We start from the raw sequence: 55,433 nt of genomic DNA on the forward strand, positions 1-55,433 counted from the left end.
GAGATCGCGGACGCCAGGCCGACGAAGTCCTGGGTGCTCGCGGTCTTTCCGCGGTACTGCGTGACCCAGGCCCGGTCGATCTTCTGAAAGGTCTCGGCGCCGACCTTCTCGCGCAGCGCGTAGAGCACGAGGGCCGAGCCGTCGTAGCGCATCCGCTTGAACAGGTTGGGCTCGGTGGGCTCGGCCGGGGCGCCGAAGTCACGGCGCCACACGTTGTGGTTGGTGTACGCGGTCTTCATGGCGGCCTCGAAACTGGCGCCCCCGTGCTCCTCGGAGTAGAGCCGCTCGTAAAAACGGGCGTGGCCCTCGCTGAGCCACAGGTCCGACCAGGTGCGCAGGGCGACGCTGTCGCCGAACCACTGGTGGACCAGCTCATGGACGAGGGTGCGCTCGGCGTCGACCTCGGTGCCGAGCAGGTCGGCCTTGGGGACCAGCGAGAGCGTCTGGGTCTCCAGCGCGACAGCGAGGTCGGTGTCCCCGACCAGCACTCCGTAGTTCTTGAACGGGTAGGCGCCGAGGCGCTGTTCGAGCCACCTGAGGTGTTGTGGGGTGAGCTTGAGATACGCGTCGGTCCGGTCCACGAGATCGTTCGGGACGTAGTCGCGTATGGGGACGCCGTTGGTGGTCGGCCGGTCGACGGCGGTGAGCTTGCCGACGGCTATCTGCACCAGCTGCGTGGAGACCGGCTGTTCGGAGTCGTACGTCCAGCGCACCCGGTCCCCGGGGCGCGCCTCACGCGAGACGAGCTTGCCGTTCGCCACCGCGGTCAGCCCGTCGGGCGTAGTGATCCGGAAGGTGACGGGAGCGCGCCGGCTGGGGTGATCGTTCGACGGGAAGATCATCTTTGCACCGTTGGGCTGCGGGTAGACAACGGTGCCGTCCGGCGTGGGAATCCAGCCGTAGTCCTCGATCGCGTCGTCGCGATGACGCATCTGAGTGGGATCGGCGGTGTAGGTGACCGTGACGGTGAAGGGGCGGCTGCGCGGAAGCGGCAGCCAGGGGGTGACGACCAACTCGTCGCCCTCGCGCACGGCTTCGGCCGGGATGCCGTTCACGGTGACGCTGTGCAGGGTGTTGCCCGCGAAGTCCAGGTTGAACCGGGACAGTTCCTGGGTGGCGGTGGCCCGGACGGTGGCCTTTGCCTCGAACGGTGTCCTCGGTGCCTGCCAGTCGAAGTCGAGGGCGTAGCGGTCGACCGTATAGCCGCCGTTGCCGTCCAGCGGGAAGAGCGGGTCCCCGAGCCCGGGCGCACCCGGGACGGGGATCGTCTCGGCGCCGGCGCCGACGCGGCGCTGACCGCCGGAGCGGTGAGCGCCGCGGTCACGGTGATCGCCGCGGCGACGACGAGACGCAGGGCACGACGGGGCTTGACGGCTGTTCCCATCGAGGACCTTCCAGCTGGACAACAGAATGGGCGATGGAACTCAGCCGCCTATTCTTGTCCTGGGACAAATGAGGAACAATGCCGGTCTGCTAATGCATGCATAAGGCCCGCTAATCGTTGAGATCATGCGTGTGCATACTGACACCCGGCTGCCATCAGTTGGGCTCGTAATTTCCCATGGGGGTAAGTTCCGCGGGCAGGGACAGCCCGTCCGGCGCACTCTGGATGCATCCGCCGCCGCACAGCGGCGTGATGGCTACCGGCTCTGCGGCGGCGGAGGACACCTGGAATCCGTCCGGGAAGGACTGGACGCAGCCGCCGGAGCATTGCGGGGTGAGTTCGGTCGCCTGAGCGGCGGAGGCGGCGGTGGCCGTGCCGGCGAGGATCGCCGCGGCGAAGGTTCCCGCGGCAAGCAGGCGGGCGGCCCGGCGAGAGATCCTGTTCATGAATTTCCTCTTCGGTGTGCTGGGGCAATTCCTTGTTCACCCAAGACTCTGCGGGGTGGCCGAGGATCGATCAACCCCCATCTGCTAATGCGTGAATTAGCGGAAGTAATCGAGAGTTCCCGGAACGGCACCCCCGGTGGGGCGAGAAAGGTCAATTGGTGGTGTCCTGGCACAAGGACGCCATGACGGATCTGTCCGGCGTGCTGTGTGGGGGTGCCCATGACACGGCGGAAGTCGCGCTTCCGCTACCCGGGGCGCAAACGGATCGACGACCGCAAGACGCTGCAGGGTGTACCTGCCGCAGGAGTTGGGTTTCGGCTCGGGGCCTACCTGCTGGCGGCGGCTGGCCGAATGGCAGGAGGCCGGGGTGTGGGAGAAGCTTCAGCGGGTGCACGCCGGCTGACGGCTACGGCACCACCGTCACCGGCCACCGCCCCGCCTTCACCAGCCGAATCGCGACCGACCCGATGATCCGGTGGCCCGCCTGCTCCGACGCACCCACCACCACGGCGTCCGCCTTGAGCTCGTCGGCCGCCTTGACCAGGCCGTTGTAGGGGTCGCCACGGAACGTGTGGAACTCCCAGCGGATGTCGAATATCCCCTTCATGCGCTCCGTCGCGTCCCGGATCTGCGCGACGATGTCCTCGGCGATCTCGTCCGTCGTCTCCGCGACCGGCGCCCCGAGCGCCGCGCCGGCGCTCATCACGGGCTGCACGTACACGATCGCGAGGAGCGCGCGCTGTCGCCGGGCCAGCCCACCGGCGTAGGCCGCGGCCCGCAGTGAGGAGTCGGAGCCGTCCACGCCGACGACGATCACCTTCGGCCCGTCCGTGCCCCGTTCGAACCCTTGCGAGGGCGAGTGCTGCTGTTCCGTCACGCCTGTGAGGCTATCGGAGCCCGCAGGTCCCGCAGCCGTTGCCGGGCTTCTCATCGATTCGCCCACCAGGGAGACACGCGCCGTTTCCCTGACGAACCGTCATACGCCGCCCGGGTGGAACCATGCCGCCGCTGAGGTGTCGGCGTGGTGCGTCGGGGCCCCGAGGGGCGACTGATGAGTCATGAAGAAGGATCAGTTGCTCACCCGGCGCCGGGCGTTGGCCGTCGGCGCCGCCACTGTCGGGGCGGCCGGCACCGCCGGACTGCTCACGGTGCGCGCGGGCGACCAGCCGGTCCGCCCCGCCGCCGGGGCCGCGGGCCCGGAGGCGCGCCGCGCCCTCAAGCCCTCCGCCTACCGGCTGCAGCCCCTCACCGGCCACGATCCGCCGCGGGCCGCGGCACGGCGGCTCCTCGTGCGGCGCGAACCCTTTCTGCGTGTCTTCGGCCGCGGCCGGACCATGGTGCTGACCTTCGACGACGGCCCGGACCCCCGCTACACCCCGGACATCCTGGACACACTGCAGGCATACGACGTCCGCGCGATGTTCTTCGTCTGCGGCGAGATGGCCGCCGAGAACCCGGACCTGGTGGAGCGCATGGCCGACGAGGGGCATGTCGTCGGCAACCACACCTGGTCCCACCCGCTGCTCACCCGCCTCACCCGGAGGCAGATCCGCTCCGAGATGAAACGTACCTGCTCGGTCATCGAGGACACGTCCGGCGAGTGGCCCCGCTGGTTCCGCGCCCCCTACGGGGCATGGAACCGCGCGGCCTTCCAGCTCGGCGCCGAACTGGGCATGGAGCCGCTGGCGTGGACGGTCGACACCCTCGACTGGACCGAGCCCGGCGCCCGCACCATCGTCGACCGGGTCGAGAACGGCGCCGCCCCCGGCGTCGTGGTGCTCTCGCACGACGCCGGGGGCGACCGCTCGGAGAGCGTCCGGGCCCTGCGCGACTATCTGCCGCAACTGCTGGACGACGGCTACCACATCACCGTCCCGCGCCGGCGGCACGTCTGACGGGCCGCGCCCGCCCGGCCGGGACGCTCAGCGCACCTCGACCAGGCGGGCGAAGACGACGACGTTCCCGTCGTAGCCGTTCTGCTTGGAGAAACCGCCGCCGCAGGTGATGACCCGCAATTCGGGGCTGCCCTTGGAGGCGTAGACACGGTCGCCGGGGAAGTCGTTCTTCTCGAAGACCTCGATGCCGTAGATCTCGAATACGGCCGTCTTCGCGTCCTTGCGGGCGACCTCGACGCGATATCCCTTCTTGAGGGCCCCGAGTCCGTAGAACACGGCGGGGCCCTGAGTGTTGTCGACATGGCCGACGATCACGGCGGTGCCCTTTTCGCCGGGGGAGACGGCACCGGTGAACCAACCGGCCAGATTCGGGTCCTCCGGCGGCGGCGCGTCGACCCACCCGGCCGCGTCCAGGCCGACCGGCATCATGGGCGCGTCGACCTGGATCGCCGGGATCCTGACCCGGTCCGGCGCGGCGTACGGCAGCGCGCCCGGGGCCCGCAGGAAGGCGCCCTGCGGTGTCCGGGCCTCCGCGGCGGCTGCCGAGGCGGGCTGCGGGGGCCCCTCGTCGAACTCTCCCGAACCATTGCGAATGAGCGCGAGGCCGGTCAGCAGAACAAGCGCTATCACGCCCCAAGGAGCGCGCTTCTTCCGCTGCTCCTCCTCTTCGGCCACCTCGTACGCAGACATTCGACTTCCCCTCTCGACGCGGCCGTCGCCACGTCAATGGCGCATAGGAGAACGCTAAGTCCCGCGGACACCGCCAGCGACGGGGCAGAAGCGAACGGGTGGCCCGAACGCCGGCGTGGTGCGCCATCCGAGTCGCCGCGAACAGGAATTTTCTGACAGTGCGTGACCTGCGGCAATATCCGATTGTGTGGTTTTTCTTCGGCGTGTCTTCTCACCAGGACGGACCATTCCCGAAATGCGGGCGCGAGCAGGGCATCTGAGGGTCTTTCTTGGAGGCGCTTTCTCGCCGATCGACCGGGGACGGGTCCCGGGGCGTCTTCCGCGGAGGATCACATGCGTACTACTCGTTCCCTGGCGGTCTCGGCCGCCGCGGTCGCCGTCCTCGGGCTCGCCGCTCCCGCGGCCGTCGCCTGGGACGGCATGAACGACGCCGACGGCAGAGGCGGCTACGGCGGTGGGTTCGGTGGCAACGGCGGCGACCCCGGTGGCTTCGGCGGAAATGGCGGCTTCGGCGGCGACGGCTTCGGCGGCAACGGTGGTGGGTTCGGTGGCAACGGCGGCGACCCCGGTGGCTTCGGCGGAAATGGCGGCGGCCACGGCGGCCACGGCGGCCACGGCGGGCACTTCGGCGGCAACGGCCGGTTCTTCCCGAGCAATATCGTCGTGCTGCCCAGGGTCATCGCCCGAGGCGGCCAGCTGACCGTCATGGTCGACGGCTGCCCCAACGGCGGCACCATGACCTCCCGTGCCTTCCCACGGGCCAGGCTGTTCCCGATCAGAGGCGCCAACGCCACATCGAGAGGCACCGCGACCGTCCACACCAACGCCAGACCCGGCCCGTACGACGTCACCGTCCACTGCTCCGGCTCCACCCTGACCCGGCCGAACGCCTTCACTGTCATCGGCGGTGTCCGCGGCGGCATCGGCGGCAGCAGCTCCACCGGGGCGACCCCGACCGACATGGTCATCGGCGGCGGTCTCGTGGCCGCGGCCGTCGTCGGCGGCGGAGTGTTCTGGATGCGGCGCCGGTCCGAGAAGCGGATCTGACCGCCGCCGATCCCCGGAGCTGATGCGCCCCGGACCCTTCGAAGGGTCCGGGGCGAAGGTTTGTGCGGGTGATTTGTGCGGGTGGTCCGTGCGGTTGGGGGGGGAGGGGCCGGTCAGGCGCCGTCCTCGTCCGTGCGGCGCCGTGAGAAGTGGTACGCCGCCCCGACCGAGCCCGTGATGAGCGCGAGGCCCAGCCCGATCTCCTGGAGGTTGAAACCGCCGACGCTGCCACCCTCACCGGCGTGCACGCCCCGCGGCGGGACCCGGTGGCCCGGACGACCCTCGGCGATGGTGAGGTCCACCTCTTGCCAGAAGGTGCCGCAGCTGAACTTCACCGAGTACACCGCGCCCGCGCGCGCGTCCCGGTCCACCACCGCCGTGGCCGAATACTGGCCCCTGCGGATCGTCACCGTGTCGAAGATCCCCGAGGAGACGTACACATCCTGGTCGCAGCCTCTGACGCGCAGGGACACCTGCCCGCCGGCCTCGATGGTCGTCGGCAGCACACTGGCCCGGAAGCCGGTGTGCTCGTCACCGCGTGCGTGAGCGGCGGGAGAGGCCAGTGCCAGGGCGGTGACGCCCAGCAGCGCGGCCGAGGCGACGCGTATCGCGCGCATGGTGGATCCTCCGGTCCCCGAGGAGCAGCTGCGGACCTTCTCCGCTTGCGCCAGAAATGCACCTCGATGATCGAAACGCTAGAAAGGTGCATGCGCAGGCGCGATCGCAGTAGCGCGAACGGGTCAACCGTGTGGGCCGTCCAGGGGACGGTGGTGCCGCGATCGGGGGACAGCCGCGGTGTGGCGGCCGTCCCCCGAGGATCTCCCGGCGCGGGACCGTCAGCCGCCGATGTGGGGGAAGAGGTCCAGGAACGGATCGGCCGAGGCGGTGACACCCCGGCTGTAGGGCGCGTCGAAGTCCCAGATGAGGAAGAGCAGGAAGGCGATCAGCGCCGAGAACAGCCCGGCGAGGATCAGCTCCCGTGCCGTACGCCGGATCTGCAGCACGAAGATCATCCCGATCGTGACCACGCCCCCGGTGATCAGCCCGAACCACACCACCCCCGGCATCGTCTCCCCGGTCGCGCCGGCGCGGGCACTGCGTGCCTGGTCCGCCGCGGTGACCTGGTCGACGAGCGGCTGGTAGGCCTGCGCCTCGAAGTCGGTCCTCGGCTCGTAGTCGGTGACGTCCTCGCGGATGCGGTCGAGGAGCTCGGTGCCGCGCTCGGTGATCTTGCCGTCGTCGGACATCACCTTCCACTCGGTGTTCACGACGTGTCCGACATAGGTGTTGACATCGTCGCGAATACGGTCACGGACATCGGTGGGATAGACCCGGACCCGCTCCGAGATCTCGTGCAGGGCGACCGCCTCGGCCTGGACGTGGTCCTGCGCGGCGCTGCGGCCCTCCCAGACACCGGCGATGGCCAGGCCCAGGACGATGGCGTAGACCACTCCGATCCACATCGTCATGTACTCGATGACGTCGGGCGTCTCGTCGGGATCCTCGTCGTCCGCCGCCGTCCGATGGCGAACGACGGTGATGATGACCACCACGACGCAGACAGCCAGCATCGCGAGGATGAGAACAAGCCATTCCGGCAAGAGGTGCCTCCAGAAATCAGCGCGGACGCAGGGCGGCGATCGCGACCACCGCGGGCACGGTGATGAGCAGGACGAAGGTGAGCGGCGATGTGGCACCGTGCGTCGCCCGCTTGCGCGGTGCGGGGTGGTACGCCGGATAGCTCACCGGGGTCACGGACGGACGCGGGGTCGGCTCGGCCGACGGTGTCGGTGTGGGGCTGGGTGGGGCTTTGGGTGCCGGCCGTGGGGCCGCGGGCTGCGGAGCCGGTGGGGCCGGAGGGGCCGGCGCGGGCGGCGGCTCGGGGGGCGGCGTCGGCCGTGGCTTCGGCGTGGGCGTCGGGTCCGGGGCGGGAGTGGGCTTCGGCGGCTCAGGAGTCGGCGTCGGCGTGGGTGTCGGCGTCGGCGTGGGAGTCGGCGTCGGTGTGGGCGCCGGGCACGAGGGGTGGGTGGGCCAGGTCGCGGGAGTGGGCCAGGTGGCGCTTTTGACGACCGCCACCGCCTCCGTGCCGCCGGGGCCGGTCGACGCGTACGCGCAGACATCGGCGACCGCCGTGCCCGCCGGGGCGCCGACGACCATCCATGCCAGCGTGACGAGGGACAACACCCGTATGGCGATGGTGCCTTGGGTCGGTTCGGGTCCATGCACGACGAAGATCATGGGCCTTGGCGCACCGGCGTACGCCCGAGCGCCGGGGGATTGCCCCGAAGGAGGGACAGCAGGGCGTAGCCGGTTTGATCCGCGTGCGTTCGCGTGTCCGGGGATACGCACGCTCATGCGAGCGCCGTCGCGGCAGTGGCGCAGGTCGCGGGCGCTGTGTGGCACAGGTTTCGGAAAGAAATCCGCAGGGCGGTTGAACACAACGGCGGTCACTGCTCGTACATAGGACCGTGCGCGGCGCAGCAGGGCGCTGCAACATCCTTGCGATGATCGGGGAGTTGAAGATGAAGACCTCCTGGCGGAGCGCCTCACTCGTGGCGAGCGCTGCGGCTGTGCTGGCGCTGACGACGGCGTGCGGTCAGGAAAGCAGCCCGTCCGTGAGCCAGAACGTGGGCGCCACGGCCGCGGCCGGTGACTACGGAACGGCAGGCGCCGGGGCCGGAGCCGGCACCGGAGCCCAGAACGAACAGGGCAACGCCAACCAGGCCTCGCTCGCAGGCCAGTTGGCCGTCTCCACCAATGCGGAAGTCGGCAACATGGTGACCGACAGTGCGGGCATGACCCTGTACCGGTTCGACCAGGACACCGCCGAGCCGCCGAAGTCGAACTGTGACGGCGACTGCGCCACGACCTGGCCGCCGGTCCCGGCGGACGACGCCACGGCCGGCGCCGGCATCGACAAGGCGCTGCTCGGCGAGGTCACCCGCGCCGACGGCACCAAGCAGCTGACCGTCGGCGGCTGGCCGGCGTACCGCTATGCGAAGGACACCACCCCCGGCGACGTCAAGGGCCAGGGTGTGGGCGGCAAGTGGTACGCGCTGGCGCCCGACGGCAAGAAGGCCCAGCAAGGCGGACAGGGCGGTGAGGCCGAGCAGGTCGGCCTGCCCGGGCTGTCCACCCGCAACGACCCCGAGCTCGGCGAGATCGTCGTCGACAAGAACGGCCACACGGTCTACCGCTTCCTGAAGGACTCGCCCTGGCCGATGAAGACGGCGTGCACCGGCGAGTGTCTGGAGAAGTGGCCGGTCATCGAGCCGGTCGACGCCAAGAACACCAAGGGCATCGATCTGAAGGGGTCCGGTCCCAGGGGTCAGGGTTATGTGGTCTTCGACCGGCCCGACGGACTGAAGCAGCAGACCATCGACTGTGTCCCGATCTACACCTTCGCCGGTGACACGAAGCCCGGGGACACCAACGGCCAGGGTGTGGCCGGTGCTTGGTACGCCGTCGCACCCGACGGAAAGGCCGTGAAGGGCTGACCACAGCCTTCCGGCTTCCGCCACCGACCCCGGTCCACCCCCTCCGCACCGCACGGAGGGGGCGGACCGGTTTTGCCGTAATTCACCGTATCTCTTCATATTCTTCGTGACTCTTCACCGTGCTTGGGCACTCCTGGGAACTCTCCGGAACGCCTCGGACACTTTTAGTAGAGGCGATACAGGGCATCAATTCGGCACGTGCCGCAGGCAGTGACCGGGAACGGATGGTCAATTTCCGTTTCCGCTCGCTCCTTTGGCGGGCGATCAGTAGCCTCAGCTCGAACACCGGATCGCCTACGCCTTGGAGAGATTGATGGAGCGTCCCGCCTGGGCCCCACGGAGCATCGACATCTCGGTGCCGAGCGTGTCCCGGATCTACGACTTCTACCTGGGCGGTTCGCACAACTTCGAGGTCGACCGGGAGGCGGCCCGCAGGGCCATGGAGTTCATGCCGGGACTCCCCAAGATCATGCAGGCGAACCGGGCGTTCATGCGCCGCGCGGTGCGCTTCGCCGCCGACGAGGGCATCACCCAGTTCCTGGACATCGGCTCGGGCATCCCGACCTTCGGCAACGTCCACGAGGTGGCCCAGGCGGCAAGCCCCGGCGCGCATGTCGTCTACGTCGACCACGACCCGGTGGCCGTCGCGCACAGCCAGGCGGTCCTCGAGGGCAACACCGACACCGACGTGGTCGCGGCCGACCTGCGCAAGCCCCAGGAGATCCTCGCCGCCTCCCAGGTGCGGCGACTGATCGACCTGAACCGCCCAGTGGCGCTGCTTCTCGTTGCCATACTGCACTTCGTGGAAGACGCGGACGACCCGTACGGAGCGGTGGCCGAACTGCGCGACGCGCTCGCGCCCGGCAGCCTGCTGATCCTCACACATGCCTCGTACGAGGGAATCCCCCTCCCGCCGGAGCGGGCCGAGGGCACGGTGGGCGTATACAAGGACATTCGCAACCCGCTGATCATGCGCTCGCGCGAGGAGATCGCGCAGTTCTTCGAGGGGTACGACATGGTGGAACCCGGACTGGTGGCTATGCCGCGCTGGCGGCCGGACACCGCGCCGGAGGACGAGGATCCGTATGCCTTCTCCGGTTTCGCCGGCGTGGGGCGTACGGCGTGAGCGCGGAGCCGGACGGGCCGGAGGACAGACTGCGCCGGTTCGCGACGATCTGGAGCCGGGCGGTGTTCCCGGTGACCTCGACGTCGCTGACCCGGGCCGAGCTGGAGGAGCAACTGCTGCCGCTCGCCCGGCGGTTGAGCGAGGCGCTGCGGGCCAGGACCTTCCAGGCGGACGAGGCGCGGGCGGTGGGCGCCGCGCTGGTCGCCGTGCACTGCACCGACCCGGAGGCGCTCAGCCGCACCCTGGACTGCGTCGACGCCTACCTGGTGCTGTACTGCGGCGGGGACGGCACGCAGGACCAACTGCGCGCGCGTTCCTCGCGGTTGCAGCACGCCATGGCCGCCGGGTTCGCCACGGCGCTGCGTGAGCGGACGCTCGTCGAGCAGGAGGCGATCTCCTCGGCCGCGCTGAAGGCGCAGGGCGTGGTGGCGCAGGCCCTGCACGCGACCGAGGCCCGCTTCCGCGCGGTCTTCGAGGGCGCCGCCATAGGGATCGGGATCGCCGACCTGGAGGGCAACATACTGCAGGTCAACGGGGCGTTGGTGCGCATGTTCGGCGGCGCCGAGCAGATGGTGCGCACCCGCAACGTGATGGAGTGGACCCACCCCGAGGACGCGCCTCAGGTGTGGCGGCTGTACGAGGAACTCGTGCGCGGCGAGCGCGAGCACTACCACGTGGAGAAGGCGTTCTACCGTCCCGACGGAACGGTCCTGTGGACCAATCTGACGGTCTCGCTGCTCCGCGACGCCGACGGCAACCCCGAGTACCAGCTCGCCCTGATGGAGGACACCACCGAGCGGCGGCTGCTCAACCTCCGGCTGCGCTACGAGGCGACGCACGACGCGCTCACCGGGCTGCCCAACCGCACGCTGTTCTTCGAGCGCCTGGACAAGGCCCTCACCGCGGGCGAGGGCCAGCGCTTCGGCCTGTGCTATCTCGACCTCGACGGCTTCAAGACCATCAACGACAGCCTCGGTCACGCGGCCGGCGACCGGCTGCTCGTCGAGGTCGCCGACCGGCTGCAGTCCTGCGCGACCGCGCCCGGCGAGATGGTCGCCCGGCTCGGCGGCGACGAGTTCGTGGCGCTGACCACAGGCACCGACACCGAGCGCGAGGTCGACGAGCTGGCCGCGCGCATCATGAACGCGCTGGTCGCCCCGATCAGCGTCGACGGCCGGGAGCTGACCGTGCGCGGCAGCATCGGCATCGTCGAAGGGCCGGCGGGGGAGCGGAGCGCGGCCGAGGTGCTGCGCAGCGCCGACATCACCATGTACCGCGCCAAGTCGGCGGGCGGCAACCGCTTCGAGCTGGCCGACGCCGAGGCCGACGCCCGCGCCATCACCCGGCACGGGCTCACCACCTCACTGCCGACGGCCCTGGACCGTGGCGAGTTCTTCATCGAGTACCAGCCGCTGGTCCACCTCGGCGACGGCAGCGTCCGCGGGGCCGAGGCGCTGGTGCGCTGGCTGCATCCGCAGCACGGTGTCCTCAGCCCGGACCGGTTCATTCCGCTCGCCGAGCACACAGGGCTGATCGTTCCGCTGGGCCGCTGGGTGCTGGAGCAGTCGGTGCGCCAGGCCCGCGAATGGCGGGAGCGGTACGGCGCGACCGGGGCCGGTGGCCCGCTGCGCATCAACGTCAACCTCTCGCCCTGCCAGCTCACGCATCCCGGACTGGTCCAGGACACCGTCGACATCCTGGAGCGCGCGGGCGTCGCACCCGACGCGCTCTGCCTGGAGGTGACCGAGTCGGCGTTGATCGGCGCCGACGACGACCTGCTCAAGCCGTTGCGCCGACTGGCCGAGATGGGCGTCGACATCGCCCTGGACGACTTCGGCACCGGCTACTCGAACCTTGCCAATCTGCGCCGGCTGCCGGTGAGCATCCTCAAGCTGGATCGGTCCTTCACCCAGAGCATGCAGCGCTTCCCGGCGGACTCCGTCGACCTCAAGATCGTCGAAGGGATCGTTTCTCTCGCCCACAGCCTGAACCTCGCGGTGACGGTGGAGGGCGTGGAGACGGGCGCCCAGGCCGAGCAGCTCCGGATATTGGGCTGCGACACGGCTCAGGGCTGGTACTACGCCCGCCCGGGCCCGCCGGAGCGGCTGCACGAGCTGGCGCTGGTGGACGCGACGGGGTGAGCCTTCACGGTCGTACGGCCTCGGCCACCGTCGTGGCGGCGCGGACCAGCGCCGCCGTGGCCGTCGACCGGGACTGCCGCGGCCAGGCGATGACGAGGACCGCGGGCGGAGCGTCCAGCACCGGCCGGCCTCGCCCAGTCCGACGAGCGTGAGCAGTTGGGCGAGGTCGTGGCCCCTGCTGCGCATCGCGCGAAGGTACGGGCCCACCGTGCCGGGGCCCAGGTCGAGGTCGGCGAGGGTCAACTGCTCGCGGGCGGCGAGCGCCGCGACACGCGGCTCGGTGGTCAGCGCCTCGGTGTCCAGGCCGGTGCGGTCGAACGGCTCGTAGATCAGCGCCTCGTCGGCTTCACCCTGGCGCAGGAGCCCCGGCTGTTCGAGCCGGCCGCTCAGCTGGACCGAGACCGGGACGGCCGCCTCCTCCGACGCGTAGCGCGCCGTCCAGCGGCCTCCAGCGCGTCCTCAGTAGAACGCGCCCCAAAGGGGCGCGGGGAACTGCGCGACCAGCCACAACGAGCCCGCAGACGAACGACGACCATCGCTGCCCGTCCCGCGAAACGCACCGTCAACGCTCCAGAAGCATCCGCTGCAACTCCCGTGCCGCCCGCGGCGGAGCCACATCGCTGCGATGCGCCAGCGCGATCGTCCGATGCAGCCCGGGCCGGGCCAGCGGGGTCACCCGCAGCCCGTGCCCGGACCGCGTGGCCACCATGCGCGGCACGACGGCCAGCCCCAACCCGGCACGTACGAAGCCCAGGACCGCGTCCATCTCCCCGCCCTCCACCGCGAAGTCCGGCTCGAACCCAGCGGAGCGACACGCGGCCACGGTCAGTTCGCGCAGGTCGTAGCCGTGCCGGAACATCACAAGCCGTTCGCCCTCCAGGTCGGCGATGCGCACGGCACGCCGGCCGTGGCCGGGCCTGGGGGCGTCCGGCGAGGAGACCACGACCAGGTCCTCGCGCAGCAGCTCCACCGAGGTGAGCGCCGGGGAGGGCGTCGGCAGCGGCAGGACGATCAGCGCGAGGTCGAGGGCGCCGCGCGCGAGTTCCCGTACGAGATCGTGCGAGCCGCCTTCCTCGATCATCAGCCGGATGCCGGGATAGCGGTCGTGGAAGGCGCGCAGCACGTCCGGCAGCAGGCCGGTGCACAGGCTCGGCGTCGCGCCCAGCCGGACCCGGCCGCTGCGCAGCTGCACCAGCTCCTGCACCTCGTGCCGGGCCGTGTCCGCGTCGGCCAGGATCCGGCGGGCCAGCGGCAGCAGCGCCTCGCCCGCGTCGGTGAGCGTGATGTTGCCGCGCGCCCGCAGGAACAGATCCGCCCCCAGCTCCCGCTCCAGCGCCTTGATCTGCTGGGAGAGGGACGGCTGCGCCACGTGGACCAGATCGGCGGCCCGGGTGAAGTGCCGCGTCTCGGCGACCGCCACGAAGTACTGGAGCTGCTGGAACTGCATAGCCCTACGATAGCCATCACCTATGGAATCGAGCCGGACCATGTCTTGGACCGATCGGCTGCCTGGGCCTAGCGTTTTGCCACATGGCTCTGGTAACGCGGACGGACCGACGGCCGTCCATGGCACGCACGGTGTGGGACAGCTCCGTCGGCAAGAAGACCGTGATGGCGGTCAGCGGTCTGATCATGCTGCTGTACCTGGTCGTCCACATGATCGGAAACCTGAAGATCTTCTTCGGGCCCGGCGAGTTCAACCACTACGCGCACTGGCTGCGCACCGTCGGCGAGCCGTTCATGCACTACGAGTGGACGCTCTGGCTCATCCGTGTCGTCCTCGTGGTCGCGGTCGTCGCCCACGCCACCTCCGCCTACCAGCTCAGCCGCCGCGACATCAGGGCGCGCCCCAGCAAGTACGTGCACAAGAAGCCGCGGGCCAGCTACGCGACGCGCACCATGCGCTGGGGCGGGATCATCCTCGGCCTGTTCATCGTCTGGCACATCCTCGACCTGACGACCGGAACCGTGCACTCCGGCGGCTTCCAGGAGGGCCACCCGTACCAGAACGTCGTGGACACCTTCTCCACCTGGTACGGCAACGTCATCTACCTCGTCGCGATGCTCGCCCTCGGCCTGCACATCCAGCACGGCTTCTGGAGCGCCGCTCAGACCCTCGGCGCCGGCAGCCGCACCCGCGACCGCGCCCTGAAGACCACTGCCAACGCCCTCGCGCTGCTTCTCACGGTCGGCTTCATCGCCGTACCCGTGGGTGTCATGACTGGAGTCGTGAGCTGATGACCTACACCGACTACGAGACCGGCGAACCGGTCGTCGACACCAAGGCCCCCTCCGGGCCGGTCAACGAGCGCTGGGACAAGCGCCGTTTCGAGGCCAAGCTGGTCAACCCCGCCAACCGGCGCAAGCACACCGTCATCGTCGTCGGCACCGGCCTCGCAGGCGGCTCCGCGGGCGCCACGCTGGCCGAACAGGGCTACCACGTCGTCCAGTTCTGCTACCAGGACTCCCCGCGCCGCGCCCACTCCATCGCCGCGCAGGGCGGCATCAACGCGGCGAAGAACTACCGCAACGACGGCGACTCCATCCACCGCCTGTTCTACGACACCGTCAAGGGCGGCGACTTCAGGGCGCGCGAGTCCAATGTGCACCGGCTCGCGCAGATCTCCGTAGAGATCATCGACCAGTGCGTGGCGCAGGGCGTGCCGTTCGCGCGGGAGTACGGCGGTCTGCTCGACACCCGCTCCTTCGGCGGCGTCCAGGTGTCCCGTACGTTCTACGCCCGCGGTCAGACGGGCCAGCAGCTCCTGCTCGGCGCCTATCAGGCCCTGTCCCGGCAGATCGCCGCGGGCAACGTCGAGATGCACCCGCGCACCGAGATGCTCGACCTGATCGTCATCGACGGACGGGCGCGCGGGATCGTGGCCCGGGACCTGATCACCGGGAAGATCGACACGTACTTCGCGGACGCCGTCGTACTGGCGAGTGGTGGTTACGGAAACGTCTTCTACCTGTCGACCAACGCCATGAACTCCAACGCCACCGCGATCTGGCGGGCGCACCGGCGCGGCGCGTACTTCGCCAACCCCTGCTTCACCCAGATCCATCCGACCTGCATCCCGCGCACCGGCGACCACCAGTCCAAGCTGACGCTGATGAGCGAGTCGCTGCGCAACGACGGCCGGATCTGGGTGCCGAAGGCCCAGGGCGACACCCGGCCCGCGAGCCAGATCCCCGAGGACGAGCGCGACTACTACCTGGAGCGCGTCTACCCGTCCTTCGGCAACCTGGTCCCGCGCGACATCGCCTCCCGCGCCGCGAAGAACGTCTGCGACGAGGGCAGGGGAGTGGGCCCCGGCGGACAGGGCGTCTATCTCGACTTCGCGGACGCCATCAAGCGGATGGGCCGGGGGGCCGTCGAGGCCAAGTACGGCAACCTCTTCGACATGTACCAGCGGATCACCGACGAGGATCCGTACGAGGTGCCGATGCGGATCTACCCCGCCGTGCACTACACGATGGGCGGACTGTGGGTCGACTACGACCTCCAGACCACGATCCCCGGTCTGTTCGCGATCGGCGAGGCCAACTTCTCCGACCACGGAGCCAACCGGCTCGGTGCCTCCGCGCTGATGCAGGGCCTGGCCAACGGCTACTTCGTGCTCCCGGCGACGATCAACGACTACCTCGCGCGCAACCCGCACCAGGAGTCCGTCACCGCCGAACACCCCGTCGTACAGGAGGCGTTGGCCGAGACGGAGGACCGGCTCAACCTTCTCCTCTCCGTCGACGGCGACCGCACTCCCGACTCCTTCCACCGCGAGGTCGGCGAACTCATGTGGGAGTTCTGCGGCATGGCCCGCACCGACTCCGGACTGCGCAAGGCCTTGGAGCGGATCCCGCAGATCCGCGAGGAGTTCTGGCGGCGGATCAAGGTGCCCGGGACCGGCGAGGAGTTCAACCAGTCGCTGGAGAAGGCCAACCGGATCGTCGACTACCTGGAGCTCGCCGAGCTGATGTGCCTCGACGCGCTGCACCGCTCCGAGTCCTGCGGCGGCCACTTCCGCGAGGAGTCCCAGACCCCCGACGGCGAAGCCGCCCGCAGGGACGACGAGTTCACCTACGCGGCCGCCTGGGAGTTCACGGGTACGGGCGAGGCCCCGGCCCTGCACAAGGAAGACCTGGTCTTCGAGTACGTCCACCCCACCCAGCGGAGCTACGCATGAAGCTCACCCTGCGCGTCTGGCGGCAGCAGAACGCCGACGCCGAAGGCGCCATGTCCACATACGAGGTGGACGGCATCTCCTCCGACATGTCCTTCCTGGAGATGCTCGACACGCTCAACGAGGAACTCATCCTCAAGGGCGAGGACCCGGTCGCCTTCGACCACGACTGCCGCGAGGGCATCTGCGGCGCCTGCTCGCTCGTCATCAACGGCGACGCCCACGGACCCGAGCGCACCACCACCTGCCAACTGCACATGCGGTCCTTCAAGGACGGCGACACGATCGACATCGAGCCGTGGCGGGCCTCCGCCTTCCCGGTGATCAAGGACCTGGTGGTGGACCGGACCGCGTTCGACCGGATCATCCAGGCGGGCGGCTACATCACCGCCCCGACCGGCTCCGCGCCGGAAGCCCACGCCACCCCCGTACCGAAGCCGGACGCCGACTTCGCCTTCGAGCACGCCGAGTGCATCGGCTGCGGCGCCTGTGTGGCCGCCTGCCCGAACGGCGCGGCGATGCTGTTCACGTCGGCGAAGATCAACCACCTGAACGTGCTGCCGCAGGGCGCGCCGGAGCGCGAGACCCGGGTGCTCGACATGGTGGCGCAGATGGACGAGGAGGGCTTCGGTGGGTGCACGCTCACCGGAGAGTGTGCCACCGCGTGTCCGAAGGGCATCCCGCTGGTGTCCATCACGAGCATGAACAAGGAGTGGCTGCGCGCGACGCGGAAGGTGGCCGGGCGCTAGACGCCGCAGTTCAAGGAACGTTCGCCGACAGGGTGCGGACGGGCGGGACCGGGGTGGTGCTCAGGCCCGGTCCCGCCAGGCACCCCTGGCATTCAACAAGCCCACACCCGCTCTCCCTTCGCGGGTCACGCGCACGACGCCCGCCATGGGAAGAACTGTTGCGGCCGGACGAAGTGAACCGGCCAGCAAGCCGCTCAGCCGTCCCCGGCCCGTGTTCAGGAGAGTGCCATGACCGGCGTTTCCACGCTCGACCGCCCCCCGCAGCCGTCGGCGCCCACCCGCTACACCGTCACCGTCGCGCGAACGGAGGAGGACGTCCGGGCCGCGCAGCGCCTGCGCCACGACGTCTTCGCCGGCGAGATGGGCGCGCTTCTTTCCACCCCGCAGCCGGGTCACGACATCGACGCCTTCGACGCGTACTGCGACCACCTGCTGGTCCGCGACACGATCACCGACCAGGTCGTCGGCACCTACCGGCTGCTGCCGCCGGACCGCGCCGCGGTCGCCGGACGCCTGTACTCGGAGGGCGAGTTCGACCTCTCCGCGCTCGACCCGATCCGCCCGGGCCTCGTAGAGGTCGGCCGCTCCTGCGTCCACCCCGACCACCGGGACGGCGCGGTCATCGGCCTGATCTGGGCCGGGATAGCGCGCTACATGGTCGACAACGGCCACGAGTGGCTCGCCGGCTGCTGCTCCATCCCGCTCGCCGACGGCGGCGCCCTCGCGGCCGGCACCTGGGACCGGGTGCAGGACAAGTACCTTGCTCCGGAGGAGTACCGGGTACGTCCGCTGCTGCCCTGGAGCCCGGAGGGCGTGGCGCGTCCCGCCACCCGGACCGAGCTGCCGCCCCTGCTGCGCGGCTACCTCCGCCTCGGCGCCTGGGTGTGCGCGGAGCCCGCTCACGACCCGGACTTCGGGGTCGCCGACCTGTACGTGCTGCTGTCGATGCGCCGGGTCAACCCGCGCTATCTGAAGCACTTCCTCTCCCTCGTCCCGGCCTGATGAGCGACCTGCGTACGGGGCTGCCGCAGCGCCTCGGCCCGGCCGCGGCCGTCGGACGGACCTTGACCCAGCGGCGCGGGGGCGGGGCGGCGGCCGTGCACCGCCCCGTCATACCGAGCAGCGCCTGGCTGCCCACCGCACCCTGCTCGCCGCAGATCTGTGTCACATCCGTGCGGTCTGTGACGGACGTGCCGCGCGCCGTGCTGCGGATCGTGGCGATGCTGGCGGTGCTCCTGTTCGGCATCATGCTGATGCCGGTGTTCGGGAGCGTCCCCGCGGCCCGGCGCGACGCGCTGGTCCGACGGTGGAGCCGGGCCGTGGTGCAGGCGGCCGGCGTCCGCGTCCGCATCACCGGCGCAGCCGCGCCCACCGGGGGCATGCTGCTCGTCGCCAACCACATCTCGTGGCTGGACATCCCGCTGCTCGCCGCCGTACGCCCGGCCCGGATGCTCGCCAAGGCGGAGATCCGGCAGTGGCCGGTGGCGGGCGGGCTCACCGCGGCAAGCGGCGCCCTGTTCATCGAGCGGGACCGGCTGCGGGCGCTGCCCGAGACGGTCGCCCGGATCGCCGAGGCGATGCGTGCAGGAGCCGCGGTCGTGGCCTTCCCGGAGGGCAGCACCTGGTGCGGCCGGGCTCAGGGACCGTTCCGCCGGGCGGTGTTCCAGGCCGCGCTCGACGCTGGCGTACCCGTCCAGCCGGTCCGCCTCCACTACCGGTTCGACAACGGGCCGTCCAGCACGGCTCCCGCCTTCGTCGGCGAGGACTCCCTGCTCTCCTCGATGTGGCGGGTCGTCACGGCCCGCGGGCTCGTCGCCGAGGTCGAGATACAGGACGAGATCCCCGCGGCCAGCCACCCCGACCGCCGTGCACTCGCCCATGCCGCCCAGCCCGTCGTCGTGGGCGGCGAACTGGGATGGGCCCACGCCGCCCTGATCTCCGAGGAGTCACGGGCACGGATGCTCGCCGTCGGCCGTCCGGCCCGTTGACACATCGGCTGGATTTGACGCAGCGGGTGTCGGGATGGGCACTTCCACGCGGGAACGGAGGGCCTTCCCTCCGCGGACTACGCGGAGGGAAGACTCGCACGACCCGTGATCCGGGCGAGCCGCCGGTAGGAGTCCAGCAGGGCCTCCCGGTCGTACGTGCTCGTGGTGACCAGGACCTCCTGCGCGCCCGTCTCCTTGAGCACCGTCTCCAGTTCACCGGCGACCTGCTCCTCGGTTCCGGCGAGGTGTCCGGTGAGGCCGGACTCGTAGAAGCCGCGCTCCTTGGTGGTCATGGTGAGGGTCTCGACGCGTTCGGCGGGTGGGAGGGGCGGGAAGGTGCCGTGGGTGCGTGAGTGGGCCATCGACCAGGCCTCGGGGACGAGGAGGCGCTGGGCTTCTTCGGGGGTGGCGGCGACGGCGATCGTGCCGGAGATGACCACGTACGGTTCGCTCGCCCAGGGCGACGGGCGGAAGTGGGCGCGGTAGTGGTCGATGCCGTGCTGCATCTTCTCGCGGTTGCGGAGGTCGCCGATCACCATCGGCAGGCCCGCGCGGGCGGCGATCGCGGCGCCCTCGCCCATGGCCAGCACGAACGGCGGGACGGCCAGGCCCTCCGCGGGACGCGCGTGCACGCCCGTCGGGGACGTACCGGTGAACCAGCCCAGCAGCTCGTCCAGTTGGGCCGCGAAGTCCTCGGCGACGTCCTTGTCGCGCCCCAGTGCCCTGCGGACGCCGTCCGTGAAGCCGACGGACCGGCCGAGACCCATGTCGATCCGGCCCGGGAAGAGGGACTCCAGCACCCCGAACTGCTCGGCCACGACCAGGGGCCGGTGATTGGGCAGCATCACACCGCCCGTCCCGACCCGGATCGTCCGGGTCGCCCCTGCCACGGCGGCGGCCAGCACGGTGGGCGCGGAACCGGCGACACCGGGGACGCCATGGTGCTCCGAGACCCAGAAGCGGTGATAGCCGAGCTCCTCCAGCTGCTGCGCGAACCGTACGGTGTCGCGCAGTGCGTCGGCGTTGGTGCCGCCCTCGCGGGTGCGGGAACGGTCGAGCACGGAGAAGAGGGTCGAGGCGATCAGGGAGCTCATACGGGGTTCAACGCCCGGGTGACGGTGGCATTCCCGCCGTCACCCAGCGTTGCGCCCGGTCAGGTTTCGGGGCGCAGCAGGCCGCGCTCGTAGGCCTTGACCAGGTGCTGCGGTACGAGGTGACGGACGCCGTCGACCGTGACCGGAACCAGCTGCGCGGGCGTGGCCTTCCACTGGGCGCGGCGGTGCCGGGTGTTGCTGCGGGACATCTTCCGCTTGGGGACGGCCATGGGACTCCTTCTTCGCAAGCGGTGCGGGGTGCACCGGCGTGGGCACCCCGCGACGCTATATGAAAATGGATCCCATTAACAAATGGGCCTTCAGTGTGGTTCGCTGCCGACGCCCAGCAGGAAGCCGGCCGGGATGGAGGCGAGGCCGGTCGTCACCATGTGCGGTACTCCCTCGGGCCCTGCTGCGTCATCGGGCCGCTCGTGCGCTTCCGGCGGTACAGCAGGAATCCGCCGACGGACAGCAGCATCGCTTTCATGCCGAACCGCCTCTGGGCGCGGCGCGGCAAGTGAAAATCCGGATGGTCGGATGCGGAGTACGGCAGCGGGTTCTTTCGGTAATCAACCACTGGGATGACTTGATGTCCGGGCATGGCGCATTGGCTAGGGTGAGGGCGTGACAGACAGCAACCAGCGCCCGCTGGCAGTGTTCGATCTGGACAACACCCTCGCCGACACCGCCCACCGGCAGCGGTTCCTGGAGCGCAAGCCGCGCGACTGGGACGCCTTCTTCGCCGCCGCGCCGCAGGACCCGCCGATCGCGGAGGGCGTCGCGCTGCTGCTGGAGCGCGCCGAGGAGTGCGAGGTCGTCTATCTGACCGGTCGGCCCGAGCGCTGCCGGCGCGACACGCTCGACTGGCTGGCGGCGCAGGGACTGCCGGAGGGGCGGGTCTTCATGCGGCGCGACGCAGGGCGGGCGGGTGGGAGTAGAGGTGACTTCCGGCCCGCCCGGCGCATCAAGCTGGAGATCCTGCGCCGCCTCGCCCGGGACCGGGTGATCCGGGTTCTCGTGGACGACGACGAGCTGGTGTGCGAGGACGCCGAACGGGCCGGGTTCACCGTCGTGCGCGCGCGCTGGACCGCCCCTTCCGCCGCGCTGAAGGTGGCGCAGGAGCGGGAGGGGCGGACCTGAGCGCCGGTGTCCGAACCCCGGTCGGATCGGCGCACGTGAGTGGGGCTCCTCAGCCCGGTTCGTCCAGCCGGAACCCCACCTTCAGGCCGACCTGCCAGTGCGCGATCTGCCCCTCCTCGATCTGACCCCTCACCTGGGTCACCTCGAACCAGTCCAGGTTGTGCAGGGTCTGCGAGGCGCGGGTGATGCCGTTGCGGACGGCCTGGTCGACACCGTCGGGCGAGGTGCCGACGATCTCGGTGACCCGGTAGATGTGGTTCGTCATGCGGGTGCTCCTCTCCGCCGTGACACCTGCGTCACTCGTCACTCCACCGTGCCCCAAGGTGCGGCGGAGCGCGACACGCCGCGTAGGCCAGTTCACGCATCGGGTGCGAGTCGTGCCGACGCCGGGCCGCCTCGAAGCGGGCGGTGAAGCACATGGCTGGGTCCGGCCATGGGCCGCCGCGCCACAGAGTGTGCGTCGGGTGTACGGGATCAGCCGGGCGCTGCTGCCGCCGTGGGGGACGGGGAGATCATGCCGGCGCACAGATTGCGTGCGGCCGGCCCCTGCGCGATGCGCGGGATCGCGGCGACCGTGTTGGCGGGCCAGTCGTGCATGAGGATGACCTGGCCGTTGGTGAGCCGGTCGGCGGCCGCCACGATCGCGTGGTCGCGACCGAGCGAAACATTCGTGGTGCTGTGCAGGGGATATGCGTTGGTGTGCGCAAAAGAGAGGCGATGGCAGAGAGTAGAGCTTCGAACGTTTCGGAGCGATTCCGGACAACGAAATGGGGCAGGTGCCAAGACGGCACCTGCCCCAGCTGAGTGGGTGAACGTCAGCGCACCACGCTGAGTGACAGCGCGAACCGGCCCTCGCCGTCCGTCCACCAGTGGGCCAGATCGAGCCCCGCCGCGGACAACTCGGCGCGCACGCCCTCCTTCCGGAATTTCGCCGACACCTCCGTGCGCAGTTCCTCGCCCGCCGCGAAATCGATGGCGAGATCGAGCGCCGGCACCTTCACGGTCTGCGCGGTACGGGAGCGCAGCCGCATCTCGATCCATTCGTTGGCGGTGTCCCAGAGGGCCACGTGCTCGAACGCCTCGGGATCGAAGTCGGCGCCCAACTCACGGTTGACGACGGTCAGTACGTTCTTGTTGAACGCGGCCGTCACCCCGGCCGCGTCGTCGTACGCCCGCACCAGGACCTGCTCGTCCTTGATCAGGTCCGTGCCGAGCAGCAGCGCGTCGCCGGGGGAGAGCAGGGCACGGACCGAGGCGAAGAAGGTCGCCCGTTCCTCGGGCAGCAGATTGCCGATCGTGCCGCCGAGGAAGGCCAGCAGTCGGGGGCCCGGCGTGTCCGGCAGCTCCACCCGGGCGGTGAAGTCGGCGATCAGCGCGTGCACGCTCAGCCCCGGCCGCTCCTCGATGAGGGCGTGCCCGGCCTGGGTGAGGGCGCTGTCGCTGACGTCGACCGGGACGTACGTGTGCAGGTCGGTGAGCGCGTCGATGAGGTAGCGGGTCTTCTCGGAGGAGCCGGAGCCGAGTTCGACCAGGGTGCGGGCGTGGGCCGCGGCGGCGATCTCGTCGGCCCGGGTGATCAGGATCTCCCGTTCGGCGCGCGTCGGGTAGTACTCGGGCAACTCGGTGATCTGCTCGAAGAGTTCGCTGCCGTGGGCGTCGTAGAACCACTTCGGCGGCAGTGTCTTGGGTGTGCGGGTCAGGCCGTGCAGGACGTCGGCGCGCAGGGCGGCCTCGGTGGCGTCCTCGGGCAGGGTGCGGGTGAGAACGAACGGGCTCACGTACGGGGCTCCTTCGGTGGTGCCGTTGCCATGTCGCCGGTCGGGTCCTTGAGCGGGGTGAGCAGCACGTCGGTGCGGCTCGCCGTGAGGAGGGTGCGGTCGGGGACCTCCTGCCAGCGCGGGTCGTCGTCGTAGGGCTCAGAGGCCACGACCGTGCCGGGGCCCGGGAGGTACCAGAGGGTGTCGCCCCAGGCCGTCGCGGCGATCGTCGCGCCGTCCGTGAGGAGCAGGTTGAGCCGGGAGCCGGGGGCCGCCGCGGCGACCTCCGAGACCGTGTCGGCGAGCGCCTGGCCCGCGTCGTCGCCGGTGCGCAGCCGGTTCAGCACCACTGCCCAGACGAGCGCCGAATCGCAGCGGGCCTCCAGTGACAGCAGGTCCGCCGCGGGCAGTTGCCGGGCGAGCGGGGCGAGCGAGCCGGGCCAGCCCTTGACGGCGCCGTTGTGGCTGAACAGCCACCGGTCCGCGGCGAACGGTGCCGCCGCGGCCTCCCCGTCCGCCCCCGCCTCGGTCGCGTCCCGGACGGCGGCGAGCAGAGCCGTCGTACGGACGACCCGGGCGAGGTCCGCGAAGGACAGGTCCGCCCAGATGGGGCCGGCGCGGCGGTAGCGCGCCGGAACCGGGTCCCCCTCCGCGTACCAACCGATGCCGAAACCATCGGCGTTGACGGTGCCGTACCGCTGCCGCCGGGGCGCCCACGACTGCTGGAACAGGCCGTGCGGCGGCTCCACCAGCAGTCGGCGCACCGGCAACAGCGGGCCGACGTACGCCAGATGACGGCACATCAGACGTCCCCCGAGCGGGCCGTGCGGAAGCCGGAGAAGATCTGCCGACGGATCGGATAGTCCCAGTTGCGGAAGGTGCCCCGGCACGCGACCGCGTCCACGGCGAACGCACCGCCGCGCAGCACCTTGTGATCGGGGCCGAAGAACACCTCCGAGTACTCCTTGTACGGGAACGCCTGGAACCCCGGGTACGGCAGGAAGTCGCTCGCCGTCCACTCCCACACGTCACCGATCAACTGCCGTACGCCCAGCGGCGATTCGCCCTCCGGATAGCTGCCCGCCGGGGCCGGGCGAAGGTGCCGCTGGCCGAGGTTGGCGTGTTCCGGCGCCGGATCGGCGTCGCCCCACGGGTAGCGCATCGAGCGGTCGCCGGCCGGGTCGTGCCGGGCGGCCTTCTCCCACTCCGCCTCGGTGGGCAGCCTGCGCCCGGCCCAGCGGGCGTAGGCGTCGGCCTCGTACCAGCACACGTGCAGCACCGGCTCGTCGGGCGGCACGACCTCGGTCACGCCGAAGCGGCGGCGCAGCCACTGCTTGCCGTCGCGCTTCCAGTACAGCGGCGCGGTGACGGAGTTCTTGCGGATGTGCGCCCAGCCCTCGGACGTCCACCAGCGCGGGTCGTCGTAGCCGCCGTCCTCGATGAACGCCTGGTAGGCGCCGTTCGTCACCGGCGTCGTGTCGATGTAGAAGGGCGCCACCTCGCGCAGGTGCGCGGGACGTTCGTTGTCCAGTGCCCAGGGCTCGGTGGAGGTGCCCATGGTGAACGGGCCGCCGGGGACCAGGACTTCGGCCGGACCGGTGAACAGCGGAACGGGCTCAGGGTCCGGGGCGGTGAGCGCCTGCGGGCCCTTGCGGAGCTGATGGGTGATCAGCATCGTCTCGTCGTGCTGCTGTTCGTGCTGGGCGATCATCCCGAAGGCGAACCCGGCCTCCGTGAGCCGCGTCCCGTGGAACGCGGTGCTCTCCAGCACGTCCATGACCCGCCCGCGCACCTCCGACGCGTACCGCCGGGCCTCGTCGGGCGGCAGCAGAGGCAGTGAGGGGCGCTCGGCGCGCGGGTGCTCGAAGGCGTCGTACAGGCCGTCGATCTCGGGCCGCATCGCCTCCCGCCCGGCGACGGTCCGCAGCAGCCACTGCTCCTCCTGGTTGCCGATGTGGGCGAGGTCCCACACCAGCGGGGACATCAGCGGCGAGTGCTGCGCGGTGAGGTCGGGGTCCTCGACACAGGAGGTGAGGAGCGTGGTGCGGTCGCGGGCCGTGGTGAGGGTGGCCAGCGCCTGCTCCCGGAGCTTGTCTTCTTCGGGGGCGGTCATGTGCGGATGTCCTTCCCGTGTGAGGGCCCGTGTGAGGTGGGGGTCCCCCCGGTCGAGCGAAGCCGGGACTGGGGGAGGCTCGTGCCGTTCAACCCGTCCAGGAAGTCGTCGGCTGGACAGCGGCCCTTGATGACATAGCGGTCCAGGTACGCCTGGACGGCGTCCGTGACCTGATTGGTGGCGCCGAGCCGGGGCAGGGCGTCCAGCGCGGCCGTGAAGCAGGCGACCGCCGCCTCGTGCAGCTCGGGGTCGGCCAGCCCGTGCCGGGCCGCGTCGAGCCAGAGCGGATTGTGCGGCGCGGGCAGCGCCAGGGCGCGCTCGGCCAGCGGTTTCACGGTCCGGTAGGCGGTCTCGGCGGCCTCCGCGTCGTCGAAGAGGGCCGTCGTCACGGCGAGCGGCACGATCCACCCGTCGTCGCCGGGCTGTGCGTCGATCATGCGCAGTTCCAGATGGCCGCGCGGTCTGACCGGCGGGAACAGGGTCGTGATGTGGTAGTCGAGATCCTCGTGGGTCGGCGGCCGTGGCGCGGCCGATCTGGTCCACTCCCGGAAGGTCAGCCCGTCCGGGACGTCCCAGGGGGCGCCGTCCTGCCGTACGCACATCACCGGCGCGTCCAGCACATGCCGGGCCCAGGCGGCACGCGGGTCCCCGTCCAGCGCGGGCGCGCCCGCGCGGCCCGCACCGATCTCGACCCACTGCAGCTGCCGGCTGGAGCGCCAGCCGGTGGGCTGCTGTGCGGCGAGCGGAGAGTTGGCGAACGCGGCAAGGAGTACCGCGCCCAGCTGATGCGCCAGCCACCAGCGCCGCCCGTGCCCGAGGGGGCCGGGCTCCTCGTATCCCGCGTCCAGGCAGACCTGCACCGACGCCGAGGTGCACATCATGGCGCGGCCGGCCGGGCCGGTGCGGTCGAAATAGGTCTCCATGGCTTCGTAGCGCGGTTCGTGGAGGAACCGGCGGGGCGAGTGCCAGGGATCCTGGCCGACGCCGAGGAGGCCGAGATCGCTCCCGGCGAGCACCGTGCGGACGGCGTCGAGGTCGGCGGAGACGGTACCGATGCACTCCATCAGGGAGGTGGCGGGCGGCGAGCTGAGCTCCAGCTGGCCGCCGGGCTCGACGGTGAGCGCCGACCTCAGGGGCACGGTACGCAGTGCGGCGTAGGCCGCTGCGAGTCGTTCGGGTGTGACGGGGAGCTGCGGTGTCCGCAGCTCGTGGACGAGCCATTCCACTTCGACCCCGAGGCTGCGGGGCGGGCCGGTCTTGAAGCAGATGCCGCGGACGAGCGCCTCGACCTCGGCTTCGGAGATGGATGTACGAGGCTTCGTACAACCACTTGCCGAATCGGACATGTCGGGATCCTCCTGAGATTCCACCATGCCGCCGACCCGGCTTCCGGGTAGGCCGGAGGCGGCACACCCGATCCACCCAAGACCCTCGCGTCGCTTCGCACAAGAGTGCGTACCGGCACGTTCGGGGCCCGTAACCTCCGCGCCCCGAGTGCTTGGTCGAGTGTTTCCGGGGGCGGAAAAACTCTGTTGCACCGCATGACCAGCATCGCTCACGATGCGTGCATGAGCACGACGGGGGAGCGCGCGGGGCGCGCGGTCATGACGCCTACGGGGGTGGCGCCATGAGCGCGCGCCTCCGTGGCATCGCACGGGAGACCGAGCAGATCGTGGCGGCGGGCGCGTACCGCGCCTCCGACGGCAGCGAGGTGTCCCTCGCGGCGGCGATCGAGGCCGCCCGGTCCGGCACGCGGATGTACGGCCCGGACCCGGTGCCGGTGGCTCCGACGCCTTCGTCGGACACGTTCTTCGAGGTCACCGGCGAGAGCAGCCTGGAGGCGGCCCGCCGGCTCGGCTCCGGAACGGCCGTCCTGAACTTCGCCTCGGCCCGCAACCCCGGCGGCGGCGTCCTCAACGGCGCGCAGGCCCAGGAGGAGGCCCTGTGCCGCGCCTCCGCGCTGTACACGTGCCTGGCCGGGGTGCGGGAGTTCTACGACCACCACCGCACCCACCGCGACGTCTTCTACACGGACCGCGTCATTCACTCACCGGCCGTACCCGTCTTCCGCGACGACCGCGGCAACCTGCTGGACGAGCCGTACACCGCCGGATTCCTGACGGCGGCGGCACCGAATGCCGGGGTGGTGTCGCGTACGGCGCCGGAGCGTGCGCAAGAGCTGCCGCGGGCCCTGTCGGTGCGGGCCGAACGCGTACTGGAGACGGCCGCGGCGAACGGTTACCGGCGGCTGGTGCTGGGCGCCTGGGGCTGCGGTGTGTTCCGCAACGATCCGGCGCAGGTGGCGGGGGCGTTTCGGGGGCTGCTGGTCGAGGGCCGGTTCGCCGGATGCTTCGAGCACGTGGTGTTCGGGGTGCTGGACCGTACCCCGGGGGCCGTGGTGCGAGAAGCGTTCGTACGGGCGTTTCCGGAGCGTCAGCTCCAGCCGTAACGCAGCCGCAGCCTATGCACCACGAGGTTGAACCTCATCCGGTCCAGCGCGCACGCCTCCCGCCGCATGCCCTCCTCGTGCAGCCGCAGCACCCGGTCGACGTCGACCCACGAGTCGCGCCCCGACTTGTCCCACGGCCCGTGCCCGATCGGCACCCACTCCCGGTCCCCGTCATGCCGCTTGCTGGACAACTGCACGGCGAGAAACGTCCCGGCAGCCTCACGGGCGACCACGAGAACCGGCCGGTCCTTGCCCCGCCCGTCGTTCTCCTCGAAGGGCACCCACGTCCACACGATCTCCCCGGGATCGGGGTCGTCGTCGTGCGCGGGCGAGTACTCGGTGCGCACGCGGCCGACCTCACGGGGGTCGGCCTCGGTGGTGGCGGTGGGGCCGTAGCGGCCGGGGATGTCATCGGTGGGTGCGCTCACCCGGCTCACAGTAGAGGGTGAGTGCGGGCCCCCGGCAACGAGGGCCCGCAGTCGTTCAGTTGCCGTCCTTCTCCACCGGCACCTGCTGCACGGGCGGTGTCGCCGGCCCGCCCAGCGTCGAGGTCCCGTTCGGGCTCTGCCCGTTCTGGTTCATGGACGCCAGCAGTTGCCGGGCCAGCCCCAGCCCCGTGCCGCCCATCGTGAGTGCCTTGGCCAGCATGTCGGCCACACCGTCGGCGCCGTTGAGCACCACCATGTTGTCGACGCTGCCGAAGGCGCTCGCTCCCGCCTTCACGATCTCCGGCCAGTTCTCGGCGAGTTGCTGGGCGACCACGGCCTCCTGGTTCTCCGCGAGCGCGGCGGCCCGTGCCTTGATGGTCTCCGCCTCGGCGAGGCCCTTCGCCCGCGTCGCCTCGGCGACCGCGAGGCCCTTGGCCTGGGCCGCTGCGGCCTCCGCCTCACCGGTGGCCTTCGTCGCCGTGGCGGCAGCGGCGCCCCGCGCCTTCGTCGCCTCGGCCTCGGCGCCCGCGGCCGTCTTCACCCGGGTCGCCTCGGCGGCAGCCGCCAGCTCCGTCTCCCTCGCCTTGGCCTGCGCGGCCGAGATCCGCGCGTCGCGTTCGGCCTCAGCCAGCGTCCGCTTCTCGTACGCCTGCGCATCCGCGGGCTTACGGACGTCCGCCTGGAGCTGCTGCTCACGCCGCTGCGCCTCCAGCTCGGCGACCCGCGTCTCCTGGACGACGACTTCCTGGCGGGACGCGGCATCGGCGAGCGGCCCCGCCTGACGCGCCTTGGCCGCGGCCTTGTCCCGCTCGGCCTGGTAGCCGGCCTGAAGGATCTCGCTGTCCCGGGTGGCCTCCGACATCCGGGCCGCGGCCTGCTGCTCGGCCTCCGTGGCGAGCCGGTTCGCCTCCGCCTGCGCGATGCGCGCGTCCCGCTGCACGGCGGCGGCGTGCGGCATGGCGAGATTCTTGATGTACCCGGTCGGATCCTCGATCTCGTGGATCTGCAGCGAGTCGACGATCAGACCCAGCTTCTCCATCTCGGTACCGCACGCGGCCCGGGTCTGCCCGGTCAGCTTCTCCCGGTCCCGGATCATGTCCTCGACCGTCAACCCGCCCACGATGGACCGCAGATGACCGGCGAACACGTTGTGCACCCGCTCCGCCATCAGCTTCTGCTGGTCCAGGAAGCGGCGGCCGGCGTTGGCGATCGACACGAAGTCGTCGCCCACCTTGAAGATGACCACGCCGCGCACCTTGAGCGGAATGCCCTGTTGGGTCACGCAGTCCACGGACAGTTCGGTCTCGTTCAGGTCGAGCGAGAGCTTGCGCACCGCCTGCACACCGGGCAGCACCAGCGTGCCGCGCCCGGTGACGATGCGGAATCCCATGCCCTCCTCAAGGCCCTCGGTCCGGTGCTTGGAACCGGAGATGATCAATGCCTCGTTCGGTTCCGCGACCCGCCACATCAGCTTGAACAGACCGATCACGACGAGGACGGCGACAACCGCCACCCCCGCAACGACGCCGACGACCATCGGCATTCGCCCCCTTCGCATGGTGCCCGTTCGGCACCGAATGAAGGGGAGTGTGCGCCTGTCCAGGGCCAGGGTGAAGACACTGGCGGATCCTTGTCACAACCTTGACGCATACGGCTCTCACCTGCGCCGGTGCGGGCTCAACTGTCGTATGCCGCCTGGACGTAGACGGTCCTCGGCGGCAGGTACTCCACGACCATCACCACCGTGCCGCTCTCGATGCGGTCCGTCCCGGAGGCCGGATAGGCGAGGAAGTGCTCGGCGCCTCCGCGCACACGGACGATCACCTCGCCGACCAGCCCGGGCCCGATCGTCCCGGTGACCCGTCCCATGAGCCCGACCATCGACGCATCGTCCATCGTCACAGCGTACGGGCTCCATGGTCACGGCGTCATGGGGCGAAGGCCCTTACGCCGCCGGGGAATCAGCGGCCCTGTGCTGCGGCGGCCACAGCTCGTGCCAGCGCAGGTCCGCCTCCAACTGGGCGGCCAGGGACACCAGCAGGGGCTCGCTGTTCGCCGGTCCGAGGAGTTGCGCGCCGACCGGCAGTCCGCCGGTGGCGAAGCCCGCGGGGACGTTGACGCCGGGCCAGCCCAGTACGTTCCACGGCCACGCGTACGGGCAGGCGGCGATCATCGCGCGGTCGGTGGCCAGGCCGCCGAGGTTCAGCATCGAGCCGATGCGCGGCGGGGGAGCGGCCGTCGTGGGCGCGAGGATCACGTCGTACGACTCGAAGAACGCGCCGATACGGCGGTGCAGGACCGCCTCGGCCCGCCGCGCGGCACGCAGCGGGGGCCCGCCCAGCAGCCTGCCGAGGCGTGCGGCGTCCCGGGTGCGCCGGTCGAGGAGGTCGGGGAAGGGCACGTCGCGGACGCGCTCGGCGATTCCGACGGTCGCGCGGGGGACGAAGGTCAGGCCGATCCGGCCGTACGGCGGGTGGGCCTCCTCGACGGTGTGCCCCAACCGGCCCAGTTTCTCGGCGAGTTCGACGACCCGGTCCCGCACCTGAGGCAGCAGCCGCGCGGGCAGGGCGGTGAACGGCGGCTTCAGGGAGAGTGCGATACGCAGCCGTCCGGGGTCGCGGCCCACCGCATCCGACATGTTCAGGGAGGGCGGCCGGTGCGGGTCCTGCGCGTGATTGCCGCTCGCCGCGTCGAGGAGCAAGGCGGCGTCGGCGACCGTGCGGGCGAGGGTGCCGTTGACGGTGATGCCCTGGAACGACTCGCCGCGCGGCCAGGTGGAGATGCGCCCGCGCTGCGGCTTGATGCCGATCAGATGGGTCCAGGACGCCGGAATCCGCACCGAACCGGCGCCGTCCGAACCGAGCGCCGCCGGCACCAGACCCGCGGCGACCGCCGCCGCCGAGCCGCCGGACGAGCCGCCGGGGGTGTGCTCCGGGTGCCATGGATTGCGGGTCGCGCCGAAGGACGGTCCCTCGGTGAACGGCCACTGACCCAGCTCGCAGGTGTTGGTCTTGCCGACGATCACGGCCCCGGCCGCGCGCAGCCGCCGTACCGCCTCAGCGTCCTCCGCCACGGGCGGGAACTCGCCCGGACACCCGAACGCGGTCGGTTCCCCCGCCACGTCCATGTCGTCCTTCACGGCCACCGGCACCCCGAGCAGCGGCCGGCGCACCCCGGACGCCAGTTCCCTGTCGGCGGCGTCCGCCTCGGCGAGCGCGGCCTCGGCCCGTACGATCCGGAAGGCGTTCAGCGATCCCTGGCTCGCCTCGATCCGTGCCAGGGCCTCGGTCACCATGGCCCGGGACGTCACCTCCCCGTCGGCCAGCGCACGGGCGGACTCCGCGAGGCCTGCGGCACGGGCGAGCGTCATACGGACACCTCCGGAAGGACGTTGTCTACCGAACGGTAACGTCCGCGGGGCGGTGACGGAACGTCCCTGGCCGGACAGGCGCTTCCCGGATGTCACACCGGCGTGACCAGGTCGTGTCCAAAGCATTGACGGCCCTGCACCTCGCCCTTACCTTCTGATCGACTTGCCGAACTGTGTTCGATATTTCGTACGCCCGTGTCCGCGGGCCTGTGTCCTAGGGAGAGCCGCCCGTGACCACCACACGTCCCCCCGTGCCGTCGCGCCGCACCCTGCTGCGCGCGATGGCGGCCCTGCCCGCCACGGCACTCGTACTCGGCGAGGCGCCCGGCCTGCTCGGCACGGCCGTGGCCGCGGCACCGCCGAGCGGATCGGCCACGCGCTACACGATCGTGCCGTTCCTCAACAGCAACGACGGCACGGTGAACGTCTACACGTCGGACGACGCGACCGACTTCCGCCTGGCCCGGTCCTCCGCGTACACCCCGCCGAGCAACCGCGTCCGTGACGCGAGCATCTTCAAGCACACGGACGGCTACTACTACATCACCTACACCACGCACACCTGGCAGGACACCAGCACCACCATCGGCTTCGCCCGCAGCTCCGACCGCGTCAACTGGACCTTCCTGTACGACTACAGGGTCCCGATCGCCAACCTGTCCCGCGCCTGGGCGCCGGAGTGGTTCGTCGACAGCGACGGCAGCGTGAACGTGATCGTGTCCTGCTCGACGGCCAACAACGAGTGGAACTTCACGCCGTATCTGCTGAAGGCCACCAACTCGGCGCTCACGGCGTGGAGTTCACCGGTGGCGCTGTCGGGCATCGGCGCCAACCACATCGACACGTTCATCGTGAAGATCGGCTCGACCTACCACGCCTTCACGAAGAACGAGACGACGAAGTACATCGAGTACGGCACCGCGTCGAGCCTCGCCGGCCCGTACACCATCCGCCGGACCGGCAACTGGGCAGGCTGGGGCAGCTACCGCGAGGGCCCGGCGCTGGTGCAGCTCGACAACGGCGGCTGGCGCATCTTCTTCGACGGCTACGGCGACGGCACGTACTACTACAGCGACAGCTATGACACGTTCGCCACCTGGTCCGCCCCGGCCGGACTTCCCGCCGTGTCCGGAACGGCCCGCCACTTCACGGTGATCAAGGAGACGGTCTCCGGCGGCCCGACCCTGGCCAAGGGCATCACCCGCTCCCTCCAGTCCGCCAACTACCCCACCCGCTACTGGCAGACCCAGTCCTCGCTGCTCAACCTCCCCGTGGTCAGCAGCTCCAGCACGACCGCGGAGAAGCGGGCCGCAACCTTCTCGGTGGTCGCGGGCCTGGCCGACGCGAACGCCTATTCCTTCCGCGACGCGTCCGGCAACTACCTCCGCCACTACGACTACCGCGCCCGCTTCGACGCGAACGATGGCACGACGACCTTCGCCAGGGACGCCACCTTCATCGCCCGCACCGGCACGAGCAGCGGCGCGCTGCGCTTCGAGTCCTACAACTACCCGGGCCACTACCTGCGCCACTACAGCTACCAACTGCGCGTGGAGCGCTCGAACGGCACGGATCTCTTCCGCCAGGACAGCTCGTTCGTGCCGGTGGGGGCCTGGGCTTGAGCTGGGGGATGGCCCGGGCCGGTGAGGGTCCGGGCCATCCGCCGCGCTACTTCCCTGCGAGCGGTGTGACGGCGACGCGGTCGATGACCGGTGCGTACGGGGACCGCTGGTCGTACTGGTTGTAGGTGTCGCCGTTGAAGTCGGGCAGCTCCTGCGCGGTGAAGGTGAGCCGGTTCGTGCCCTTCTTCAGGGTGACCGGGACGGTCAGTTCCCAGAAGTTGTTGAAGTGGAAGGTCGTCGGGAACAGCACCCTGCGGGCCGGTCCGCCGTTGACGGAGAGATCGGCGTGGCGGGCGATCGGGTCGGGGTTGTAGTGGGTGGCGGGTGCCTGTTCGGCGTTGGAGTAGCGGATGGTCAGCGCGTGCCGGCCGGAGCGTTCGGCGACGACGTCGAGGGAGAGTGCGTTGGCCTTGCCGTCGCCGATGTCGGTGACTGCCTTTCCGCCGGTGGCGAAGGTGTAGGCCTCGGTCACCTTGGCGGCACCGGTCAGGGTGCCGTCCTCCGCCTGGTACACCTTGGACGTCAGGGTGCCGCTGGAGGGCGTGACCCGTAGCCGGTCGAGGACGAGTTCGCGGGAATCACCGGTGACGGTGATCTTGTTGATGCCGCCGGACAGGAACATCCGGACGGTGTCCGTGCCCTTCTTGGCGCCGCCGATCCCGGGTACGTCGAGCTTCTCGCCGTTGAGCGACAGGCTCGCCCGGCCGCCGCCGAGGTGGTCGACGGACACGGTCGCCTCGCCGTCGGCGGGCGCGTGGACCCAGAAGGTGGCGGAGTCGCCCTTGCCGAGCGGCACCGCGCCGGGGCCCGAGGCACCGCGGTAGGTGTAGCCGGGCCGGGAGCCGGACAGCGTGGCGTACTCGGCCTCGTAGATCGCCGGTGCGGTCACGTGCTCGTCGCGCAGCGCCAGGTCGATCTTGTCGATGATGGCGTCGCCCTTGGTGACACCGAGGTCCGCGTCCTTCGCGGCGAGCGTGATGCGGTGTTTGCCGGCGGTCAGCTTCACGGTGGTGTCGGTGTGGCCCCAGACCACCCACTTGTAGCCGAGGGGCAGTCGTAGCTCCTGCGGGTCCTTGTCGTCGACGCGCAGAAAGACGTTGGTGGGCCCCTGCTCCTTCACCCGGTCGTACAGGTTGTAGGAGTTGGCGAACACGCTCAGGTCGTAGGTGCCGTCCTTCGGTACGTCCACGTCGAAGGCGAGCACCCCGTCGGAGCCGGTGCGCAGCCCGCCGACGTTGTAGGCGCCGGAGGTCGCGAACTTGCCGACGTCCTTCGGGGAACCCTCGGGCCCGTTCTTCGAGTAGCCGCTGCCGGTGTAGGTGGCGTTCTCCGCCTCGTACGTCTTCCGCCAGCTGACGGAGGGTTCGGCCGGTGCGCCGCCGTTGCCGCCGGGGGAGAGGATGACCTGGTACGCCGACATCTCGTTCATGCCGGTCATGGGGAGGGAGACGGTGCCGTCGGAGCCGACCGTGAGCTCCTGGTCGGCGAGTCGAAGGGGCTGGGCCGAGTCGCCGACCTGTCCGGTCCACGGGATTTCCTGGACGGTGGCGTGCACGGTCGTACCGAACAACGTGGGATCGACGTTCTTGAAGACGACGTCCGCGTCACCGCTCTTGCCGCCGAAGATCGCCCGGGACTGCCTCTTGTCCTCGTCCAACGTGGCAACGCCCTGGAGGGTGTACTGCTCGTTGGGATGCGGGGCGGTCACCTTGACGGTGCGGCCGGACATCTGGCCGTAGGCGTTGAACAGCCACCACTGGCCGTTGCCCTTGTTGGCCTCGACGGCCGAGTCGTTGAGGTTGCCGTCGATGTTCCAGTACGCCAGGTCGGCGTCGATCTTGGACTCCTCGATGGCGGACACCCACTGGACGACCTGACCGGGTACGGAGAGGTGGTAGTTGTGGCCGTACTCGTTGACGTTGATCGGCAGTGGGCCGACGCCGACGTCCTTCTCCATCTGCCGGTACTTGGCCACGTTCGTGCGCACCGCGGCGGGCGACGACAGTTCGTGCCACGTCATCACGTCCGGCACCACGTCGTTGGCCTTGGTGTACTGGAGGAAGTCCTTGACCTGGTTGTAGAGGACGCTGGTGTTGGGGCCGGCGATGCGGGCGTCCGGGTCGAGGCCCTTGATGAGGTGGTAGACCTCCTTCCAGGCGGCGAAGTAGTGCCGCGGGTCGTTCAGCCAGGAGGTCTTGTTGTAGCTCCATGCGCCGGTGCCGAACATGTTCCCTTCGGGTTCGTTGAAGGGGACGTAGACGACGTTGTCCTTGTAGTCGCCCATGGTCAGGACCTGTTGGACCTGCTTCTTGATCTTCTCCTTGAAGTCGGCGAGCCGCGCCGGACCGTCCGCGCCCGGCCACTGGTACGGGAACCCGCGGTAGATGTCGGTCATGTAGATGTAGACGTCCTTGCCGCCGGAGTCCACGAACGACGGCAGGACCTCCAGGGCGTCCGCTCCCGGGTGCTGGGGCCCGTCCTGCGCCTTCGTCGAGACTGTGCGGACGTGCATGCCCTCGAGGACGTTGCGGCTGGGCACGCCGTCGCCGTAGATCCCGTACAACGAGCCGGAGGCGCCGCCGTGGAAGGCGCCGGTGTCGGTGCCCAGGTCGATGGTGAGCTGCTCGGGTTCCGCCGCGCTGGCCGCCCCGGCGGCAGGTACGGCAAGTAGGGCGGCGAGGGCTGCTACGGCGGTGGCACCGGCGGCTGCTGTTCTTGTGCTGCTGCGTATGCGTCGCACTGAGGTCTCCGTTGGGTGATCCGTCCCGTCCATGACATGAACCGGTTCGATCGGTGGTGAGCTGGACGGGCCTGGAACGGGATGGCCCAGCTCGGAGGACGCGGCGGCTGTGAGCGGCTCGGTCGAACCGGTTCGCCGGAAGCTAGCATCGCCGGAAACAGGGCAGCAATACCTCCGACGCGGATTGGGCGGCGGTTCTCCGAAGTTGTGCGCAAGGCATTGACAGCGTCTCCGGGCGCTCTTAGCTTCCCGTCTAGCGAACCGGTTCGACAGTCGGCTCGCTTTCGAACCGGTTCGACGAAGGAGCGCCGTGAACATCGGGGAGATCGCCAAACGGGCCGGTGTCTCGCGGAGCACCGTGTCCTACGCGCTGAGCGGCAAGCGCTCGGTGTCGGAGGAGACGCGTCGCAAAATCCAGCGGGTCATCGACGAACTGGGCTACCGGCCCAACGCGAGCGCCCGTGCCCTGGCCAACGGCCGGACCAGCACCCTCGGTCTGGTCTTCCCGCCGGCCGGCAACCACTACACCGGCATGCAACTCGACTTCATCGGCAGCGTGGTGGAGGCCGCGGCGGCCCACGACTACGACGTGCTGCTCTCCCCGAGCGGCGCGGACAGCGACCGTTCGTTCCAGCGGCTGCTGGCCGAGCGGCGGGTCGACGGCGCGATCCTGATGGAGATCAGGCTCCAGGACGACCGCGTCGATCACTTGGCCGCCCTGGACTTCCCCTCCGTGGCCATCGGCCGCACCGCGCATCCGGAGCGCGGCTGGTGGGTCGGCCTGGACCACACCGCGCTGGCGGCCGCTTGTGTCCACCACCTCGCGGACCTCGGCCACCGCAGGATCGCCTTCGTCAACCGGCCCGAGCACCTGCTCCGCGCCGGGTACGAGTCGGCGCACCGCGGGCTGGACGGCTTCACCAAGGCCGCCGCGGAGCGCGGGCTCACCGTACGGACGTACTGCTGCGGGGACGATGCCGCGTCGGGCCAGGCGTGCGTGGAACGGATCCTGCACGACGACCCGGCCACCACGGCGCTGGTCACCCTGAACGAGGCCGCGCTGGGCGGCCTTTACCGGGGCCTGGCCGTGGCGGGCCGCCATGTGCCGCGCGACTTCTCCGTCACCGGAGTCGTGGCCGGCCGGTGGGCGGAGACGGTGACCCCGCAGCTCACCGCGGCGGACGTGCCGGCGGCACAGATGGGACGCCTGGCCGTCGACCTGCTGGTCGAGCAACTCGGCGCTCCCGACTCGGCACCGCGCCACCACCTGCTCACGCCGCCCATCTCCCTCCGGGCCAGCACCGGACCCGCCCACGTCTTCCCGGACCCCGGTTCCGGCTCGAACGCCTGATTCCCGCCCCCTCGTACACCTGCATCGGCACGCTTGCCCGGCCGCCTGCTCGGCATGCCCCTTCCTCGGCATGCCCTTGCCGAAAACACGTCGGCATGCCCTGCCGAAAACACAAAGGAACGCGCCATGAACGGATCCACCGGACGGCGGCTCACCGCCGCGGCCCTGACCGTCGTCGCCGTCGTCAGCGGCACCACCGCGTGCTCGTCGGACGGCAGTTCGTCCGCGAAGGGAGACGACAGCGGCACGTACACCATCTGGGACCCCTACCCGCAGTTCGCCAAGGGCTCGGCGTGGGCGAAACTCCTCGACGGCTGCGGCAGCAAGGCCGGCGTGAAGATCAAGCGGACCGCGTTCGACACCAGCGACCTGACCAACAAGGTGCTCCTGGCGGCGCAGCAGGACAACTCGCCGGACGTGCTCATCGTCGACAACCCCGTGGTGTCGACCCTGGCCGAGGCGGGCGTGCTCACCACCACCGACGACACCAAGCTGGACACCTCGAAGGCCGACCCCAACCTCCTCGCGGCCGGCCAGTCGGGCGGCAAGACGTACGGAACGCCGATCGGCGCCAACACCCTTGCCCTCTACTACAACAAGGACGTCCTCAAGGCCGCGGGGGTCGACATCTCCTCGGTCAAGGACTGGCCGTCGTTGACGGCGGCGCTGGAGAAGGTGAAGAAGGCCGGGAAGAAGGGCATCACGTTCTCCGCGATCGGCACCGAGGAGGGCAGCTTCCAGTTCCTGCCCTGGTTCTGGGGCTCGGGCGCGCAGCTCACCGAACTCGACTCCGCCCAGGGCGTGTCGGCACTGTCCCTGTGGACCGACTGGCTCAAGAAGGAGTACGCCCCCAACTCGGTGCTCAACAACACCCAGACCACCAGCTGGCAGGAGTTCGCCAGCGGCGACTACGCGTTCGCCGAGAACGGCACCTGGCAGCTCGCCAACGCGAAGAAGGCCGGCTTCGACTACGGCGTCCTGCCCATCCCGGCGTCCGGCGGGGGCAACGCGGCGGCCCCGACCGGCGGTGAGTTCGTCACCGTCCCCGTCCAGGGCGACACCGGCCGGTACAGCACCGCGCAGAAGCTGGCGACCTGCCTGACCAGCACCGACAACCTCTACGAGACCGACACCACCTTGTCCTACGTCGCCCCCACCACCGAGGTGCAGGACAAGCAGGTCGCGGCCAATGCCGAGTTGAAGCCGTGGGTCGAGGCGGTCAAGGCGGCCAAGGGACGTACGAGTGACGACCTGGGCACCAAGTACCCGAAGATCTCCGAGCAGATGTGGAAGGCGGTCCAGTCCGCCCTGAGCGGGGCCAAGTCACCGAAGGACGCGCTCACTTCGGCGCAGGCAGCGGTCAAGTGACGTGGGCCCGATGAAGCAGCTCACCCACCCGCCGGACCGTCCGCCGGCGCTCGACCACCAAGGAGCAGCCGCTCCACACCCTCCACGCCGCCGCCCGACCTCCCAGCAGTGGGCCGCCTGGGCCTTCCTCGCCCCGGTGACCCTCTACCTCGTCCTCTTCTACGCCTATCCGCTGTACCGCAATCTCGATCTGAGCCTGCGCAACTACACCGTCCGCTCCTTCGTCCAGGGCGACGCCCCCTTCACCGGCCTCGCCAACTACCGCACCGTCTTCGACGACCCGACCTTCGCCCCGGCCTTGCTGCATACCGCGGTGTTCACCGCCGTATGCCTGGCCTTCCAGTACGCCATCGGCCTGGCCCTGGCGGTCTTCTTCAACCAGCATTTCCGGCTCTCGGCGACCCTGCGGGCCCTGTTCCTGGTGCCCTGGCTGCTGCCGCTGATCGTGTCGGCCTCGACCTGGTCGTGGATGCTCAACAGCGACTCCGGTGTCGTCAACGCCGCCCTGCATGCCGTCGGCATCGGCCCGGTGAACTGGCTGACCTCGCCGTCCTGGTCGCTGACCTCGGTGATCATCGCGAACATCTGGATCGGCGTCCCGTTCAACCTGGTCGTGCTCTACAGCGGCCTGCAGTCGATCCCCGGTTCGCTGTACGAGGCGGCGGCCCTCGACGGCGCGAACGCCTGGCAGCGGTTCTGGCGCATCACCTTCCCGCTGCTGCGCCCGGTCTCCGCGATCACCCTGCTGCTGGGCCTGGTCTACACGCTCAAGGTCTTCGACATCATCTGGATCATGACCAAGGGCGGCCCGGCCGACTCCTCCACCACCTTCGCCACCTGGTCCTACCAGCTCGGCTTCGGCAACCTGCTGCCCGCCTTCGGCCCCGGAGCGGCCGTCGGCAACCTGCTCGTCGTCGCCGCCCTCGTCTTCGGCCTGGTGTATCTCAGGGTCCAGCGAAAGCAGTACGCCTCATGACCACCATCGCGACCGCACACCGCCCACGCCGGGCCCGCCGCACCACCTGGTGGAAGACAGCCATCGGCCTGCTCCTGACCGCGATCATGCTCTTCCCGGTCTACTGGATGCTCAACGTGTCCTTCACCCGCGACCAGGACATGCGCAAGAGCCCGCCCGGCCTGTTCCCCGTCAACGGCACCCTGGCCGGCTACCGGGCCGTCCTGGACGACCAGTTGCCCTACCTCGCCACCAGCCTCGTCATCGGCCTGGGCACCGTCGTGCTGACCGTCGCCCTCGCCGCACCCGCCGGCTACGCACTGGCCAAACTCCGCCCACGCGGCGGCGGCGTGCTCGGCTTCCTCTTCCTGGTCGCCCAGATGATCCCCGGCATCATCATGGCGATGGGCTTCTACGCCATCTACCTCCAGCTCGGCCTGCTCCAGTCCGTCCCCGGCCTGATCGTCGCCGACTCCACCCTGGCCGTCCCCTTCGCCGTCCTCATCTTCACCGCGTTCATGTCCGGCATCCCCGGCGAACTGCTCCAGGCGGCGACGATGGACGGCGCCGGGCCCCTGACCACCTTCCGGTCCATCGTCCTGCCGATGAGCCGCAACGCCGTCGTCACGGTGTCCCTGTTCGCGTTCCTGTGGTCCTGGTCCAACTTCATCTTCGCCAGCACCCTCGCGAGCGGCGGCACCCACCAGCCGATCACCCTCGGCATCTACCAGTACATCGGCAACAACAACCAGGAGTGGAACGCCATCATGGCCACCGCCGTCGTGGCCTCCCTGCCCGCCACGGTGATCCTCGTTCTCGCCCAGCGCTACGTCGCCGCCGGCGTGACCGCCGGAGCGGTCAAGGACTGAGCCTTCCGCGCACCGCCGACCAACCCTGCTGAAGAATCGAGTAACTCTGCATGACCGCCGCCCGATCCGGCCCGGCCTTCTCCCTCCACGACATCCCGTTCAGCACGCATGGCTCCTGGTTCGGTATCTCCCCTGTGCTGGCGGAGAAGACGTACGCCGAGGACCTCCACCTCGTCTCCCACCAGAACGGCATGCACCCGGTCCTGCGCTTCGTCCCCCTCGACGCCACGACGGGAGAGCGGGCCGAGACCAGTGTCACGGCGACGCCGAGTCTCCTCAGGTGGGCCCACGGGGGAGGGCGGATCGACCTCGCTTACGAGTCGCCGGACACCGTACGCCTGCGCGGGGAAGGGACGAGCCTGCGTATCACAGCGGCGGCGTCGACACTGACGCCATTCACGGGGACGTACTTCTACCGGGATCCGGTGGACGGGGCGCACGTCTTCACGTCGTACGAGACCGGCCGCCGGTACCGGGTCACGGTGCTGGCGGGCATCGTGCAGGGAGCTACTGGCAGTCAAGCCCTGGGCAACGCCGACCGCGGCCTCACCATCAGCGCGGAGGCCGGGGGCACTTGGGAGGCGGCTGTCGAGGAACTCGACACCGCACGCAGCCCCGTCACAGCCCGGACGACGTTCAGCGAGGTCGTCACCACCGCGGAGCAGGACTTCGCGGCCTTCGCCGACGCGGTGGCTCCCTGGCGCTCGCCCGGCACTGCGGCAGCCGAACTCGCCGTGTACGTCCTGTGGTCAGCGACCGTGGAGCCGACAGGCCTGGTCACGCGACCCGCGGTGCTGATGTCCAAACACTGGATGGACAAGGTCTGGAGCTGGGACCACTGCTTCAACGCCCTCGCCCTGGCCCCCGGAGCGCCCGCCCTCGCCCGGGACCAGTTCGCGCTGCCCTTCGACCACCAGGACGAGAGCGGCGCCCTGCCCGACTCGGTCACCCACTCGGAAGTCCTCCGCAACTTCGTGAAACCACCCATCCACGGCTGGACCTTCAGCCACCTGCGCAGACGCCTCACCGAACCCCTCGATCGAACCGAACTCGCCGAGACCTACGACAGACTGGAGCGCTGGACGGACTTCTGGCTCACCGCACGCCGCGCACCGGGGGCCGCCCTGCCGCACTACCAGCACGGCAACGACAGCGGCTGGGACAACGCCACCACCTTCGACGCCGCGCGTGTGATCGTCACCGCCGACCTCGCCGCGTTTCTCGTCCTCCAACTGCGCGAACTCGCCGCCCTGGCGAAGGAACTCGGTCTCGCCGGCGACGCGCGGAAGTGGACACGTAGCGCGGAGGACGTCCAGGCGGCCATGTTCGACGAACTCTGGACGGGGGAGCGGTTCGTCGCCCGCGGCGTGGACAGCGGCGACACCAGGAGCAGCTCCAGCCTGCTCGACCTGATGCCGATCGTCCTGGGCGAGCACCTGCCCGAGCACATCGCCAAGAGCCTGGCCGCGCGCATCGAGGCCCACCTGACCCCCTATGGACTGGCCACCGAACTCCCCGCCTCCCCGCACTACCGCCCTGACGGCTACTGGCGCGGCCCGATCTGGGCACCCGCCACCGTCCTCATCGAGGACGGCCTACGCCGCAGCGGCCACCAGCGCCTGGCCGACGAGATAAGCGCCCGCTTCCGAGGCCTGTGCGAAACCAACGGGTTCGCGGAGAACTTCGACGCCTTGACCGGTACGGGCCTGCGCGACCGCGCCTACACCTGGACCGCCGCCGGCTACCTCCTCCTCGCCGAAGCCCACGAACACCGGCAGACGCTCGACAGAGCCGAGGCTTCGACGGAGTCGATGCGCTGACGTCGGAGTGGCCTTCTCTGAAGTTCCGGGAAACTGTCGATCCGGCCGTCTCCCATTCGACGCAGGGGTGAGAGGCAGGGAAGGCCCTGCCCGGCGACAGCGCAGGAGAACACATGGATCAGCTGCTGAGAGTCCAGAACTTCAACGTCTCGAGTGACGGAGTGGGCGCCGGCGTGGACCAGAGCTTCGAGAGCCCGTTCGGCCTCCCCGATGCCGCGAGGCTGTTCTCCTGGGCCGGTGCCACGGCGAGCTGGCCCATGCGCACCGACCCCGGGGGCAGCCGGGGCCTCGACGACTACCTGACCCGGGACTACGCACACAACATCGGCGCCGAGATCATGGGCCGCAACAAGTTCGGACCCCAGCGGGGAGCCTGGCACGACCATGAGTGGCGCGGCTGGTGGGGGACGAGCCCCCGTTCCGCACGCCGGTGTTCGTCATGACTCACCACAAGCGTCCGTCGTTCACCCTCTCCGACACGACGTTCCACTTCGTGGACGGCGACCCGGCCACGGTCCTCGAGCAGGCCCGGGAGGCGGCGCAGGGCAAGGACGTCCGACTCGGCGGCGGGGTCACCACCATCCGGCAGTTCCTTGACGCGGACCTCGTCGACACCATGCATGTGGCGGTCTCGCCGGTGAAGCTCGGGTCCGGAATTCGACTCTGGGAGTCCCCCGATGACCTGCTCGACCGGTTCCACCTGGACGTCGTGCCCAGCCCGAGCGGCGTGACGCACCACCTCTTCTGGCGGAGGTGACGAGTTCCCCTCAGGATTTCCCCGCCGAGAACACCGCCCGCACCTCCCACTCCACGCCACCACGCGGCCCGGCCTCCAGCTCGCCGCCCAGCGCGGTCGCCGTTCCTTCAGGCCGACGAGACCGAAGCCGCCGCCGTGGGCGGCGGCCGGGAGTTGGGTGCCGCCGCGGCCGTCGTCCGCCACCGACACCACCAGGCGATCGGTGTCGGTGGCGGATCGCAGGCGGACCTCGATGTGCGTGGCGTCGACCGCATGCCGGCGGATGTTGGTGAGGGCCTCCTGGACGACCCGGAAGGCCGCGGCCTGCACCTCATGGGGGAGGGCGTCGGGGGACAGGGCGGGGTCGCGGTGCAGGGCGACCTGCCGGCCCGGCGTCGCGAAGCCCTCGATCAGTTCCGCGATGCCCAGGAGGTCGCCGACCGGGCGGCGGTCGGCCGCCTCGGGACCGGTGTCGCGCAGCACGCCGACGGTGCGGGGCATCGAGGCGAGGGCCTCGGTCGCGGCGCGTTCGATGCCGGCCAGAACGGGGTCCAGGTCCTGTGGCCGGGTGGTCGCCATCATGCGGGCCACCTGGGTCTGCACGAGGATGCCGGGTGACGTGGTGGGCGACGAAGTCGTGCAGGTCGGCGGCGATGGCCAGGCGTTCGCTGCGGCGGGTGTCGCTGACGGCGACGGTGCGGCGGTAGTCCATCGAGCGCAGATAGCCCGCGAACCCCGCGACGAGGCCGACCAGCAGCAGACCGATGATCTGCAGGCCCAGCACGTCGCTGCTCAGCGTCACGTCACCGCGTACCGGCAGGATGAGCAGCGCGCCCGCGTCGAGGGCGCCGCACACCACGGCCCAGCGCGGCGGGCAGTGCCGTACGGCGATGAAGAGCAGGCACAGCAGGATCATGATCTCGCCCGGGCCGAGCAGGGCCGAGGCGAGAGCGGGCACGGCGGTACGCACCTGCGGCGTGAGCCACTTGGGCCGCCGCCCGGCCGGCCACAGCACAGCGGCCAGCCCGATGAGCACCATGGCCAAGGTCGGCCAGACGGGGCCCGCCGTCGGCAGGACGCTCGTTCCGTCGGAGCCCGCGAGGAGGAAGTCGGCGGCACATGCGGCGAGCAGGACACCGACGGCAAGGCCACGGGCGCAGCCCTGGACGGAAACGGTGTTCATGCGATCACCGTAGGCCGAACCCCCGGCAGCGGGATCGGCCGAATGACCGAGGGACCTGCCGATGGCGCCGACCTTATGACCGAGGCGCGCGCCGGGGCGTGCGGGCGAGGGCGGGGCCGCATCCTCACCACGGACATCAGGACTTCGCGACGCAGCGCAAAGGTTCCTCGTCGGCGTCGTCGGCGGTGCGACCACGTGACCAAGGCCGACGCCAAGAGCGTCACCCCGCCAGGAACCTGGTCCAGCTGCCCGGCCGCAAGGCCACCCACGCACCGCCCGGTCAAGGCGAGTCTTTTCAACTCCTCGCCGGTTCCCGTGACTTCACCAACCACCTCTTCGGCGAGCAGCCGGGGTACGCGTACGCCGGGAACCGGGTTCACACCGCGACAGGCAACTTCGTACGACTCGAGACCGACTTGCCCATGGCGGACGGCGGACCCGTTGCTGTCCTGAGGAGGACTAGGCGCCCCAAGAATGTTGAAGAAGTGACGTATTGCCACGTCTGGGAAAAGATGCGTGCTCTGTGACTCTGTGGTGATCTGGGTTGTGGAGGGGGTGAACCCAGAGGAGATGGTGATATGCCTTCCACTGACAAGGCGTTCGAGGACATCACGGGCGTCCGGAGCATCGACATCGAGGCGGCGCTCGACCCCGCGGAGCCCGACGGTGTCTTCCGCGACAGCCGGGAGTGCGCCGCACTGGCGCTGCTTTCCGCCGACACCAAGCTGCTGCTGTCCCCGCCGACCCCTCGCCCCAAGAAGGGCTGAGCGGACCGACAGGAGCAGCTGAATGGAGCAGTCAGGCGCTACGACCCTCTTGCAGGGCGCGGTGCAGGACGTTGCGTCGGACGTGGTCTCCGCCCTGCGTGGCGGAGACCACGTGCGAGTGTCCGGCACAGAGGCCGTGGACGGCCATGGGGGAAGCCTCGCGCTCGCCGCCGTACGCGTGTTGGGAGCGGATCTGCTGCTGCCGCACGTCCTCTTCCGCACCCCGCCCGTTCCCGAGACCCTCACCGTGTTCCGGGAGACCGTGGAGGCGTTCCCGCCCCGCGCGGACGCGGCTCCCACCGTCATGTGGAGCCACTGGGCCATGCGTTGCGCGCTACGGCGACTCGACCCGCCCCCGACCGGCCTGCCCGGCACGGACGCGACCGCGGAACCCGACGCCCACTGGCTCGACGAGGCGACCTGGCAGGTGCTGACGCATCAACTCGCCGTCCTGGCCCCGCTCGCGGTGCCCGGCGAGGACTGCGCGGTGGCCCGCGTGGCCCGGCGCCGCACGGTCGACGTGGCCCGGGGCTTCGTACGGGCGGTGCGCCGCAGGGACTGGCAGCAGGCAGCCGGGGCCGGACGCTGGCTGACCCTGCTCGAGGACGTACCGGACGCACTCGGCCTCGAGGCGGGGCTGGACTTCGTGGAACTGATGGGCGGCACCGACCCCCGTGTGGCCCTCCAGGCACAGGCGGCACGCGTCATACGGGCCGCCGGAGCGCTCGTATGACGGCAATGGACGTCAGCGAGATCCGGGAAGTGGCAGCGGGCGCCTTCGCCTGGCTGTCCGCGCACCGCGGCGACTTCACGCTGGGGGACGACGCGCTCACCGCGGACGGCCACGTGGACGCCACCTGGAAACCACTCGGGGAACTGGCCCAGACCTGCGCGAGCGTAGGCGCGCACACTCCGCCGTCGGACCCGCTGCACGCATGTGCCTGCGACCTGTTGCGGTTCGCGTGGCAGCAGACCGGCCGGGGCGAGCTGTTCCTCCGGCTCCAGGCGCTGGAGCCCTTCGCGACGTACCCGCTGGAGGTCTACTCCGTCTTCGCCGCGGCCGGACTGCGGCACTCCGGGTACGAGGCCGCCGCCGCCACGACGGCCCGCACCCGGGGCTGGCGGCTGACCGAGCAGGAACCGACCCGCCGGCTCGGCGTCCTGAAGGCCGAGCATCGCAGCGGCATCCACCGGCCGGAACAGGACACGCAGGTGCTGCGCCGGACCTGGCTGGGCGGACTGCCGGAACCATGGACGTTCGAGCGCTCCTCGGGGTACGCGCTCACCCACGTCGTCTTCCACCTCACCGACTGGGGCCGCACCCCCGAGGGCGTCCCCGCGGACCTGGCCGCCTACCTCGCCGACTGGCTGCCGCCCTGGCTCGACACCTGCCTGGACGCCGGGATGTGGGACCTGAGCTGCGAGCTGCTGATCGTCGCCGCGAGCCTCCCGTCCCCACCCCACCCCGGGACCCTTCAGCACGCCTGGCCGCGGATCGCGCGGGCGCAGCACGCCTCGGGCGCGCTCCCGGAGCAGGGCCCGCGGGGCGACGCCGGAGCAGATCCGGAGCCGGACTTCCGCCGCTGCTACCACTCCACGTTGATGGCCGCGTTCGCGGCGGCACAGACCCTCAAGTGCCTTACGGGCGAGGGCGGTATGCACCACCGGTACGGGGAACAAGGAGTGCCCGGATGACCGACACCCGTCTGATACACACCGTCGGCGTCCGCGCCCTGGAGTGGCTGTGGGCCCATCGCGACGGATTCCGCCTGGAGCCCGACGTCGATCCGGAAGTGGGCTTCCTGGAGCGCTTCAAACCGGTCGGCGAACTGGCCCTGATCTGCCGGGTGTTGTTCCGCGAAGGCGTGGCCGGATCACAGCAGGCCGAGCTGGCGCGCAAGCTCGTGGACCACACCTGGCGGCACACGCTGGACGGCGGTCGCATGCTGGTCCGCGGGCAGCGCATCGAGCCGCTCTCGCCCATCCCGTTCGAGGTGTACCTCCCGTACAAGGAACTCGGGTACAGCGAACCCGAGGTGGAGCGCGCCACCGTCCTCTACCACCGGCTCGACAGCTGGGCGGCCCTCGAACTGGACCCGACCCGACGTCTTGGACTGGCCGCGTTCCAGCGCCGCTTCGGCCTCACGCCCAGCCCGCCCGAGGCGGACCTCGTCGGCGCCACCTGGCTGGCCCGCACGCCCGAGCCCTGGACGGTCAGCGGGCACATCGCCTACGACGTCACCCACGCGGTGTTCCATCTCACCGACTGGGGAGAGCACCCCGAGGGCCTGCCGCCGGACATCGCCGACTACCTCGCCATGTGGCTGCCCGTCTGGATCGACGACTGGCTGGACCTGAAGCGCTGGGACCTGCTCGGCGAACTCCTCGTCGTCGACGCCTGTCTGCCCCGCCCCACCCTGGACGCACGGGCCTGGGAGGGCTTCGCCGCCGCACAGCAGCCAGACGGTGCCATGCCCGCCTTCGGGACGATGCCCGAGGGCGATCCGGACGAGGTGTTCGACCTCGTCTACCACCCGACGCTGGTCGCCGCCTTCGCGTCCCTGCTGGCCACCTCCCGCGCCCTCTCCGAGCTGGCGCACGCCACCCCATGACCGGCCGCTCCACGCCCTGGCCGGGCGGCGCCGACGACATCGACCAGGACGGCACGGGCGGCCCCCTCGGCAGCGACGACACGGTGCGGGAGCGGCTGGAGAGCGCCGTCCACGCCGTCGACGCGCCCGACGTCGTCTTCGCCGTCTCCCGGGCCGGTCACCGCACCCTGCACTGCGGCGGCACGGCCCCGCCCCCGCCGGTCCCCCGCGAAGACCTGCGGTACGAGATCGGGTCGGCGTCCAAGACGTTCACCGGACTGCTGCTGGCCCAGCTCGTCCAGCGCGGCCTGCTGACCGGCGGCGAGCCGGCCGCCGCCTGCCTGGACCCGGCCCGGCGGACCGATCCGGCCCCGGTGACGCTCGCCCACCTCATCACGCACACCGCCGGACTGCCCGCCCTGCCGGCCGACTTCTACGTGCGGGCGATTCCCGCCTGGCGCACCAACCCCTACGGCCACTATCCCGCCGAGCGCGTGACCCGGGCGTTCCTGCGACACCGCCCCCGGCACCGGCCCGGCACACGGTGGGAGTACTCCAACTTCGGCGTCGCCGTGCTCGGCCACGCCCTCGCCGCGGTCACGGGCACGGCCTGGGACGAGCTGCTCGGCGCACACGTACTGCGTCCGCTCGGCCTGAGCGGCACCGCGCTGCGGCCGCAGGACCCGAAGACCGACGCCGTCGGACACGGCAAGGACGCCCGCACCCGCACCGCCGCGTTCGACGCGGGCGGCTTCCAGGCGGCGGGTGCCGTCCGCGCCACCCCGCACGACCTGCTGACCTTCCTCGAAGCCCACCTCGACCCGGCCGGCTCCCCGCTGGCCGACGCACTGCGGGCGGTGCGCACGCCCCTGCTCCGCCGCGGTCTTGGACACCGGCACGTGCACACGATGGCGTGGTTCCGGCACCCCACGAACGGCGGGCCGATGTACTTCCACAGCGGGGCGACCCTCGGCCAGCAGGCGTTCCTCGGCTTCAGGCCCGACACGGGCACGGCCCTGGTCGCGCTGTGCACCCGCCGGTTCCGCGCCCGCGACTCCTTCGTCGCCACCGCGTACGCGCTCCTCGCGGAGGAGTAGCAGGCAGCGGGGGGCGGACGGTGCGGGAGCATCGCCCCCGCACCCGACGTCGTACGACACCCGCAGTCTCCGCACCTACAGCTTCTGCCACAGGGCCGGAGTGGCACTCGGCGACCACACGCCCCGCGCCTGGTGGGTCTGCAGGCACTGGTAGCGCACACCGGAGTGGGTCACCGTGGTGCCGGCCTCGTAGACGTGGCCGGCGGCCCATGCGTTCTGCACCCCGTTGTCCTGCTGAGCGGGCGGCAGGGCCTCGGCGGACGCGGTCTTCAGGACGAGGCCGAAGTCCTTGAGGATCGGGTTGACCGGCTGGTAGTAGGTGGTCCCGCCGCTGGCGCAGTCGCCCGAGCCGCCGGAGGTCACGCCCTGCGCCTGGCTGCCGGAGACGTACGGGCCGCCGGAGTCGCCCGGCTCGGCGCACACGGTGGTCTTGGTCACGCCGTCGACGGTGCCCTGGGAGTAGTCGACACTCGTGTCGTGCTGCTCGATTTTGCCGCAGCGCCATCCGGTGGTGGAGCCGGAGCGGCAGATCGACGCCCCCACGAGTGCCTGGACCGAGCCGGTGATCTCCGTCTTCTCGCCGCCCTCGCCCTTGACATCCGGCGTGGCGGTCCAGGCGGTGTTGACGCCGACCCAGGACATGTCCTTGCCGGGGAACGTGGAGGCCTTGAACGTGCCCTGGTCGGCCTTGTTGTAGCCGGTGGTCTTGTCGCCCGTGTCGCCGCAGTGGCCGGCCGAGGCGAAGCCCTGCTGCGTGCCCTTGGTGACGGAGAAGCCGACGGAACAGCGGGCCGTGGTCTCGATGTAGTAGGCGTCGCCGCCGACGATGTCCGCCAGCAGCCGTGGCCGTGCCGAAGACACGCGGACGCCGACGTTCTGACCCTGGACGCCGGCCGCCTTGATGAAGGCGGTGGCGGCCGACTGCCTGACCGCCTCGACGACGACCCGGTTCGCCGGTACGTCGACGTACCAGACCGGCGTGTCCCGTGTCGTGACCCGGGCGGCGGCCGTGTCCAGCTTCTCCTTGACGGCCTGCAGCTCGCTCAGCGTCCGCTTGACGACCGCGGCCTTCGCGCCCTGGGCCCGGATGGCGGGCACGTCGGCGGCCCGCGTGGTCGCGACGGTGAGTTCGGCGGAGGTCGCCCCCCGCACCCAGGCCCCCGCGAAGCGCTCGCCCAGGGCGTTGCGGAGACGGCCCGCGCGGACGCCCGCCTCCGCCTCGTTGACCAGACGCTCGGCCGCCTGGCCCGGCGTCAGCCCGAGGTCACGCTGCAGGGCACGCAGCAGCGCCGCCGACGGCCGGTCGGCGCCGACCGTCTGCGCGGCGGTGGACCCGGGCACCGGCTTGGGTGGCTCGGCCGCCGCGGTCGAGGTGATCCCGGTGAGGGCGAGGATCCCGAGAGCGGTCAGGGCGGTGCGGCGACCGGCCGCGGCATGTCTGCCGATCATGCGATGTACCTCCATCGAGTACGGGTGAGAATGCGACGGAGTCCAGGCGTTTACGGAAAGACATGAGTTCATGTCAAAGGGGCCGAGTTTTCGCGCTTTGGGGGACGTTGAGGGTGCCATGTGCGCTATGCAGGCTGAGCGCGAACCGGATGAGAGGAAGGACCGACGTGGCCGACTACGCACTGACCCTCAGCGACTCGGAGATCGAGCGCTACCGGCTCATGGCCGATGCCGCCGAGCGGCGGGAACGCGATCTGTGGGTGGCCGCCGGCGCGGTGCCCGGCGCGCGGATCGCCGATGTGGGATGCGGACCGGGCGCGATCGCGGTGCGGCTGGCGGGCATGGCGGCCCCGGACGGTGCCGTATGGGCGGTCGACCGGGACGGCGACGCGCTGGCCGTCGCCTCCGCACTCGCCGCACGAACCGGCGTACCCGTGCACACCGTCGGCGGATCCGCCGCCGCCACCGGGCTGGCCGAGGGCACCTTCGACCTGGTGATGCTGCGGCATGTGCTGGCCCACAACGGCGGCCGTGAGCAGGCGATCGTCGACCATCTCGGCACGCTGGCCCGGCCCGGCGGCGCGGTGTACCTCGTGGACGTCGACCTGAGCTCCTCCGGTCTACGGCACGCCCCTCCCGAGTTCGACGAGATGGACGACCGCTACCGCGAACTGCACCGGCGCCGCGGCAACGACCTGACCGTGGGCACCCGGCTCGACGAACTGCTCACCGCCGCGGGCCTGGAAGTCGTCACCTTCGAAGGCCACATCGACGTCTTCGCGCCCCCGCCCGGCATGCGCGGACCCGTCTGGGCCGCCCGCGACACCCTCGTCGCCGAAGGCCTGGCCACCCCCGGCGACATCGCCCGCTGGGACGACGCCTTCCGGCGGGCCGAGCACACGGCGAGCGGACGCCGCTTCTTCGCCGCCAACTTCATCGCCGTCGGCCGACGCCCCTGACAGCCGCTTCGGGCCGGCTCACGCGCAGGTCACCTCGGCAGACGGTCAGCCTTCGCGGCGCAGCGCCGCCGGTGTCGTACCGAGGTGGGAGCGGAACACCCTGGTCAGGTGCTCCTGGTGGGAGAACCCGCACGCGGCTGCCACTTGCGCGATCGGCAGGGTGCCCGCACGCAGCAGCCGGGCCGCCTGCTCCACCCGCACTCGCACGAGATACCGGTGTGGAGGGCACCCGGTGCGGGCCTTGAACCGCCGGGCGAACTGGCTGACGCTCAGCCCGGTGGCCGATGCGAGGTCCGCCAGCGAGAGCGGCTCGGAGAGCCGGGCGTCGAGAAGTTCCCGGACGGCCGCGAACTGCCGGTCGCTGAGCCCTACTTGGCGGCCGGCCGGCTCGGCGTCACGCTGCCGCACACTGTGCCGGCGCGCCAGCTGCGCCGCCGTCATGAGAGCGAGTCGGTCCGCGTAGACGGCCCCGCTGGGCTCCCAGTGTCGTACGACTCCGTCGAGCGTGAGCACGAGCTGTTCCAGCAGCGGGTCCGTGCTGCCGAACTCCTCCTTCAACCGCACGGTCCGCTCGTCGTCCGCCGTCGCCTGGAGCGCGGCGTCCGAGAGGTAGACGTGCACCGTGCTGAGATGGCCGCCGAGTTCCACGTCCAGCTCTGTGGCGGCCGGATGCAGGAACAGGCCGCCGGGGGCACCTGCCGGGCGGCGGTCAGTCCCCGGCGCCCGCGCCGGACGGTCACGGGTCCGTCCAGGTGCAGGATCAGCAGATGGCTGTCGGCTCCGGGGAAGGCGTCCCGGTACGGCACTTCCCGCTGCGTCGACACGAACAGCCGCTCCCAGCCGAGCCCCGCGCTGCTGCGGACGGGACGCACGCCCGGCCGCGCCAGGATGCCGTGGGTGTCACCGAGTCCCATCTCGCCCATACGGCTCTCCTTCGCGCCCCGGTCAGTCTCCCGGTCCCGCGCTCACGTGGGCAAGCGGCAGCGGGTGTCGCCGTTTTCGTGCAGCGGGATGCGGCGATTGTGCAGGCGCGACGCGCCACCGGGTACGGATACTGGCGCAGACGCCTCGACCCCCACAGAGCACAGCATGGAGAGCGGCCTCATGAGGAGTTTCGTCCATACGGCCGGACCGAGCCGGGTGATCTTCGGTGCGGGCACCCTCGACCGGGTACGCGAGGAGGCCGAGCGGCTCGGCGGGTCCCGGGTCATGCTCCTGTCGGGCGGGTCACGCGCCCTGCGCAAGGACACCGAGCGGCTCCGTGAGGTCCTGGGCGAGCTGGTGACGGCCGAGTTCGCGGGTGCGGCCATGCACACTCCCGTCGAGGTGACAGAGCAGGCCCTGAGGCTGCTGCGTGACCGGAGCGTGGACTGCCTGGTGGCGATCGGCGGCGGCTCGACGACCGGCCTCGCGAAGGCGCTGGCGGTCCGCACGGATCTGCCTCAGGTCGTCGTGCCGACCACGTACGCCGGTTCCGAGGTCACCCCCGTGCTCGGCGAGACCGTCGACGGCCGCAAGACCACCCGCTCCTCGCCCGCGATCCTGCCCGAAACGGTCGTGTACGACGTCGAGCTCACCCTCGGCCTGCCCGTCCCGGCGACGGTGACCAGCGGCATCAACGCCCTGGCCCACGCCGTGGAGGCCCTCTACTCCCCGGACGCCACTCCGGTCACCGACGCCATGGCCGTGGAGGCGGTCACGGCCATCGGCAGGGCGCTCCCGGCCCTCCCCGACGACCCGACCGACGTAGCGGCACGGGCCGAGCTGCTTGAGGCCGCCTGGCTGGCGGGCGCGTGCCTCGGTGCCGTAGGCATGGGGCTGCACCACAAGCTCTGCCACACACTGGGCGGCGCCTTCGGCCTGCCGCACGCCGAGACCCACACCGTGGTCCTCCCGCACGCGATGGCGTACAACGCGCAGGCCGCCCCTGAGGCGATGGAGCGCATCGCACGCGCCCTGGGCGTCCCCGACGCTCCCACCGGTGTCTTCGACCTGATCCACCGGGTCGGCGGCCCCACCTCGCTGCGTGAACTCGGCCTCGACGAGTCCGACCTGGACCGCGCGGCAGAACTGGCCACCGCACAGCCGTACCCCAACCCGCGCGAACTGACCCGCACCGGACTCGCCGGCCTGCTGCGAAACGCCTGGCAGGGCCGCCGCCCCGAAGGGCCTCCCGACCTGCGTCCGCTCACCGAAGAGGTCGTGGCGAGCTTCGCCGGCTGCGAGAACCCGCGCCTCAGGCAGCTACTGACCGATCTCGCCCGCACCCTCCACGCCTACACGATCCGCAACGACCTCACTCCGCAGGAATGGCAGTCCGCGATCGACTTCCTCACCGAGGCCGGTCACATCACCACCGACACCAGGCAGGAGTTCATCCTGCTCTCCGACACCCTCGGCGTGTCCAGCGTGGTCGACGCGCTCACCAACTCCCGTACGCCCGACACGACTTCGTCGGCGATCCTCGGCCCCTTCTACGTGGCCGGGCCGCCCGCCGCCGAACACGGCAGCGACATCGCGGGAGACTTCACCGGCACACCGCTGTGGGCGGACATCCGGGTCACCGACCGCGAGGGCACGCCGGTCTCCGGGGCCGTCGTGGACGTGTGGCAGTCCAACGAGAGGGGCTTCTACGACGTCCAACTCCCGGATCTGGACGGCCCGGTGCTGCGCGCCCGGTTCACCACCGACGAGGACGGCCGGTTCACGTTCTGGTCGATCCTGCCGTCCGAGTACCCGATCCCGGACGACGGGCCGGTGGGCAGGATGCTCTCCGCGGTGGGCCGCCACCCCTACCGTGCACCGCACGTGCACTTCCTGATCGACGCCCCCGGACACCAGCCCCTGATCACCCAGCTGTTCGTCCGCGGTGGCGCCTATCTCGACGGAGCCCCCGGGCAGCGCGACGCGGTCTTCGGCGTGAAGGACGACCTGATCACGGACTTCGTCCCGCGCACCGGCCCCACACCCGACGGCCGGCATGTCGAGGGCGAGTGGCGGCTGCTCGAGTTCACCTTCCACATCGCGCGCCTCGACGACTGAACAGCCTTTTCTCTCACGGTTTTTGACAGAGCTTCACGGAGACAGCATGAGCGCGCCTGAGCAGCACTACGACACCGACGTCCTCGTCATCGGCAGCGGCCCCGCCGGCGGTACCGCGGCCCTGCTGCTGGCGACCTACGGGGTGCACACCCACCTGGTCACCAAGTACGGGTGGCTCGCGGACACTCCACGCGCCCACATCACCAACCAGCGCGCGATGGAGGTCTTCCGGGATCTCGGCTCCGCACGAGCTGGGGCGACACCATCCGTGTCTTTCCCGCCGTGCCGGGGGAATGGCGGGACGTCACACTGCACGACTTCCGCACCCAGGGCGCGTTCCTCGTCAGCGCCGTCCGCCGGGGCCGCCGTACCCGCTGGGTACGCGTCCGCAGCCTCGCCGGGATCGGCGGGCCGGCTCCCGACTGGCGCGACCTCGGCGGCGGCGTGGTCGAACTCGACCTGCCCAAGGGCGCGGAGGCCGTGATCCACCCGGCGGGCCGGCGCCCCGAGCTGCGGACCGCCCCCGTACCGATCTCCGCTCCCGCCGACCGGTGGGGCCTGCCGGAGCTGCCGCAGACCGGCCAGACCTCCGACAACGGGATCGGCTTCGCCTTCACCAACGGCAGCGAGGGAACGAACAACAACGTCGTCCCGGGCGGCCAGAACATCTCCGTACCGAAGGGCGCCTACGGCAAGCTGCACGTGCTGGGCGCGGGCGACACGGCGAACGTCACCGTCCCGGCGACGCTCCGGTACGCCGACGGGACCACCGCCTCCACACACCTCCGGCTCACCGGCTGGCTGGCATCGGGACCCGCGTACGACGAGACCACAGCGGTGATGGCCAGTCAGATCCGCACGCACAACGGGCCGTTGGGCACCAAGCGGGCCATCTTCCACCAGGTCGTGGAGGTCGACGCGACCCGGCAGCTCACCGCGGCTGTCGGCGGGTAGGTGCGGGCCGTGCGGCGCCGCATGCGTTGAGGCCGCGGGCACGGCTCCACCGTGTCCGCGGCCTCAGTCCCACGTCCGCTCAGGCGCCGTCCCGCTTCGCGGAACGCCCGCTCTGCTTGATCCGCTCCTGGGCCTTCCCCTTGAGCTTCTTGGCTTCCCCGCGCGCCTGCTCGAGCTTGCCCTCGGTCTGCATCTCTCGATCGCCGGTGACCTTTCCGGTCATCTCCTTGGCCTTGCCCTTCATCTTGTCCGCGCGGCCCTTGTCGGCCATGGCTCCTCCTTGGGTGAGACAGGGCTTGCTCGCCCAAACTAAGCGGGTGGGGCAGACCCCGCGCGTCGGACGATGACGCTGCGTAAGCACCGCGCCGCCGAACGGCCGGGGTGTGGACCTTCCGGACGCGGTCAGCCGTTCAGCCGCGTGCGCAGCAACTGCTT

At 70.7% G+C, this 55,433-nt stretch carries 49 protein-coding genes and 7 pseudogenes (2 of these 56 running past the window's edge); 29 read left to right on the forward strand and 27 right to left on the reverse strand.

From position 1 onward, the window contains the following. Both QQY66_RS45000 and QQY66_RS45005 read right to left on the reverse strand, forming a co-directional pair. Positions 1–1,406, reverse strand: the 5' portion of a protein-coding gene (locus QQY66_RS45000) for a M1 family metallopeptidase (RefSeq protein ID WP_301986250.1). It extends 94 nt beyond the left edge of the window; the window shows 1,406 of its 1,500 coding nt (coding positions 1–1,406); it begins with the start codon at positions 1,404–1,406; the stop codon falls past the left edge of the window. A 133-nt stretch (positions 1,407–1,539) separates the two neighbouring features. Continuing rightward, on the reverse strand, positions 1,540–1,830 hold the full coding sequence (locus tag QQY66_RS45005; RefSeq protein WP_301986251.1) for a hypothetical protein: 291 nt from the start codon (positions 1,828–1,830) through the stop codon (positions 1,540–1,542). A gap of 219 nt (positions 1,831–2,049) precedes the next feature. Between QQY66_RS45005 and QQY66_RS45010 the strand changes: the two are divergent. Next, positions 2,050–2,212, forward strand: a pseudogene (locus tag QQY66_RS45010) (IS5/IS1182 family transposase); the annotation flags it as partial. 24 nt (positions 2,213–2,236) lie between these two features. On the opposite strand, the gene QQY66_RS45015 reads toward QQY66_RS45010, so the two are convergent. Further along, positions 2,237–2,707, reverse strand: a complete 471-nt coding sequence (locus tag QQY66_RS45015; RefSeq protein ID WP_301986252.1) for a universal stress protein — start codon at positions 2,705–2,707, stop codon at positions 2,237–2,239. 181 nt (positions 2,708–2,888) lie between these two features. Between QQY66_RS45015 and QQY66_RS45020 the strand changes: the two genes are divergently transcribed. Next, positions 2,889–3,725, forward strand: a complete 837-nt coding sequence (locus tag QQY66_RS45020; protein ID WP_301986253.1) for a polysaccharide deacetylase family protein — start codon at positions 2,889–2,891, stop codon at positions 3,723–3,725. Between the two features lie 27 nt (positions 3,726–3,752). On the opposite strand, the gene QQY66_RS45025 is transcribed toward QQY66_RS45020, so the two are convergent. Continuing rightward, complete coding sequence (locus QQY66_RS45025) at positions 3,753–4,415, reverse strand: class F sortase (RefSeq protein ID WP_301986255.1); 663 nt, start codon at positions 4,413–4,415, stop codon at positions 3,753–3,755. 648 nt (positions 4,416–5,063) lie between these two features. On the opposite strand from QQY66_RS45025, the pseudogene QQY66_RS45030 reads away from it, so the two are divergent. Next, positions 5,064–5,462, forward strand: a pseudogene (locus tag QQY66_RS45030) (hypothetical protein); the annotation flags it as partial. Positions 5,463–5,575: 113 nt separating this feature from the next. Here the strand turns inward: QQY66_RS45030 and QQY66_RS45035 are convergent. The 3 genes from QQY66_RS45035 to QQY66_RS45045 all read right to left on the reverse strand — a co-directional run bounded on the left by QQY66_RS45035 (position 5,576) and on the right by QQY66_RS45045 (position 7,688). After that, entirely contained in the window at positions 5,576–6,079 is a 504-nt protein-coding gene (locus tag QQY66_RS45035; RefSeq protein WP_301986257.1) for a hypothetical protein, read from the reverse strand. 219 nt (positions 6,080–6,298) lie between these two features. Beyond that, complete coding sequence (locus tag QQY66_RS45040) at positions 6,299–7,033, reverse strand: DUF4239 domain-containing protein (protein WP_301986258.1); 735 nt, start codon at positions 7,031–7,033, stop codon at positions 6,299–6,301. Positions 7,034–7,079: 46 nt separating this feature from the next. Then, positions 7,080–7,688 carry a hypothetical protein gene (locus QQY66_RS45045; protein WP_301986259.1) on the reverse strand — a complete coding sequence of 203 codons (609 nt, stop codon included), beginning with the start codon at positions 7,686–7,688 and terminating at the stop codon, positions 7,080–7,082. Positions 7,689–7,984: 296 nt separating this feature from the next. On the opposite strand from QQY66_RS45045, the gene QQY66_RS45050 reads away from it, so the two are divergent. The 3 genes from QQY66_RS45050 (at position 7,985) to QQY66_RS45060 (ending at position 12,226) form a co-directional block, all read left to right on the forward strand. Next, positions 7,985–8,959: an SCO0930 family lipoprotein gene (locus QQY66_RS45050; protein ID WP_301987709.1), complete on the forward strand. Its 975-nt coding sequence runs from the start codon at positions 7,985–7,987 to the stop codon at positions 8,957–8,959. Positions 8,960–9,272: 313 nt separating this feature from the next. Continuing rightward, positions 9,273–10,085, forward strand: a complete 813-nt coding sequence (locus tag QQY66_RS45055) for an SAM-dependent methyltransferase (RefSeq protein WP_301986260.1) — start codon at positions 9,273–9,275, stop codon at positions 10,083–10,085. Beyond that, positions 10,082–12,226 carry a bifunctional diguanylate cyclase/phosphodiesterase gene (locus tag QQY66_RS45060; RefSeq protein WP_301986261.1) on the forward strand — a complete coding sequence of 715 codons (2,145 nt, stop codon included), beginning with the start codon at positions 10,082–10,084 and terminating at the stop codon, positions 12,224–12,226. Before QQY66_RS45055 ends, QQY66_RS45060 begins: the two co-directional genes overlap by 4 nt. 562 nt (positions 12,227–12,788) lie before the next feature. On the opposite strand, the gene QQY66_RS45070 is transcribed toward QQY66_RS45060, so the two are convergent. After that, entirely contained in the window at positions 12,789–13,673 is an 885-nt protein-coding gene (locus tag QQY66_RS45070) for a LysR family transcriptional regulator (protein ID WP_301986263.1), read from the reverse strand. A gap of 119 nt (positions 13,674–13,792) precedes the next feature. Here QQY66_RS45070 and QQY66_RS45075 point away from each other — a divergent pair, with 119 nt between their 5' ends. The 5 genes from QQY66_RS45075 (at position 13,793) to QQY66_RS45095 (ending at position 19,144) form a co-directional block, all read left to right on the forward strand. Further along, positions 13,793–14,464, forward strand: coding sequence for a succinate dehydrogenase (locus QQY66_RS45075; RefSeq protein ID WP_301987710.1), 672 nt, complete (start codon positions 13,793–13,795; stop codon positions 14,462–14,464). Continuing rightward, positions 14,461–16,410: a fumarate reductase/succinate dehydrogenase flavoprotein subunit gene (locus tag QQY66_RS45080; protein WP_301987711.1), complete on the forward strand. Its 1,950-nt coding sequence runs from the start codon at positions 14,461–14,463 to the stop codon at positions 16,408–16,410. Before QQY66_RS45075 ends, QQY66_RS45080 begins: the two co-directional genes overlap by 4 nt. Then, positions 16,407–17,156, forward strand: a complete 750-nt coding sequence (locus QQY66_RS45085; RefSeq protein WP_301986264.1) for a succinate dehydrogenase/fumarate reductase iron-sulfur subunit — start codon at positions 16,407–16,409, stop codon at positions 17,154–17,156. Before QQY66_RS45080 ends, QQY66_RS45085 begins: the two co-directional genes overlap by 4 nt. Before the next feature lie 228 nt (positions 17,157–17,384). Further along, positions 17,385–18,158 carry a GNAT family N-acetyltransferase gene (locus tag QQY66_RS45090; RefSeq protein WP_301986265.1) on the forward strand — a complete coding sequence of 258 codons (774 nt, stop codon included), beginning with the start codon at positions 17,385–17,387 and terminating at the stop codon, positions 18,156–18,158. Further along, complete coding sequence (locus QQY66_RS45095) at positions 18,158–19,144, forward strand: 1-acyl-sn-glycerol-3-phosphate acyltransferase (protein WP_301986266.1); 987 nt, start codon at positions 18,158–18,160, stop codon at positions 19,142–19,144. The genes QQY66_RS45090 and QQY66_RS45095 overlap by 1 nt, the downstream gene beginning before the upstream one ends. Before the next feature lie 77 nt (positions 19,145–19,221). On the opposite strand, the gene QQY66_RS45100 is transcribed toward QQY66_RS45095, so the two are convergent. After that, positions 19,222–20,238 (reverse strand): LLM class flavin-dependent oxidoreductase, encoded by a 1,017-nt coding sequence (locus tag QQY66_RS45100; RefSeq protein ID WP_301986267.1) that lies wholly within the window; start codon positions 20,236–20,238, stop codon positions 19,222–19,224. A gap of 59 nt (positions 20,239–20,297) precedes the next feature. Next, a complete protein-coding gene (gene rpmF, locus QQY66_RS45105; protein ID WP_301986268.1) occupies positions 20,298–20,468 on the reverse strand; it encodes a 50S ribosomal protein L32 in 171 nt (56 codons plus the stop codon). Between the two features lie 394 nt (positions 20,469–20,862). Between rpmF and QQY66_RS45110 the strand changes: the two genes are divergently transcribed. Continuing rightward, positions 20,863–21,378, forward strand: coding sequence for a hypothetical protein (locus QQY66_RS45110; RefSeq protein WP_301986269.1), 516 nt, complete (start codon positions 20,863–20,865; stop codon positions 21,376–21,378). Between the two features lie 49 nt (positions 21,379–21,427). On the opposite strand, the gene QQY66_RS45115 is transcribed toward QQY66_RS45110, so the two are convergent. The 6 genes and pseudogenes from QQY66_RS45115 to egtA form a co-directional block, all read right to left on the reverse strand. Beyond that, a complete protein-coding gene (locus QQY66_RS45115; protein ID WP_301986271.1) occupies positions 21,428–21,643 on the reverse strand; it encodes a dodecin in 216 nt (71 codons plus the stop codon). Between the two features lie 209 nt (positions 21,644–21,852). After that, positions 21,853–22,023, reverse strand: a pseudogene (locus tag QQY66_RS45120) (polysaccharide deacetylase family protein); the annotation flags it as partial. 170 nt (positions 22,024–22,193) lie between these two features. Beyond that, positions 22,194–23,156, reverse strand: a complete 963-nt coding sequence (gene egtD / locus QQY66_RS45125) for an L-histidine N(alpha)-methyltransferase (protein ID WP_301986272.1) — start codon at positions 23,154–23,156, stop codon at positions 22,194–22,196. Next, a complete protein-coding gene (gene egtC / locus QQY66_RS45130) occupies positions 23,153–23,938 on the reverse strand; it encodes an ergothioneine biosynthesis protein EgtC (protein ID WP_301986273.1) in 786 nt (261 codons plus the stop codon). The genes egtD and egtC overlap by 4 nt, the downstream gene beginning before the upstream one ends. After that, positions 23,938–25,248: an ergothioneine biosynthesis protein EgtB gene (gene egtB / locus QQY66_RS45135; protein WP_301986274.1), complete on the reverse strand. Its 1,311-nt coding sequence runs from the start codon at positions 25,246–25,248 to the stop codon at positions 23,938–23,940. The genes egtC and egtB overlap by 1 nt, the downstream gene beginning before the upstream one ends. Then, positions 25,245–26,594, reverse strand: a complete 1,350-nt coding sequence (egtA, locus tag QQY66_RS45140; RefSeq protein ID WP_301986276.1) for an ergothioneine biosynthesis glutamate--cysteine ligase EgtA — start codon at positions 26,592–26,594, stop codon at positions 25,245–25,247. Before egtA ends, egtB begins: the two co-directional genes overlap by 4 nt. A gap of 281 nt (positions 26,595–26,875) precedes the next feature. On the opposite strand from egtA, the gene QQY66_RS45145 reads away from it, so the two are divergent. Then, the gene (locus tag QQY66_RS45145; protein ID WP_301986278.1) at positions 26,876–27,697 is read left to right on the forward strand and encodes a TIGR02452 family protein; all 822 of its coding nucleotides are present in this window, start codon (positions 26,876–26,878) and stop codon (positions 27,695–27,697) included. Here QQY66_RS45145 and QQY66_RS45150 read toward each other — a convergent pair. The 4 genes from QQY66_RS45150 to QQY66_RS45165 all read right to left on the reverse strand — a co-directional run bounded on the left by QQY66_RS45150 (position 27,682) and on the right by QQY66_RS45165 (position 31,495). Beyond that, the gene (locus tag QQY66_RS45150; protein WP_301986279.1) at positions 27,682–28,125 is read right to left on the reverse strand and encodes a type II toxin-antitoxin system PemK/MazF family toxin; all 444 of its coding nucleotides are present in this window, start codon (positions 28,123–28,125) and stop codon (positions 27,682–27,684) included. The genes QQY66_RS45145 and QQY66_RS45150 overlap by 16 nt on opposite strands. A gap of 55 nt (positions 28,126–28,180) precedes the next feature. After that, positions 28,181–29,668: a flotillin family protein gene (locus QQY66_RS45155; RefSeq protein WP_301986280.1), complete on the reverse strand. Its 1,488-nt coding sequence runs from the start codon at positions 29,666–29,668 to the stop codon at positions 28,181–28,183. A gap of 134 nt (positions 29,669–29,802) precedes the next feature. Continuing rightward, a complete protein-coding gene (locus QQY66_RS45160) occupies positions 29,803–30,021 on the reverse strand; it encodes a hypothetical protein (RefSeq protein WP_301986281.1) in 219 nt (72 codons plus the stop codon). A 49-nt stretch (positions 30,022–30,070) separates the two neighbouring features. Beyond that, positions 30,071–31,495, reverse strand: coding sequence for an amidase (locus QQY66_RS45165; protein ID WP_301986282.1), 1,425 nt, complete (start codon positions 31,493–31,495; stop codon positions 30,071–30,073). A gap of 281 nt (positions 31,496–31,776) precedes the next feature. On the opposite strand from QQY66_RS45165, the gene QQY66_RS45170 reads away from it, so the two are divergent. Further along, complete coding sequence (locus tag QQY66_RS45170; RefSeq protein ID WP_301987712.1) at positions 31,777–33,117, forward strand: glycoside hydrolase family 43 protein; 1,341 nt, start codon at positions 31,777–31,779, stop codon at positions 33,115–33,117. 46 nt (positions 33,118–33,163) lie between these two features. Here QQY66_RS45170 and QQY66_RS45175 read toward each other — a convergent pair whose 3' ends face one another. After that, positions 33,164–35,857, reverse strand: coding sequence for a cellulosome protein (locus tag QQY66_RS45175; protein WP_301986283.1), 2,694 nt, complete (start codon positions 35,855–35,857; stop codon positions 33,164–33,166). Between the two features lie 310 nt (positions 35,858–36,167). Between QQY66_RS45175 and QQY66_RS45180 the strand changes: the two genes are divergently transcribed. The 6 genes and pseudogenes from QQY66_RS45180 to QQY66_RS45205 all read left to right on the forward strand — a co-directional run bounded on the left by QQY66_RS45180 (position 36,168) and on the right by QQY66_RS45205 (position 42,977). Next, positions 36,168–37,208 (forward strand): LacI family DNA-binding transcriptional regulator, encoded by a 1,041-nt coding sequence (locus QQY66_RS45180; protein ID WP_301986284.1) that lies wholly within the window; start codon positions 36,168–36,170, stop codon positions 37,206–37,208. A gap of 126 nt (positions 37,209–37,334) precedes the next feature. After that, positions 37,335–38,576 carry an extracellular solute-binding protein gene (locus QQY66_RS45185; protein ID WP_301986285.1) on the forward strand — a complete coding sequence of 414 codons (1,242 nt, stop codon included), beginning with the start codon at positions 37,335–37,337 and terminating at the stop codon, positions 38,574–38,576. Positions 38,577–38,586: 10 nt separating this feature from the next. Beyond that, positions 38,587–39,552, forward strand: a complete 966-nt coding sequence (locus QQY66_RS45190; RefSeq protein WP_301986288.1) for a carbohydrate ABC transporter permease — start codon at positions 38,587–38,589, stop codon at positions 39,550–39,552. Then, positions 39,549–40,400, forward strand: coding sequence for a carbohydrate ABC transporter permease (locus tag QQY66_RS45195; RefSeq protein ID WP_301986289.1), 852 nt, complete (start codon positions 39,549–39,551; stop codon positions 40,398–40,400). The genes QQY66_RS45190 and QQY66_RS45195 overlap by 4 nt, the downstream gene beginning before the upstream one ends. Before the next feature lie 50 nt (positions 40,401–40,450). Then, the gene (locus QQY66_RS45200) at positions 40,451–42,220 is read left to right on the forward strand and encodes an amylo-alpha-1,6-glucosidase (protein WP_301986290.1); all 1,770 of its coding nucleotides are present in this window, start codon (positions 40,451–40,453) and stop codon (positions 42,218–42,220) included. 113 nt (positions 42,221–42,333) lie between these two features. Then, positions 42,334–42,977: pseudogene (locus QQY66_RS45205) on the forward strand (dihydrofolate reductase family protein). A gap of 10 nt (positions 42,978–42,987) precedes the next feature. Here the strand turns inward: QQY66_RS45205 and QQY66_RS45210 are convergent. Then, positions 42,988–44,139: pseudogene (locus QQY66_RS45210) on the reverse strand (sensor histidine kinase). A gap of 578 nt (positions 44,140–44,717) precedes the next feature. Here QQY66_RS45210 and QQY66_RS45215 point away from each other — a divergent pair. The 5 genes from QQY66_RS45215 to QQY66_RS45235 are packed head-to-tail and all read left to right on the forward strand — an operon-like array spanning position 44,718 to position 48,594. Continuing rightward, positions 44,718–44,906 (forward strand): hypothetical protein, encoded by a 189-nt coding sequence (locus QQY66_RS45215; protein ID WP_301986291.1) that lies wholly within the window; start codon positions 44,718–44,720, stop codon positions 44,904–44,906. A gap of 22 nt (positions 44,907–44,928) precedes the next feature. Next, positions 44,929–45,639, forward strand: coding sequence for a hypothetical protein (locus QQY66_RS45220; protein ID WP_301986292.1), 711 nt, complete (start codon positions 44,929–44,931; stop codon positions 45,637–45,639). After that, positions 45,636–46,601 (forward strand): hypothetical protein, encoded by a 966-nt coding sequence (locus QQY66_RS45225; protein WP_301986293.1) that lies wholly within the window; start codon positions 45,636–45,638, stop codon positions 46,599–46,601. The genes QQY66_RS45220 and QQY66_RS45225 overlap by 4 nt, the downstream gene beginning before the upstream one ends. Next, positions 46,598–47,518, forward strand: coding sequence for a hypothetical protein (locus QQY66_RS45230; RefSeq protein WP_301986294.1), 921 nt, complete (start codon positions 46,598–46,600; stop codon positions 47,516–47,518). The genes QQY66_RS45225 and QQY66_RS45230 overlap by 4 nt, the downstream gene beginning before the upstream one ends. Further along, positions 47,515–48,594: a serine hydrolase gene (locus QQY66_RS45235; RefSeq protein WP_301986295.1), complete on the forward strand. Its 1,080-nt coding sequence runs from the start codon at positions 47,515–47,517 to the stop codon at positions 48,592–48,594. The genes QQY66_RS45230 and QQY66_RS45235 overlap by 4 nt, the downstream gene beginning before the upstream one ends. 75 nt (positions 48,595–48,669) lie before the next feature. Here the strand turns inward: QQY66_RS45235 and QQY66_RS45240 are convergent, their stop codons facing one another. Then, positions 48,670–50,043, reverse strand: a complete 1,374-nt coding sequence (locus QQY66_RS45240; protein WP_301986296.1) for an alpha-lytic protease prodomain-containing protein — start codon at positions 50,041–50,043, stop codon at positions 48,670–48,672. A gap of 167 nt (positions 50,044–50,210) precedes the next feature. On the opposite strand from QQY66_RS45240, the gene QQY66_RS45245 reads away from it, so the two are divergent. Then, positions 50,211–51,002, forward strand: a complete 792-nt coding sequence (locus tag QQY66_RS45245) for a class I SAM-dependent methyltransferase (RefSeq protein ID WP_301986297.1) — start codon at positions 50,211–50,213, stop codon at positions 51,000–51,002. A gap of 45 nt (positions 51,003–51,047) precedes the next feature. Here the strand turns inward: QQY66_RS45245 and QQY66_RS45250 are convergent, their stop codons facing one another. Both QQY66_RS45250 and QQY66_RS45255 read right to left on the reverse strand, forming a co-directional pair. Further along, on the reverse strand, positions 51,048–51,623 hold the full coding sequence (locus QQY66_RS45250; RefSeq protein ID WP_301986298.1) for a helix-turn-helix domain-containing protein: 576 nt from the start codon (positions 51,621–51,623) through the stop codon (positions 51,048–51,050). After that, the gene (locus tag QQY66_RS45255) at positions 51,557–51,925 is read right to left on the reverse strand and encodes a hypothetical protein (RefSeq protein ID WP_301986299.1); all 369 of its coding nucleotides are present in this window, start codon (positions 51,923–51,925) and stop codon (positions 51,557–51,559) included. Before QQY66_RS45255 ends, QQY66_RS45250 begins: the two co-directional genes overlap by 67 nt. Before the next feature lie 181 nt (positions 51,926–52,106). Here QQY66_RS45255 and QQY66_RS45260 point away from each other — a divergent pair, with 181 nt between their 5' ends. From QQY66_RS45260 to QQY66_RS45270, 3 genes and pseudogenes are all read left to right on the forward strand, one after another. Continuing rightward, a complete protein-coding gene (locus QQY66_RS45260) occupies positions 52,107–54,044 on the forward strand; it encodes a maleylacetate reductase and hydroxyquinol 1,2-dioxygenase domain-containing protein (protein ID WP_301986300.1) in 1,938 nt (645 codons plus the stop codon). A gap of 46 nt (positions 54,045–54,090) precedes the next feature. Further along, positions 54,091–54,285: pseudogene (locus tag QQY66_RS45265) on the forward strand (FAD-dependent monooxygenase); the annotation flags it as partial. Between the two features lie 8 nt (positions 54,286–54,293). Continuing rightward, positions 54,294–54,998, forward strand: a pseudogene (locus tag QQY66_RS45270) (Tat pathway signal sequence domain protein); the annotation flags it as partial. 79 nt (positions 54,999–55,077) lie between these two features. Here QQY66_RS45270 and QQY66_RS45275 read toward each other — a convergent pair. Both QQY66_RS45275 and QQY66_RS45280 read right to left on the reverse strand, forming a co-directional pair. After that, positions 55,078–55,269, reverse strand: a complete 192-nt coding sequence (locus QQY66_RS45275) for a CsbD family protein (RefSeq protein ID WP_301986301.1) — start codon at positions 55,267–55,269, stop codon at positions 55,078–55,080. A gap of 131 nt (positions 55,270–55,400) precedes the next feature. Then, positions 55,401–55,433 carry the 3' portion of a hypothetical protein gene (locus tag QQY66_RS45280; RefSeq protein WP_301986302.1) on the reverse strand. Its footprint extends 201 nt past the window's final position, so 33 of the gene's 234 nt are visible here — the last part of the coding sequence; its start codon lies beyond the right edge, outside the window; its stop codon occupies positions 55,401–55,403.

The organism is Streptomyces sp. DG2A-72, from assembly GCF_030499575.1.
Taxonomy (GTDB): domain Bacteria; phylum Actinomycetota; class Actinomycetes; order Streptomycetales; family Streptomycetaceae; genus Streptomyces.

Bases quoted from the DNA above. Each gene is read 5' to 3' on its own strand.
- QQY66_RS45005 (WP_301986251.1), bottom strand. From the start codon at position 1,830: ATGAACAGGATCTCTCGCCGGGCCGCCCGCCTGCTTGCCGCGGGAACC.
- QQY66_RS45020 (WP_301986253.1), top strand. From the start codon at position 2,889: ATGAAGAAGGATCAGTTGCTCACCCGGCGCCGGGCGTTGGCCGTCGGC.
- QQY66_RS45025 (WP_301986255.1), bottom strand. From the start codon at position 4,415: ATGTCTGCGTACGAGGTGGCCGAAGAGGAGGAGCAGCGGAAGAAGCGC.
- QQY66_RS45035 (WP_301986257.1), bottom strand. From the start codon at position 6,079: ATGCGCGCGATACGCGTCGCCTCGGCCGCGCTGCTGGGCGTCACCGCC.
- QQY66_RS45040 (WP_301986258.1), bottom strand. From the start codon at position 7,033: ATGCTGGCTGTCTGCGTCGTGGTGGTCATCATCACCGTCGTTCGCCAT.
- QQY66_RS45050 (WP_301987709.1), top strand. From the start codon at position 7,985: ATGAAGACCTCCTGGCGGAGCGCCTCACTCGTGGCGAGCGCTGCGGCT.
- QQY66_RS45055 (WP_301986260.1), top strand. From the start codon at position 9,273: ATGGAGCGTCCCGCCTGGGCCCCACGGAGCATCGACATCTCGGTGCCG.
- QQY66_RS45070 (WP_301986263.1), bottom strand. From the start codon at position 13,673: ATGCAGTTCCAGCAGCTCCAGTACTTCGTGGCGGTCGCCGAGACGCGG.
- QQY66_RS45075 (WP_301987710.1), top strand. From the start codon at position 13,793: ATGGCACGCACGGTGTGGGACAGCTCCGTCGGCAAGAAGACCGTGATG.
- QQY66_RS45085 (WP_301986264.1), top strand. From the start codon at position 16,407: ATGAAGCTCACCCTGCGCGTCTGGCGGCAGCAGAACGCCGACGCCGAA.
- QQY66_RS45090 (WP_301986265.1), top strand. From the start codon at position 17,385: ATGACCGGCGTTTCCACGCTCGACCGCCCCCCGCAGCCGTCGGCGCCC.
- QQY66_RS45095 (WP_301986266.1), top strand. From the start codon at position 18,158: ATGAGCGACCTGCGTACGGGGCTGCCGCAGCGCCTCGGCCCGGCCGCG.
- QQY66_RS45100 (WP_301986267.1), bottom strand. From the start codon at position 20,238: ATGAGCTCCCTGATCGCCTCGACCCTCTTCTCCGTGCTCGACCGTTCC.
- rpmF (WP_301986268.1), bottom strand. From the start codon at position 20,468: ATGGCCGTCCCCAAGCGGAAGATGTCCCGCAGCAACACCCGGCACCGC.
- QQY66_RS45115 (WP_301986271.1), bottom strand. From the start codon at position 21,643: ATGACGAACCACATCTACCGGGTCACCGAGATCGTCGGCACCTCGCCC.
- egtC (WP_301986273.1), bottom strand. From the start codon at position 23,938: ATGTGCCGTCATCTGGCGTACGTCGGCCCGCTGTTGCCGGTGCGCCGA.
- egtB (WP_301986274.1), bottom strand. From the start codon at position 25,248: ATGACCGCCCCCGAAGAAGACAAGCTCCGGGAGCAGGCGCTGGCCACC.
- egtA (WP_301986276.1), bottom strand. From the start codon at position 26,594: ATGTCCGATTCGGCAAGTGGTTGTACGAAGCCTCGTACATCCATCTCC.
- QQY66_RS45145 (WP_301986278.1), top strand. From the start codon at position 26,876: ATGAGCGCGCGCCTCCGTGGCATCGCACGGGAGACCGAGCAGATCGTG.
- QQY66_RS45155 (WP_301986280.1), bottom strand. From the start codon at position 29,668: ATGCCGATGGTCGTCGGCGTCGTTGCGGGGGTGGCGGTTGTCGCCGTC.
- QQY66_RS45160 (WP_301986281.1), bottom strand. From the start codon at position 30,021: ATGGACGATGCGTCGATGGTCGGGCTCATGGGACGGGTCACCGGGACG.
- QQY66_RS45165 (WP_301986282.1), bottom strand. From the start codon at position 31,495: ATGACGCTCGCCCGTGCCGCAGGCCTCGCGGAGTCCGCCCGTGCGCTG.
- QQY66_RS45170 (WP_301987712.1), top strand. From the start codon at position 31,777: ATGGCGGCCCTGCCCGCCACGGCACTCGTACTCGGCGAGGCGCCCGGC.
- QQY66_RS45185 (WP_301986285.1), top strand. From the start codon at position 37,335: ATGAACGGATCCACCGGACGGCGGCTCACCGCCGCGGCCCTGACCGTC.
- QQY66_RS45190 (WP_301986288.1), top strand. From the start codon at position 38,587: ATGAAGCAGCTCACCCACCCGCCGGACCGTCCGCCGGCGCTCGACCAC.
- QQY66_RS45195 (WP_301986289.1), top strand. From the start codon at position 39,549: ATGACCACCATCGCGACCGCACACCGCCCACGCCGGGCCCGCCGCACC.
- QQY66_RS45200 (WP_301986290.1), top strand. From the start codon at position 40,451: ATGACCGCCGCCCGATCCGGCCCGGCCTTCTCCCTCCACGACATCCCG.
- QQY66_RS45215 (WP_301986291.1), top strand. From the start codon at position 44,718: ATGCCTTCCACTGACAAGGCGTTCGAGGACATCACGGGCGTCCGGAGC.
- QQY66_RS45220 (WP_301986292.1), top strand. From the start codon at position 44,929: ATGGAGCAGTCAGGCGCTACGACCCTCTTGCAGGGCGCGGTGCAGGAC.
- QQY66_RS45225 (WP_301986293.1), top strand. From the start codon at position 45,636: ATGACGGCAATGGACGTCAGCGAGATCCGGGAAGTGGCAGCGGGCGCC.
- QQY66_RS45230 (WP_301986294.1), top strand. From the start codon at position 46,598: ATGACCGACACCCGTCTGATACACACCGTCGGCGTCCGCGCCCTGGAG.
- QQY66_RS45235 (WP_301986295.1), top strand. From the start codon at position 47,515: ATGACCGGCCGCTCCACGCCCTGGCCGGGCGGCGCCGACGACATCGAC.
- QQY66_RS45240 (WP_301986296.1), bottom strand. From the start codon at position 50,043: ATGATCGGCAGACATGCCGCGGCCGGTCGCCGCACCGCCCTGACCGCT.
- QQY66_RS45255 (WP_301986299.1), bottom strand. From the start codon at position 51,925: ATGGGCGAGATGGGACTCGGTGACACCCACGGCATCCTGGCGCGGCCG.
- QQY66_RS45260 (WP_301986300.1), top strand. From the start codon at position 52,107: ATGAGGAGTTTCGTCCATACGGCCGGACCGAGCCGGGTGATCTTCGGT.
- QQY66_RS45275 (WP_301986301.1), bottom strand. From the start codon at position 55,269: ATGGCCGACAAGGGCCGCGCGGACAAGATGAAGGGCAAGGCCAAGGAG.